The organism is Shewanella fodinae (assembly GCF_014651955.1).
In the GTDB taxonomy this organism is placed as follows: domain Bacteria; phylum Pseudomonadota; class Gammaproteobacteria; order Enterobacterales; family Shewanellaceae; genus Shewanella; species Shewanella fodinae.
Genome location: NZ_BMXW01000021.1, coordinates 1 through 57,671 on the forward strand (window position 1 = coordinate 1; position 57,671 = coordinate 57,671).

The following is a 57,671-nucleotide window of genomic DNA, read 5'->3' on the forward strand; positions in this document are numbered from 1 at the left end:
TTTCTTCAACAACCGTCAAGTGTTCGAGTAAGTCCATCAGGGCTGCTAATTGCGAAATGGGCAGCCATTAGATCACAGCATAGAGCTACAACTCAACACGGGCTAAAAAGTACGATCCCGCCCTGCCTTCATGGGAGCCTTATCTTCAGGATTTGGACCTTTCAAAATACCTCCAATATTTTTATAACTTTTAACGACTAATCTCAGTTGCCACCAGAACACGTTTGTTGATACTGTCAGTTTCAATTTCGATGTAGTTCATGCGTACAATACCCACTTCACTGGAGTCAATCGCGCACAAACGCGGTTAAAAGTCCCTTGCAAGCGATTTTTTGTACCCGTCAGTATTCCCACTTTTGATAGTCTTCATTTTCTGATTTCATAGTTTCATATAACCAAACCATACGGTCTAAATACCAACTTTTCCCAAGATATGCCAACGAAACACCAAGGACGGCACCCCACACTGAATAGTAAATAATTGACCAAATCGCTATAACCATACCAACTGATGAAATCGCGTTTAAAATTCCGTACAACGGCGTTTTATGAATGTCAGGTATATCAACATTGTCTCTATTTAAATATACTCGCTCTCCCAAGACTGATTTAGAGGCCCAATTTTTTGTTGAGCGAGGCTTATTAAAAAATATCGGATTGAAGAACATCCACAACAACGAAATTATACCGGGAATAAGGCACCACCAACTTATCCAGATGCGGCTCCAGAACGCCAGCACCAATAATGGGAGAACAGAATATCTCGTCCATACACTCCACGGATTCGCATGCTTCATCCAGTTTTCATCCGTCAACAGGAACGCCTTTGCAATTTTTCTTTCAACTGTCATTTAGTCCCTCTGTTTGCCCCAGCGAGCCTACGCACGGCTACAGTGGGTTGTTAAACGCCGATGTCTAGATAGTACCTAAACGAAGCTTTCATAAAACCATTGTGCTCATAGTATGCCTGCGTTGCTTTGCGAGCTAAAGAAGTAGTGACTTCTAACTGCGCACATGAATGACTCTGTGCTTGAGCTACAGCAAATTGAATCAGCTTTTTACCAATGCCGCTGTGTCTAACATGTTCGTCTACAACAAGGGCCGTTATGCGGCAATTACGTTCTTGAATGGGAAAATAGTAAAAATAGACAAGGGACATGAACGCAACCACTTGAGCTTTTCGTGTTGCAACGAACAAGTCTGAATTGGCTTCTGGTGAGTCAAGCGCAGAAATTAGTCCAGAAAGCTGGCACTCATAACCGAGCTGGCTCAACAGGTTTTGGATACTTTCTGCGTGGGTTGAATTCGCTTTTACAATATCTACCAATGCCAATTTCTCCTTAGCCAATCTAACGTTTACAGCAAGGGATTTTTTTGGTATTACTTGCTGTTTTTGTTAGTTTATGAGTTATACGCCGCTTTAAGTCAACAATGCGGACTTAATTAAACTGATTCCTGCCAGTGCATAAATTTCTTGAAAAAGGATATGTAGCGTCATTTAGCCGTGATAAATTACGACATAATGGCCTTCAAAAAACTGTTAAGTGTTAAGCGTACGGTACTTAACGGGGAATAAATGGAACGCAAACAAGGAGAGAAAATGAGAGGCAAACAAGGAGAGAAAATGAATAAAACATTGTGTGCGGTTGCGTTGTTGACTGCTTTACTAGGTGGATGTGCGACAATTGTTGGAGATAAGACTCAGCTTATGTCAATTGCTAGCACTCCGAGTGATGCAACAGTTCTAATTACGGATGAAAAAGGAGTTCAAGTATTTAAAGGGACTACCCCGACGAGCGTTACCCTTCAAAAAAGTGATGGAACCTACTGGGGCAAAAAGAGCTTCACCGTTGAAATCACCAAAGAAGGCTATGAAAAACGCGTAATTCCAATTACAGCTAGCGCCAACGGGTGGTACATTGCAGGGAATATTGTTTTCGGCGGACTAATAGGCTGGTTCATTGTTGATCCATTGAATGGCGCCATGTACACCTTGTCAACTGAGCAGATCAACGCGACTCTCGGGGAAAAAACCTCAAAAAATAGTACATCGTTGAATGACGGCATTTCTATTGTTTTACTTCAAGATGTACCAGAGTCTTTGCGTGGTCAAATGAAAAGAATTAATTAACTCTAACAAGGCTTGCCGATAATGACTGACATCGGGTCATGGAATATCTTGGGAAGTCTTCGTTACTATGTATAAAATGTATTAGCTCAGACCTGATCTGACAGTTACCCATTTTTCTGGTGTCTCCGTCAGATTAGATTTGAGCTAAATTCTTTTCTGTTAATTCATTGTTCTTTCATTTACACCCAGCTCTCTTTTGCTGAGATTCAATATACTCTTTGAACGAAGAAAATCCCTGAGGTAATGCTGTTGGAAGTTCTGGATTTTTTTCAATTGCCATTAAGTTAAACTCAAGACTCTTTTCATAAGGTGCGCATTCTTTTTCGTGCTGCCCTAAAAAGTGGTAAGCAAAACCTAAATTTAAGTAAGCATTGGTTAAAGCACCAAAGTTTCGTTCTTGAGCGAAATACGAAATAGCTATTTCAAAATATTTTTTAGATTCAATCAGTCTATTCTCATAAGTAACATCCTTGGCAAGAAATCCATTCTCTTTATAGAATTTTTCCCATTTTTGTAATGACGGTGAACGAAAGAAGAAACCATATTCAAGATTAGCTTTACCAAGGCAATTAAAGTCATTTTCTTTAGAGCAAATAGTTATCGCTTCATTAATTAATTTTTCAGCGGGAATAGGTCTTTCTTGCTTACTGAAAAGTTCTTCTGCCCACGCTAATTTTTCCATAGGGTCGTTGGTAACAGGCACTAATGTTGCGGCACAAGCCGTCAACAAAAATCCTAAACATATACAGATTCCATTGCTAATGTAACTCATGTCTATCCTTAAATGTATAACGCTTGTTAATTGACTGCCTAAGCGTTGCGTAGACAGCCCAGTAGAAATCATGCTAGCAGTGGCCGGAACGAAATTAAGGAACTTGTTAGTGAACATAACTCAACACTTATTAGCTTTTATTTTGTGCCCACATTTACAACAATAGAAGTACTGATAAGCCAACTCATTAGAAACCAGCCAAGAGCTTAATCTACTTCTGTTTGATTCAATTTTTCTAACGACAACCCCACTGTGCACCAAGGCTCTCCCATTGCATTGTGGACACTTGTAGATCATGGCAATGATAATTGCAGACCAGCCTAATAAGGTGGCAACGACTAGATAAGGAACAAAGATCTCTTGCACCACAAATATTACCGGCAACAGCAGCAAAAACAACAATCTAGTTGTGGCAAATGCCAACCAGTAGTAGTTGAAAAACAGTTTTGACATCGAGGTCCAACCTAGTTCACATAGCCCCAACAAGCCGCCCACGAGTATGCGCCAGGCACCAATGGCGCGCACTTAATTGGTTTGTTATACGCAGTTATCATTGAACTTGCACTTTTACTGACTCGCGAACAAATTTCGATGATGCACGCTGCAGTAACATAAACTCTTTCATTTCGGCAAGTTGGTCTTTACCAAAAGCTAGTACACCTGCTTTTGGAGAGACCGGTATTCTTAATTCACTGGTTACAACATATGCTGTTGTTCCATCAATAATCACTCTTTGATCGGTAAAAGTACCAAATGGTTTACCCAGTTGATTTGCACACATAATTCTTCCGACGGATGTTTTGTGACCGCTAACATCAATTTCTTGAGGGCCATTAAACAGGACATCAGTACAACCTTGCCTGGAAAGGCCAAACATTTGTTTTTGAAATGACTCTGCTGAAGTTTTCGAGCTTATTGTTAGCATTTGCTCAGTGATTATCCATTTGCTTGTAGCCGGATTTTCACCTTCTGGTACCCATTCTTTTATGTATTGAGAATTATCGGCGCGATCCGATACAACAGACCATTTCATGCTCTGGGGTAAGTCGACATGAACACTGGTGACGTGGGTGCTAGGTGAGGTTGAAGCACAAGAAGCAAGGAAAGCAGTTCCAATTGCCATGAGTACTTTACGCATTATTATCTCCATTTTTGCGTATAACGCCCTGTTTAATGGGCAAAATTATGTTGGCTAACATGCGAAGCGGAGCGAAACCAAGCCAACGTAATTTTATCCACTTCAAACAGATTGTTAAATGGCTTCTAGAACCATGATTCCCACTTTTCAGATCCAGTTGGATGAGCACTAATGCCGTTATCTAGGCCTACAATAAAAGCTTCTTGATGATCTGCACACTGAACCAATTGTTATAAGCCACTTTTAATGACTCTTGATAACCAAACCCACTTTACTCTTTGCGCCAACTTCTATCTTTGGCAAGACATCATCAGCAGTGAATGGCTGCCCATCGGGTCCAACTCCCAGCAAATAGTAGTGCTCACCGTCGATTAATTTATAGTAATAGTACCTGGGCTTTCCACCCATCTTTACATCTGTTGGGTCAAAGACGAATACCATGGAGTTTTTCGGTAGAGACTTCTGAAGGACCTCTAGCGATTCCGGATACTTTCCGTTTTGGGTTTTGTAAAATTCGATAGACTGGACCAACGATGTAATCGTGGTTTCTGAGAGCTTTGCCCTCAAGTCGTCGTAAACTCCACCGCGCTGTACAAACCCAAAATAAAAGAGGGCCGAATACAAAGCAATCGTGAAGAGGATTCCGCAGCCTCCGATAAGCGCGAGCTTCTTTCCCCCAGCTTTCTTTGTGACGAGCCCCCATATGATTGCAACCAAACCGAATAAAATACCTATCAGGGGTATAAACGACATACCACCGATGACAAACGGAAACGTACTTAATTTTTCTTGTTGCTCATTCACGATGCAAAGGCTCCTTACGACTTATAACGCCGCTAGCACACGCGGCTTTGCAGTGAAGGCTAAGCCGCAACGAAAAAGCCGTCGCCGTGCCTAGCCTTGTTAAATGTTTTGGCACCAGACATCCAAAGCACCTTTTGTGTACACACCAGAATTATTGGAGAAAATGCCTTCAACGACCTGCGTCAATTCAGATAATTTCAGTTTGCAGGCGAAAGGCAATTTACCATGCGCTTGACTTACAGCCGATATTCGGATTTGGCCCGCCTGTTCATCAAACCATGAATAGAAAACCATATTGAGACCGCCATTCTTTCTCTGGTAAAGGGCTGCGCAACCACGTAAAAACTCATTTACTGAATCCTTGCCCCACTCTTGGAGCAATTCATCATTGAATCCAAATGAAACCATATTGCATCTAGCTTCTTCATTAATTTCATCTGAAGCGAGAATCACAGTCTCTTCTTCTAGCTCTTCGAGCCATTTTTCCAATGTTGCGTGCATCTTCACCTACATTTAACGCCCGCGTAATAGGCGCGAGCTAGTGAGCGTCCTAATTGACGCGCTTGTTAAGTTTTTATTCAATCTCTCTGACCTCGGATTCTTCGATCACAGCCAGGATTTTATTGGCAACTTCAAATCTCGACTTACTGCTTGTATTAGAAATGTACTTCTTAAGTTGAGAGATAATTGCCATGCGGACCTCGGTAAGCCGCTCTTTTTCCCCACCTACAAAGTCAGTAAATAATTGAACATCAGCTCTTTCTAGCCAACTATCAAGTAGCTCTTCATCATCTTCGAACATACTAACGATCAATTCTGGATTATAAGTAAGCGCCACCTCAAAAAATTCTGTTAACTCCAACCAAACGGCCCCATCACGATTTTTCCATGCCTCTTTAAGCATATCTAGTGATTGTCGGCATTTTTGAGGATTACCTTCTCTTAGTAGCTGAATCACCTTGTTCCGGTTTTTTTCAAGCCATTCATATCCGGAGGACGATGAAACTGCATCAAGTTTTGCAATCAACTCCCTAGAGATATGCAAGACCCTATCTGCCGAACTTTTATCTACTGCATCGATCAAGTGGACAGATTCATTACGCTTTTGCCTTATCTCATTTAAGAAATTAATTTCTTCACCGTTTAATATTTTGTGCTTTTCCGATAGCTGTACTAGCTCAATCATTGACCCTCTTTTCGTTGAAATTCCTCTTGTTTCTAATAGGCGTCTCAATGCAGATTCGACAACTTTGCTTGATTCCAATACAGACATGTCATACATGCCTATATCAGCAAGTTCTTTAGCCCGAGAAAGAATCTCTATATCAACTTTTCGTTCTTGCTGTTTTTCTGCTGCTAAGAACTTTGACTTAATAGACTTCTGTAAAAATGAGTAGATTGCACTGGCAAATATGCTAGAAAGAACACCTGCTAGATAGTTGACTGCGTGTGAAGGGATTTGGCTGGCATACGATGCAACGTAGCTTAAGGATATAGTTATGAGCCAGAACACAAGAAAAACTGGAGGAGTTGCCAATGCAATTGAATAACAAGCATCGCTAATTGCATCGAGTGTTTTAACGTGTTTAGAAGATGCAAACTGAAGAGAGATAAAATACACCGCCAACCCCAGAAAAGCGGTTAGAAATATGTATGCGTATTCAATGGTGATTTTCACCTGAAAAATACTAAATCCGACATCAGAGTTTGAATCCACCAACGGCTTAAACGCAAATACTGCTGCGAGAAGGCCTATAGTAAATCCTACCTTTGTTTTAAAAAAATCATCCACAGAGGTTCCAATCCTTCGTAAACTTAACGCCGCAACCAGCGGCACGAACTTGATGGCGCTTTTGTTGCGCCGTTTGCAAGAAAAGTGACAGCGAGTTTGTGTCCGATTTGAGTTGCTTTGTTATGAGTCATTTTTCGCTACATTTCTCTGCCCAAAAGTGAGCACTTCAGAAAATTTTTGAATTGCTGGATGATTAGCTAGCTGTGCATAATCTGATTTCCACCAGTGTTGTGCTTCAGATATGAGCCACACAACAAATACATGATTCCTAGAATAAAACTCATCTAAAGGAAAATCATCGAAACGTTCCTTTAGCACATGCCCAGGAACCTTATTTCGATATACTCTCAAGTCTTCTGCAAATGTTTCAAATCTGCTTTTTGGCAAGGACGACTCAGGCTTCCCCTTAGCCAATTTTTGTAAATGTGAAGCGATGTATGCTTTTACTACGTCATTTTTCTCTGATTGAGTCTTACTCATATCACGAGCAACACAAGCTTTCATAAACTCATAGAGATGCTGAATAACACGCCCATAACTACTGTACAGATGCACCTTAAAGAGATCGCTGTGCTCTTCTTTATTTTTTAATAGAAAAAACAGAAAAGTACGGTAAGACTGGTCTAGCATTTCAAATTCATAGGCCATTGCCCTAACCAGTTTTTCATCATCTGTCGTCATCGGTTCCTCCTTGACTCATAACGCTTTACTAATGGGCTGCCGCAGCGCAGCGTAGGCAGTCCCGTGGAGGCCACGTTGTTTGTGGCAGTAACGAAATTAAGTAACTTGTTATTTGCTTCCATCTATGGAATGCCCATTTCCCAAAGCTGTTCATTTGTTACATGAACTGTACTGCTATTCGCTGAATATTTGCTACCAATACAATAGCTCTTGCTTATCAAGACACCTGAATGTTGAAGCTGAAAGACCAGTAACTTTTCATCTCCAACTTGATCCAGCCACGCAGACGACTGATATGCTATTCCGTCAATTAGTATTGGCCCAAACTGCATACGTTCGAGTTCTTGCTCAATAGCTTCGATAGCGATGCCTTCAAAGCGGGCTCTCAATTCTTTGAGCTTACGATAGATGTTCGAATCACTCATGGCATATAACGCTCAAAGCAAGCGCGCGGTACGCGTCGCTTTGCCTTTGCTTGTTATATGCGATTGCATTAAATTTTGAACCTCTGAAACGTTTTTTTGGCGATAAATAGCATTAAGCCAAAAAGAGCTAACATGACAAGGCCAAAAGCACCAAAAAACATGGCTATTTCTGTACCTGATAACTCACTGCTGCGAATAGGTTCATTGATATCGAAATTCAACAAGTTACCCAACACATAAACCATTCCAGTGCTTATCGCTGTATAGAATGGCAATAAGACAAGATAAACGCATACCCTAAAAAAGCGTTTCTTTTCGCTAAATGGAGCATCAATTTGGCAGTTGAAATTTGAGCTCAATATCTACTCCCATACGAGCATATAACGATTAGATCAGGGACGATTTTGAGCAAAGCGAAAAATTGATTCCCTGAATCGTCTTGTTTGATCGCAGACTAGGGGGTGACATGAAGCTCCGTTCAAAATGGTTTCTCCCTGAATTTGAATATGTTAGCCCGAAAATATGGTGAGCTAATTGATCGCCTTACCTTGAAGCTTTTGAATCGTTCGTATTAAGCCACGCCTTATACGACGAAGCATTGCTTCAAGGAATAGCATGAAAATCAACTACGCTCAATCTGATTTCGGTCTTAAAACTGTATTTTTATACAGTATTGAACTATGCTTTCTCGGGCTTTCAGATTTACCCGATTTCCTGCGTTCAAACAGTGTATTAGACGACAAAATGTCGGAATATATCACGACATTTTGTCGTTTTTTATGATTAATTATTACCCACTTTATGCGCTTATCTGCATGAAAGCAATCAATAATATTGCAGTTTTCTCGGAAGAATTATTGCGTGAAAAACGACAGATTTATACGGCTTATGAGTAAAAAACGACATCCGGCAGATGCTGTATATTTAACCAGCAATTTTAGACATAAATGACGATGGCAGACGATAAAAACGCTGGCAGTTCTGGTAAATGGTTTGTGCGAACATCATCGGTATAACAGGGATAAATGCGCGGGGACTGACCTGCAGAAAGCGCAGCCAACAATGAGCCTAGGCGAATTTTTCAGTGTAAATTTTATGAGAGCCTGCGTAAGTTCCCAAGTATCAATAAACCAAGGCGAGCCGCTGGATTATTGAGTGAAAGCGCAAGCACTCAACATACCGAACGCGCTCGAAGTGCAGAGACTGCTAACCTCTCAGGTCAACCTCTCGTCTGCTTAGGCCACAGTCTGCTGTGGTACTAAGCGTGACAAGGGTCTTTCCACCTCGCTGTAGTGACACAGCTCTAGCCGTCCATCACGATGTTCCAGCACCGCCGTACAATTCTCCACCCAGTCGCCAGTATTGATATACAGCTGCCCTTGCAGATATTGCAGTTCTGGATGATGTATATGACCACATACCACCCCGGCCACCTGTGCGTTTGTTGCCCGCTGCAATGCCGCTGTACGAAAACGCTGCATGGCTGACTCCGCTTTGCTAGAACACTGTTTTAAGGTACGCGCCACTGACTGGTAAGGTAGTCCGAATAATCGACGTCCCGCATTCCACACGCGATTCAGCAATAGCACCAAGTCGTAAGCATTATCCCCCAACCAAGCATCAAAGCGGCTGGCACACAGCTGGCGATCAAATTCATCACCGTGGATCAGCAGTAATTTACCGTGGGAGGGACTGTCGTAAATGTATTCACGGTGGACTTCTATTTTGTCTACCAAGCCGCCATCAAATCGCCGCATTGTGGCATCGTGATTACCAGGCACATAAATCACGCGTGTCCCGCTGCGGGCTTTATCCACCAGCAATTGAAACACTTGTTGATGGGTAGCAGGCCAGTACCAGCGACGATTAAGTGCCTGCATATCAATAACATCCCCCACAAGAAACAGAAAATCGCTGTGATGTTGTTTGAGAAAGTTCAAGAGATAATCGGCGCGGCAGTGTTTTTCACCAAGATGAAGATCCGATAGCCAGATCGCCCGGCAATAGCGGTTGGTTGAAGTTGCGACTGAGGTCATGGTGGGGTCCTGTACCTGACTTAATTTCAACAGGCGCAGATTAGCCACTGGGTTTGACGCGCTTGTTACCGAGGCTTGATGGTTTTGTGACAATCACTGTAAATGGTGGGCAGTCATCACGGTTAGCCAGAAGGAAATTGTTGCGACTGGCAACAACACAGCAGAAAACACTAACGCGCGGTTGGGCTTGGCTGTCCACTCGCATTAAACGCAATCCGGTATCCAAACAGGCCGTTGTCACTATTGTCAGCCGGAATGCAGTAGTGAAAACCGCTGTCAGCGCCAGAGACCGCTAAGTTGCTGTCAAAATCATCGATAAACCGCTGCAACTGCTCTTGGCTATCGGATTCAAAATACCCAAGACACAAGTCGTCATTGCAAGCTAATTGGTAGTGGTTAAGGTAATGACTTTGGGGGCGATGCAGCACCAGCCCATTAAGCTGTGCTTCTAACGTAGCGGCGGTCATCGATTTATTCATCTCAGCAAGATGTGTTACCAATTCGCTGTAACTTGACGATTGCAGCACTCGCTCCATCAGACGGCTATCAACTCGCTGCCCTCGATGTACCAGTTTGGCAAAGTTAAAACGTCGCGGATTGATCTCCCGAGTACGATCTGCGGCGGGTATCAGCGGTAAATCATCAACATTAGCTAAGGAATCCTTTGCAGTAACAGGGGTTGGCTCGCGGTGCTGCAGCCATTGAGGAACGGCACTGCTGTTTTTTATCTGGATTAACATTACGACTAACAACAATGCCAAAACGATGTAGGCAAGATCGTTAAACAGTTTCATCAACAAGTCCTTTTGTCTGAAACGATTGTGGCTTTTGGGCTCATTTCCAAGACACTATTCTTCCGTGAAACGCCGCAATACACAAGTTCAGGTGTCGGGAGTAACCAGACCGCGACACCTGAGAACATCACTTAGCCACCAAAATCATCCAGTAAGATGTTGTCACGCTCAACCCCCAGGCTTTCCAGCATGGAGATCACCGAGCTATTCATAATGGGCGGGCCACACATGTAATACTCACAATCTTCTGGCGCTTTGTGCTGTTTGAGGAAATGTTCATACACCACGTTATGGATAAAGCCGGTATAGCCCTGCCAGTTATCCTCAGGCAACGGCTCCGACAAGGCAATATGCCATTCGAAGTTTGGATGGGTACGCGCCAGTTCATCAAAATCTTCCTGATAGAACACTTCGCGCAGTGAGCGCGCGCCATACCAGAAGGTCATCTTGCGTTGAGTTTGCCGCGATTTCAGTTGGTCAAAAATATGTGAACGCATGGGAGCCATGCCAGCACCACCACCGATAAACACCATTTCGGCATTGGTGTCTTTGACGAAAAATTCACCGAACGGCCCAGAAATCGTCACAGTATCTCCCGGCTTCAGATTAAAGATATAGGATGACATCTGCCCTGGAGGAATCTCAGGCTTAGGCGGTGTCGCAATGCGCACATTGAGCATAATGCGGCCTTTTTCTGCCGGGTAATTCGCCATCGAATAGGCGCGCATCACCGGCGCGGTAACTTTCGATACCAGTGCAAACAGCCCGTGCTTCAACCATTCATCGCGATATTGTTCATCAATATCAAAGTCACGGTAATGTATTTCGTGGGCAGGCGCTTCAATCTGGATATAACCACCAGCTTTGAAGTTCACCTCTTCACCTTCCGGTAATTTCAGCAACAACTCTTTGATATAGGTGGCGGTATTACGGTTAGACAACACCTGACATTGCCATTTACGGACACCGAAGATCTCTTCTTCCAGCTCCAGTTCCATATCGTTTTTTACCGCTACCTGACAGGCAAGCCGACAGCCAGCCTTGGCGTCTTTTTTGGTGATATGTTCCATCTCTGTTGGCAAAATATCGCCACCACCGGACTTGATAACAACCCGGCACTGGCCGCAAGTACCACCGCCACCGCAGGCTGAGGGCACAAAAATCTCTTTGGAGGCCAGCGCCGCTAACAACTTACCACCAGCGGCGACGGTAACGCTTTTGCTGGCGTCACCATTAATGGTCAACTGCACATCGCCGCTTTGTACCAAACGGCTTTTAGCAAACAGGATCAACGCCACCAGCAAACATACCACCAAGGTAAACATGCCGATGCCAATTAACATTTCCATCTGTATGCTCCTTTGTAGTTACAGAGTGATGCCAGCAAAGGCCATAAAGCCTAGCGCCATCAGGCCGGTAGTGATAAACGTGATGCCAATACCTTGCAGATTCTTAGGGATAGCATTGAATTTCAGCCGTTCACGGATGCCCGCCAGCAGCACAATCGCCAGCGCCCAGCCACTGCCAGCGCCAACCCCAAACACAATGGATTCGCCAAAGTTGTAGTCACGGTTAGCCATAAAAATCACCCCGGCAAAAATGGCGCAGTTCACCGTCAGCAGTGGCAGAAAAATCCCCAAGGTTTGATACAGCACCGGCACGTAGCGATCCAGTACCATTTCGAGGATCTGCACCAACGCGGCTATCACGCCAATAAAAGTGATCAGTTGCAGATAGCTCAGGTCCAGATTGGGCAATCCAGCCCAGGCTAACGCGCCAGGTTTTAATACGTAGCTGTAGATCAGTTGGTTCAGCGGCACCGCCAACACCATCACTACAATTACCGCTATCCCTAAGCCAAAAGCGGTCGACACTTTTTTCGATACCGCCAGAAAGGTACACATGCCGAGGAAGAATGACAGCGCCATGTTGTCGATGAAGGTCGCTTGAATAAACAGATTGAGATAGTGTTCCATCACGACTCCTTAGCGCTGCCGATTGCGGGCGATGTTGATCAGCCAGATGATCACGCCGATCAGGAAAAACGCACTCGGGGGCAACTTAAACATTTCGTTGGGCAAGTACCAACCACCATCAGCCACGGTTTGCAGCAGTTGTTTGCCAAACAATGTGCCCGCACTCAACAGTTCGCGTACAAATGCCACCGATAACAGAATAAAACCGTAACCTGCTGAGTTGCCCAGCGCATCCAGCACCGCCAGATGCGGTGGTTCTTTCATGGCGAAGGCTTCAGCGCGCCCCATCACAATGCAGTTGGTAATAATTAGCCCAACAAACACCGACAGCTGCTTTGACAGCTCGGGGGCTAAATCTTGCAGCACCATATCCACCACAATCACCAATGAAGCGATAATGGTCATCTGCGCAATAATACGCACGCTATTGGGAATAAGGTGGCGGATAAGCGAAATAAACAAATTGGAGCAAACCACTACAAATGTCACCGCCAAGGTCATCACCAAAGCGGTCTGCATCGAGTTACTGACGGCCAATGCAGAGCAAACGCCTAGCACTTGCATCGCCACCGGATTATTGGCAAACACTGGCTGCCACAGCAATTGCCGCGTGGTTAATGTTGCACTCATTTCGTTGTCTCCATCGCTTTCAGTTTGGTAAGCAGTGGCGCAAAACCTTCGTCACCAAACCAGAAACTGATCATATTCTGTACTCCAGCTCCGGTACGGGTGGCCCCGCTGACACCATCAATGCCATTAACATCACCCGGCTTAGCACCGCCTTTAATGATCTTCAGTGCCACCTTGCCGTCAGCATCAAACAACTGCTTACCGTGCCATTTCTGACGCCAGTCTTCGTGATTGATGAAATCGCCGATCCCCGGCGTTTCGCCGTGTTCATAGAACACCACGCCTTCAATGGTATTGAGATCTGGCTGCAAGCCAATAAAACCATAGATGATTGACCACAAGCCTTTGCCATAAATTGGCAATACCCAGCTCTGTAGCTGGCCTTGCGCATCATGCACCCGAAAGATGCGGATCTGGTTAGCGCGGGTTTTGATACGGGCGGTATCTTTGGCAATCTTGCTGGAATGCTCTGGATTGATAGCGGCCATGCGCTCGTCATAGTCCAGCAGATCCTCCTGGGGAACAGTCTGTCCATCTGCCAGTGTCACTAACATGGGCGTGACCCGGGCGCTAAACAGGGTTTTAAAGTTACTGTTGTCGCTCGGGATATTGGCGGCCAACAGCACATTTTGCATCAGCTCATTGCGCTGCTTTGCCAACTTGCGCTCTTTCAGCACACCCGCCGTGCCGGTGATCATAAAGGAGCACACCAGACACAGCACGATGGTGAACAGGAAGGTTCCGGCGACACTGTCTTTATTGAAGGCCATTGCGCTTGATCCTCCGTCTGATGTTAAAACGCGCCACCAACGAGTCCATTAACGGCGCCCACAAGTTAGCAAACAGGATGGCTAGCATAATGCCTTCCGGCATTTTGACGTTGGCAACGCGGATCACCACGGTCATAGCGCCAACCAGCACGCCAAACAACCATTTACCGGGACGGGTGTAAGCGGTGGTAACTGGGTCTGTTGCCATAAACATCATCCCTAAGGCAAAGCCGCCGCTGACCAAATGCCAGGTCCAAGGCATCGCCGTCCAGGCACTGCGACTATTGCCTAAATAGTTGAACAACAGCGTGGTCGCTATCATCCCCAGCATCACCCCGGCAACGATGCGCCAATCTGCCAGTCGCGTCAGCAGCAACAAAGCACCACCTAACAAAATCGCCAGGGTGCTGGTTTCTCCCATTGCCCCAACCTCAAAGCCGAGAAATGCCTGCCACCAATTGCTATCACTGAACGCCTGATACCAGTGGTAATCGCTAAAATGCAGTTTATTGGCCGCTACCTGTGCCAGCGTGGTGGCACCAGAATAACCATCAACCGCCACCAACTGGGCACTGCTGGTGACTTCTGAGGGATAGGCAAAGTAGATAAACGCCAGTCCCGCTAGTGCCGGATTGAGGAAGTTGTAGCCCATGCCCCCAAACAACTCTTTGGCCACCACCACACCAAAACTGACGCCCAGCACCACCAGCCATAAGGCAATGTGCGCAGGCATACACAGGCTAAACAGCAACGCGGTGACAAAAAAGCCCTCATGCAATTCTTGGTGACGCACCTTGGCAAACACCATTTCCCACAGCAAGGTGGTAAGCAAAGCACTGAAGTAAATCGGTAGGAAAAAACTCAAACCATAGGTAAAGGTGCTAAAAAAACCAGACTCTGCGCTCAGAGGGCCAAACACTGATGTAAACAGCGATGCTTGCCAGCCACTGGCGGCCGTGGCTCCGGCTATTAACGCCAGTTTGGCCTGTAAACCGGTGTTATAAATACCGAACAAAATAGCGGGTAGCAGACACAAACCTACCAGCGTCATAGTGCGTTTAACGTCGATGGCATCGCGCACATGCACAGCATCCTGAGTGCTGCCACCATGACCGATAAACAAGGAGCGGAAGAAGTCGCGGATAGTTGAACCCGGTGCGTAGTAGGCGTCCTGAATTTCCGACTTGGATTTTTTCATCAACCTTCCCTCTCAATAATGGTCAGGCAGGCCCGTAATTCCTGACCGTAATCATACTTGCTGGGACACACAAAGGTGCACAGTGCCAGATCTTCTTCATCCAGTTCCAGCGCGCCTAACAGCTGGGCTTCGTCGGTATCGCGCACCACCAAGTCCCGCACCAGCAGTGTCGGCAAAATATCCAGTGGCATCACCCGATCCAGTTGCCCGAATGCCAACATGGCACGTTTGGCACCACCGCTATGGGTAGTCATGGCAAACAGCTTACGCGGCAAAAAACGCGACAACACCGCACCAGTCACCGAAAACAGATCTTTCCCAGGACGTACCCACGGCAATACGCTGGCACGGTGATCTTCTTTAAGCACTGAGACTTGAGGCCGGAAACGGCTGAGATAATCCAGTTCGGCCACCGCGGTAAAACCACCCAATACCGAACCAGACACCACCCGGCAGAGTTCCGGCTGCTGCAGTTCTCCGGCAAGCAACTCACTGATACAAGCGCCGCTGATGGTGCGCAACAACCGCGGATTACTTACCTGTGGGCCTGCCACCGAAATTACTCGGCTGTTATCCAACTCCCCGGTGGTGAACAACTGTCCGATAGCGATAACATCCTGATAGCCGATATGCCAGACTTGGCGCTCCAGCGTGACTGGCAGTAGATGATGGATGTGAGTGCCTACCAACCCGGCAGGATGCACCCCGGCAAAACGCCAGCTTTCCACTTTAGGTAACTCAGCCCCCGGTAAGGCCTCAGGCTTGCCGTCTTGGCATAAAAACAGTTTACCGTCAGTCAGATGCGCCAATACCTGTAGGCCAGCAACAAAATCATCAGCGGCGGCGTTAATAATCGGCCGGGGATCAGCGGCTAACGGATTGGTATCGGTGGCGGTAATAAAAATGGCGGCGGGGACACTGCCGGGTTTAGGAGCGCGCGAGAAAGGTCGCGTGCGCAGCGCCACCCACAGCCCACTTTCCAGCAACTTCTGCTGCACCGCGTCACGGCTCAGTGCCGTCAAATCGGCTTCAGCACCAAAATTGATATAGTCGTCGCCCTCCAGCGTAATCACCACCGACAGCAGGACGCGCCGGTCTCCACGATTAATAGCACTGACCACACCGCTAGCAGGTGCGGTAAAACGCACCCCGGGGTTACTCTTATCTTCAAACAGTGGCTGTCCTTTGCGAACGCGTTCACCTTCTTCCACCAGCATGGTCGGTTTCAGGCCCACATATTCGTGTCCCAACAAAGCCACCCGCGACACCGGTTTGGCCACCTCCACTATTTGCCTAGGGGCACCCGCGATGGGCAAATCCAGCCCTTTGCTAATCGTGATAACACGCTCGGTTAAACTCGACATAGCGTTTGCTCTCATGATTTTTAATTCATCCAATGCTATAGAATCGCTGACTAAATTACCGCCAACTGCATCACACTAGAACGATACATGTAATATAAATACGTAAATTTTTAAATTTATGCGGCAACAACAACTTAAATTAACCTTAAAAGGTAATAAATTTACGTTTTAAATTTCCAGGAATGCTGAACAGAAAGGTACAAACAGAGATGGGCGCCTTCCTGGCATCATTGCTGTCTTTTCCATAACTCATCGGCTAAAACTCACCAGCGAATAAGATAAGCCGGGTTTATGACGCTTTAATGCAACCATAACGGCATTAACATCCGGTTGCCGCCATCACAACCCTCAATACCCGATAATTTGAAAAATTGCGAACAGGATCACTATGAAAATTATGATCTCGATCGCCTATCCCCCGGATTACCTCTTGCGGGGTATATCTCTCTAACTTTGCTAAGTTCTAGACTTTTCGCACATACCGCTTCTAGGCCAATCGCCAACCTTTGGCAAGCCACGGAACTCCGCGAAGGTAGTTGAATATGTATCAACCGTTAACTCAGGAATACCACATAACCAGTCTGGTGATCCATGCTGATCCCGGTCATATCGGTCAGGTTAGTGCTGATATTTCGCGGCTATCCGGCACCGAAATCCATGCCAGCACCCAAGAAGGCAAGTTAGTAGTCACTATCGAAGCTGATAACCAACAATCCGTCCTTGAGCAAGTGGAAACCATCAACCGACTGCCGGGCGTGTTGTCCAGCAGCCTTGTCTATCACCAGGTTGAAACCTTCAGCCATTCATAACGATCATAAAAAACGAGGAAACACTATGAGCATAAGTCGCCGCGAGTTTCTAAAAGCCAATGCCGCTGTTGCTGCGGCCTCGGCCATTGGCGCCACGCTGCCAGTGAAAATTGTTGAAGCTGCTGAACACAGTGACAATATCAAATGGGATAAAGCCCCTTGTCGCTTCTGTGGTACCGGTTGTTCGGTACTGGTAGGCACCCGTGATGGCAAAGTTGTCGCCACCAAAGGGGACCCGGAAAGTCCAGTAAACCGTGGGCTGAACTGCATCAAAGGCTACTTCCTGTCAAAAATTATGTATGGAAAAGATCGTCTGACCACGCCATTGCTGCGAATGAAGGACGGCAAGTATGACAAAGAAGGGGAATTTACCCCGGTCAGTTGGGATACTGCTTTTGATGTGATGGCAGAAAAGTGGAAACACGCCCTCAAAACTAAGGGCCCCACCAGTATTGGTATGTTCGGCTCTGGTCAGTGGACCGTATGGGAAGGTTATGCGGCGGTCAAACTGCATAAAGCCGGTTTTCTCACCAACAACATCGACCCTAACGCCCGTCATTGCATGGCCTCGGCCGTGGTTGGTTTTATGCGTACCTTCGGTATTGATGAACCGATGGGCTGTTATGATGACCTAGAAGCCGCCGACCACTTTGTGCTGTGGGGCGCCAACATGGCGGAGATGCATCCGGTACTGTGGGCGCGCTTATCTGACCGGCGTTTAAGTAATCCCAACAGCAAGGTGCATGTGCTGTCCACCTTCCAGAATCGTTCCTTCGACCTGGCGGATAACCCGATTGTGTTCAAACCACAATCCGATTTGGTCATCCTCAATTTTATCGCTAACTACATTATTCAGAATGGTGCAGTCAATCAGGACTTTGTCAGCAAACACACTCACTTTGCCAAAGGCGTGACCGACATAGGTTATGGGCTGCGGCCAAATCATCCGCTGGAACAGAAAGCGAAAAATCCGGGCAACGGTAAATCCAGCCCGATAACTTTTGAAGAATACGCCCAGTTTGTCAGCACCTACACGCTGGAATATGCCGCCAAGATGAGTGGCGTTGCGCCAGAAAAACTGCTCGAGCTGGCAAAAGCCTATGCCGATCCCAACATCAAGGTGATCAGCCTGTGGACTATGGGCATCAACCAGCACGTGCGTGGCGTATGGGCAAACAATATGCTGTACAACCTGCATCTGCTGACTGGCAAAATCTCCACTCCCGGTAACAGCCCCTATTCATTAACCGGTCAACCTTCTGCCTGTGGCACCGCACGCGAAGTGGGTACCTTTGCCCATCGTCTGCCCGCCGATATGGTGGTGACCAATGACAAACACCGCGCCATTGCTGAAAAAATCTGGCAGTTACCAGAAGGCTCGATCCCGGCTAAACCGGGTTACCATGCGGTACTGCAAAGCCGCATGCTAAAAGATGGCAAGCTCAACTGTTATTGGAGCATGTGTACCAACAACATGCAGGCTGGCCCCAACATTAACGAAGAGATTTATCCCGGCTTCCGCCATCCAGAAAACTTTATCGTGGTGTCCGATCCCTATCCAACGGTGACGGCCATGACCGCCGATCTGATCCTGCCAACCGCTATGTGGGTGGAAAAAGAAGGCGCCTACGGTAATGCCGAACGCCGCACGCACATGTGGCATCAGCAGGTAAAAGCCCCACAAGGCGCCCAGTCTGACCTGTGGCAACTGATGGAATTTGCCAAACGTTTCAAAGTGGCCGAAGTGTGGCCAACAGAACTCGTGGCGAAGAAACCAGAATATGCTGACAAAACATTGTTCGATGTGCTGTTTGCCAACGGCGTGGTCAACAAATTCCCGGTCAGTGACTGCCAAGCCGCACTCAATGATGAATCACAGCACTTTGGTTTTTACGTGCAAAAAGGCCTGTTTGAAGAGTATGCCAGCTTCGGTCGCGGTCATGGTCATGATCTCGCCGACTTTGATGCTTACCACGCCAGCCGCGGTTTGCGTTGGCCCGTTGTTAACGGTAAGGAAACGCTACGCCGCTTTGTGGAAGGTGCAGATCCTTATGTAAAAGCTGGCAGCGGTTATCAGTTCTACGGCAAACCGGACGGCAAAGCGGTGATCTTCGCCCTGCCCTATGAACCGGCGGCAGAAGAACCGAACGCAGAATACGATCTGTGGATGAGTACTGGCCGCGTGTTGGAACACTGGCACACCGCGACCATGACCGCCCGAGTACCAGAGCTGTACCGCGCTTACCCAGATGCACAGATATTTATGCACCCGGAAGATGCCAGCGCGCGTGGGCTGAAACGCGGCGATGAAGTGGTAGTCGCCTCATCTCGCGGTCAACTGAAAACCCGTGTTGAAACGAAAGGCCGTAATAAACCGCCTCGTGGCGTGGTGTTTATGCCGTTCTTTGACGCACGGCAGTTGGTGAATAAGTTGATGCTGGATGCCACCGATCCGCTGTCAAAAGAAACCGACTTTAAAAAATGCCCAGTGAAAGTCATGAAGGCGTGAATGACAGCGCAGCAAACCGCAGGAGACAGATGATGACCACGCAGTCGCCACCGCTTAAAGGGTTAAATCGCCGCCAGTTTCTGGCGACGTCGGCCCGTTATGCCTGTGCCGCTGGCTTGGTCGGCAGTGGTCTGGTGGCCATCGCTCGCGCGCAGCAATTGGGGCCACAAGCCTTGCGGCCCCCCGCGGCCTTGGCCGAAGCGGAGTTTCTATCCGCCTGTGTGCGCTGTGGCCTGTGTGTTGAAGCTTGTCCCTATGATACCTTGCAACTGGCACGCTGGTTTGCGCCAGCGCCCATGGGCACGCCCTGGTTTAGTGCCAGAGACATTCCTTGTGAGATGTGCGATGACATTCCCTGTGTCAAAGCCTGTCCATCTGGCGCGCTAGATCCCTCGCTACATGATATTAGTGAGGCGAAAATGGGCGTTGCGGTACTCATTGATGAAAAAGCCTGCCTTAACTTCAAGGGACTGCGCTGTGACGTGTGTTACCGTGTCTGCCCGTTGCTGGATCAGGCCATCAGCATTGAGATGAGCCGCAACCATCACAGCGACCATCACGCGCTGTTTATTCCGGTCGTTAATAGCGACAAGTGCACGGGCTGTGGTAAATGTGAACATGCCTGTGTGCTGGATGTGCCAGCCATCAAGGTGTTGCCACCTGCACTAGCACAGGGAAAAGCTGCCGCTCACGACACATATCAGGATACCGGTAGCGTTACGCTGGAGATGCTGAACGGAGGATTCAAACCATGAGCCATCCTTCCAGCCGTTTTGCCGCAGCGGCGATTGCCCGTCTGGGGTTCTGGAAAGCGCATCGGTTCTTGCTGTTGCGCCGAGCCAGCCAACTCACAGTGCTGACGCTGTTTGCTATGGGGCCGTGGGCGGGTATCTGGCTGCTACAAGGTAATCTTTCTGCCAGTCTGCTGCTAGATACGGTGCCGCTAGCCGATCCGCTCACCACCTTACAGGTGTTATTGACAGGACACTTGCCACAATTCCAGCTGCTGTTAGGGGCCATACTGATTGGGCTGTTCTACGGTTTGCTGGGTGGTCGAGTGTTTTGCAGTTGGGTCTGCCCCGTCAATATGGTCACGGATTTTGCCGCCTGGTTGCGACGGCGCTTCAACCTGCCGCGGACGCCAGAACTGCCGGGGAAATTCCGCTACTTTATGTTGGCGCTGGTGCTGCTGTTGCCAATGCTGACAGGTTTTACCGTGTGGGAGTGGCTCAACCCGGTTCCCATACTCTACCGCGCACTGCTCTTTGGCAATGTCACCGGTATCAGCATTATCGTCGCCATATTTTTAGCCGATTTGCTGCTGGCAGAACGGTTATGGTGTTCCCATGTCTGCCCTACCGGTGCCCTGTATGGACTGCTAGGTAAACTGTCCCCGGTGAAAATAGCGGCCGTGAAGCGAGAAGCCTGTAATAACTGTATGGACTGCTTCAGTGTCTGCCCAGAACGACAGCTGCTAAAACCTGCACTCAAAGGCCAACAACGGCTGATCAGCGACGCCGACTGCACCCTGTGTGGACGTTGTATCGATGTCTGCGCTGCCGAAGTTTTTCAATACAAAAACCGATTTAACAAAGAATTCCAACGATTTGCCCACAAGGCGGAGAACGAGCAATGAAAAAAAACCTCACCTTAGCTGCACTGTTGATGGTTATCGCCGGTTGCAGCGGCCAACACGCTACTACTGCAGCCAAACCCGTTAATGTCACCTCGCTCGGCGGCAAAGCGCCAGTGACCAGCAACGCTGCCGCTGACAGCGAAGCCCAATACCCCACCCGCGGTACGGCTATCAACCGTAATTTTTCTGAGCAGCCACCATTAATCCCCCACAAAGCGGATTATCCCATCACGCTGCAACGTAACAGCTGTCTGGGTTGCCATAGCTGGGATAAAGCTTCTAAAATGAAGGCCACGCCAGTGGCAAAATCCCATGTCATTGATGATAAAGGCACACTGAAGGGCCAGAATTACTTCTGTACTCAATGCCATGTGCCACAAGCAGACAATAAACAACCGCTGGTTGGCAACAGTTTCAGCCAGCAGTGAATGGGCAAGAAATCACCTTATCTGGTGTTCCTGGGGATAAAGTGATCAGGCAAGGCTCCCACGGATCGGGGGCCTAGTCTTTTTATGATGAGAGTGCATTGCGGGATAGATAGCCGCATCAGTTGGCGTTTTTCTGCAGTATGACCACCCGCCGCTCATCATGAAATAGCAACGTCATACCAAAGTGCTGGCATATCCAGCGAAAACTGTCGAGATGGAAAAAACTGCAGTGGGTGGGATCACGGGTGTAGTGCCAGTCATAAAACTGTGCGGGCGTTTGCCAACGGTCAGTCATCACTCCGAGGATGCCTCCAGGTGACAAATGCTCACTTAACCGTGCAATTTCGTTGGCGGGTTGATGGAAATGTTCGAAACACTCACTTGCCAGAATGAAATCATACTGTGCTCGTAAAGTGATAGGAAAAAACGCCGGATCATAATTGTCACAGGCAATTCCCTGCCGCGCCAACAACTGCGACATCGTCGGTCCTGGGCCACAGCCAAAATCCAGCCCCTGCATTGAAGCTGACAACCAAGGTAGAACTGGCTGCAACAGGCGCATTAAAAACGCCACATAGCCCGCATCATCGATACTGTTGTTATGGGTGGCGTAATACGCGCGCTCGTCAGCCAGCGATAGGCGATCTGCGGCGGTCAGAAAGATCAATTGGCAGTGACTACACACCAGATAACGCCGCGCCACTCGTGCGGCTACCGCTTGTTTCTGACCACTATCACCGCAAAGCGGGCAAATCTGCGCTGACAAACATCACTCCATTGTTCCTGAAAAAACGGCGACACTTTATCACCGTCAAGCCCTATTTACTCGCAGATTATGGCTGTTAACGGTAAAAGGATTGCTGGTTATCCGCAACTAAGAGTAAGCGGCTGACTGACGCAAGGCATCTTGGGCCTATCAGCATGATATCAGTAGCCTAGCTCATTGCTGAGACGGCGAAATCCCTCCGCAACATCTTTGCTTTCAATCATGGCCTGCAGCACCTCGGCCGCTTTGGCACCATCGAGCATCAGCCGCTTCGCTAAAAACAGTATGAATGCCATCTTGCCTTCTTCGGAGTCTTCATTTGTGGGCAGATCTTGCATCATCAGGATCTGGCAAAATGCCTGGGGATATCCCCACAAGGTCAGGATATAAGCACTCAGCAGTGTGGCGTCCTCAAAGTCACTGCGGCTTTCGGGCAACTCCTCGGCCGACGTCAGTTTCAGCGTCTCCAGCAGCAGTTGACCAATGGCACTTAGCAGTGCCGCCGAAAATAGCATATCCCGCTGTGCCACCGGCATACCAGCATACTGCGCTAGACGGCGGCAGTAATTGGCATGGATAAATGCCTGATCATTAATATGGCTGTGCACTGACGCTGGCAAACGGTGCCGGATATCTTCGCCAATCAGCAATGTGGTGATAATTGCCTCGGTCAGCTTGGCCCCCAAACGCGTAATCGCTTCTTGTAACGACGAAGTCTGGCGACTGTAGCCCAGCAGCGCCGAGTTAGCACTTTGGATCAGCTTGCCACTGACTACCGGGTCATGAACCACCAGTTCCGCACAATCACTAAGATCAGAGTCAGGATCTGCCAGCAGTTGCCGTAGTTGCATGACCAACTGCGGCATTATCGGCAACTGATTAATGCGCCCGACTCGGCGCCGATCCTCCAGCGTAAACGGCAGTTTCTGCAGGCGCTCTGCACAGTTGAATAGATGTTCCAGATCCGCTTCTCGAAACGGTTTAGAGAAAACGAAGTGGCCGTAGGACTCTAACTGTTGAAACACCTCGGATGAAGCATCGGCCGTCAACAACACACGAATGGCCGTCGGCAGTTTATGGCTGGCCTGTTGGAGGATCTGATTACCGTTAATGCCGGGCATCACATAATCACTGACCACCACATCAGCGCTCAGTTCTTTACCATCGCCACAAAACTCCAACCAGCGGCTAGGCTGATCACACAGCACAAAATCCCACTGTGGGCGCAATCTCTTGGCGACCCGCAGCAATGCATTGAGCATCAGCATATCATCATCAATAAACACGACCTTGAGTTGACTCATGTGCGGTTTCCCTCCTGCAGCGTAAGTCACCCGACTACCATAAGCGTTGTGACAAGGTTTGTCGCCTGTCATGTCATCTACTGAGGTCACATATCAGGGTCATCAGCAGCAGACTAACTTGCTAGTATTCATTTTAGATCATAAATTTAACTGGCAACGGACAAGTGTACCAGCGACCGGGAGCAAGGAACCTGCCGATGATAGAACTGGCTAATGATACCCCAGCAACCATCCTTTGTGTCGATGATGAACCTAGCATCCTGAAGGCACTGCAAAGGTTGTTTCTTGGTCACCCCTGTGTATTGCTGTTAGCGGAAAGTGGTGAAACCGCACTGACGCTAATGCAGCAACACACAGTGGAAATTATCATCTGTGATATGCGGATGCCACAGATGAATGGCGCAGAATTTCTGCAGCAGGCAGCCAAGTTGCAACCCAACGCCTACCGTATTCTAATGACGGGTTACGCAGATTTGGCATCGACGATTGCGGCGGTCAATATTGGGCGTATTCAACGTTATATCCAAAAACCTTGGGACAATGCCGAGCTATTGGCCGCTGTCGACGAAGGTCTGGACTACCACCGTTTACTGCAAGCCAATAGACAGCTCACCGTTCAGGTAGAGCAGCAGAATGCCCAGTTGAAGCAGCTTAACCAATCGCTGGAAGAACAAGTTCAACAACGCACCCGCCAGCTAAGGCAAAGTCTGCAACAGTTGAAATCTTTGGTGGCGCAAAGAGAAAGTGAAAACGATGCCATCCTGCAGCTGCTATATAACATCATCTCCATCAATCCCCGCCTCAGTGGTGATTACGCAAGGCGTGTCAGTCAGACCTGTGGAGATCTGGCGCGAGCATTAGGCTTAAGTGCCGAGCAGCAACAGCTGATCAGCAATGCCGGGCTTTACAGTGAAGTTGGTAAACTGGGGTTCACTTCCGCCTTGTTGGACAAACCGTTTCACGCGCTGGGAACCTCAGATCACCGCTTGTATCGCTTTCATCCACAGCTTGCCGAAGAGATTATGGCTCCGGCGCAGCACCTACAACCCATGGTAGAACTGATCCTGCACCAATATGAGCACTATAATGGTACCGGAGTGCCCGATGCCTTGAGCGAGCAGAATATTCCCTTGGGATCACGCATATTGGCCGTTGCTAGGGACTTCTGGGGGCTGATGTTCAAACGCCTCAGTGAGAATGTGCATACACATGAAGAAGCCATTGCCTGGCTGAAACGGCAACAAGGATCAGTATACGATCCTAAGCTTATCGGCATTATGGAAAAACTGTTGCAACAGCATCAACTGGATAAGCCCTCGGTAGATGATGTACAGGGCGTTACCTTAGATCTGCTACAACCGGGAATGCAGCTAAGCCACAATTTATACAATCGGAATCAGATGCTGTTATTGCCTAAAGGCCATGTGCTCACCCAACAGTCTCTGGATAAACTGCGGGAATACCAGACCAAGCATAAAACCGTACTGCGACTGCAGCTGGAATCCGCGGCAAAAGCCAAACCAGCCAACGCCTGAACCAGTTAGCAACGGTAGCAAGTAGGAGTTACTATGAACAACCATTCGCTGGCGTCACTACTGGACAAACTGCCATTAGGGATTTGCATCGTCGACCGGAAGTATCGCATTCTCTACATCAATTCGCGTTTCAGCACGGCGTTGCAACTCCCAGCAGAAGTCCGCTTGGGAAGCTCACTACTGCAAGAGTGTTCGCATCAAGCGCCGTTGTTGCAACAACATCTGGATAATGTCGCCAGCAGAACCGGAGACTCCTTCCCCTCCGATATTCATCCTCCTGAAGCTTTCGAATTTATCCCAGAAACGGATACCACAACCGACAACGTCAACGCCGTATTGCATATGGAGATAGTGCCGCTAGCCATCAACGATGGAGTGGTCAAAACCTTATGTCTGCTGCTGGATGCCGGAAGCTGTTATGCGCAAGTCAAACATCAGATGGCGCAAGAACTCGCTGCCGGGCACGAGCAGCAACAGCAACTGATGGATAAGCTGGAGGCTGCTCGCGGCCAACTGGTGCAAGCAGAAAAAATGGCATCAATCGGGCAACTGGCTGCGGGTATCGCCCACGAGATTAATAATCCTATCGGTTTCATCGGCTCGAACCTACAAAGTCTGCAAGACTATGTGGAGCGTCTGCTGAATATTATCCATCACACTGAAAGTCTGCTCAATGAGCAGCAGCGGCAGCAATTGCAGCAGTTGATGGTGCAACAGCAGTTCAGTTTTATCCGCGATGATATTAAACAGTTGCTGGAAGAATCACTCGATGGCATCAATCGGGTGGCGGCAATTGTTAATAGTCTTAAGTCATTCTCCCATGTGGACAACAGTGACTGGCAATATGCCGATCTGATTGATGGTATGGAAAATACGCTAAAAATCATCAATAACCAGCTGAAATACCGGATTCAGTTACATAAGGATTATCAGCAAGGCTTACCGCTAGTGTATTGCCAGCCAATGCAGTTGAACCAGGTATTTATGAACCTGCTGATGAATGCCGCCCAAGCGATTGAAGGCAATGGCGACATCTGGATCTCTATCCATACCATGCCGCAGGATCAGGGTGTTGAAATTAGCATCAGGGACAGTGGCTGTGGTATCGAACCACAAAACCTCAATAAGATATTTGAACCCTTTTACACCACCAAACCCGTTGGCAGCGGTACAGGGCTGGGATTATCTCTGTCTTACAGCATTATCCAGAAACAGCACGGCAAAATCAGCGTCAGCAGCAAAGTCGGTGAAGGGACTGAATTTGTAGTGAGATTACCGCTACAAGGCGAGCGTCGTCTGCGGCAATAGTGCAAGTTTTGACACAAAAAATGGCGCTGTTTAGCGCCATTTTTTATTACCGCTTATGCGACAAGTCGGTTCAGTACATAGGTCAGCACCCCACCTGCACGGTAATAAGCAATTTCCATTTCAGTGTCGAGGCGACATAGCAAACTAATGTGCTTGCTGCTGCCATCAGCATAATGGATCACGGCGCTGATATCCTGATTGGGTTTGAGTGATGACCCCAGCCCGAGGATATCAAAGTGTTCGTCGCCGCTGAGTTTCAGGGTTTGACGATTTTCGCCGTCTTTAAACTGTAGCGGCAGCACTCCCATGCCCACCAGGTTGGAACGGTGGATACGCTCAAAACTCTCCACGATCACCGCTTTTACCCCTAAGAGCAAGGTGCCTTTGGCCGCCCAATCACGGCTGGAGCCGGTGCCATACTCTTTGCCAGCCACTACGACGGTGGGGATCTGTGCCTGCTGGTATGCCATCGCCGCATCGTAAATGAAGCGGACCTGTTGCTCGCCACTCAGGCGGGTTACGCCGCCGGTGTGCCCAGGCACCATCTCGTTGCGGATACGGATATTGCCAAAGGTGCCGCGCATCATCACTTCATGATTGCCACGGCGTGAACCATAAGAGTTAAAGTCCTGCTCCGCCACCCCGTGGCTGCGCAAGTACTGCGCTGCCGGGCTGTCCTTAGGGATCACCCCGGCTGGCGAGATATGATCCGTTGTAACCGAATCCCCCAGCAACGCCAAGATTGCGGCACCTTTAATATCGGCCTGATTACCAGCATAAGCGGGCTCGAAGAACGGTGGCTGCTGGATATAGGTGGAGTTCATATCAAATTGATAGGTACTACCAGTACCAGTATCAATGGCACGCCAGTTATCGTCACCACGGAACACATCGGCGTATTGTTCGCGGAACTGTTGCTGAGTGATATCCGCCAGCAATGCGGCAATCTCGGCATTCGACGGCCAGATATCTTTCAGATACACCGGATTACCCGCGGGATCCTGGCCGATAGCATCTTGCGACAGATCAATACGGGTGGTTCCCGCCAGCGCAAACGCCACCACTAGCGGCGGCGAGCACAGCCAGTTAGATTCCACCAGTGGATGAATACGACCCTCAAAGTTGCGATTGCCCGATAGCACAGAAGACACATGAATTTTCTGTTCACTGACCGCCTGCGTTACATTGTCCGGCAATGGCCCAGAGTTGCCGATACAGGTGGTACAACCATACCCCACCAGATTAAACCCTAAGGCATCCAGTGCCGGTTGCAGCCCCGCCTTTGCCAGATACTGAGTTACCACTTTGGAACCAGGTGCCAGTGACGATTTCACCCAAGGTTTACGCGCCAGCCCTTTGGCGAGGGCTTTTTGCGCCAGCAGCCCGGCCGCCAGCATTACCGCCGGATTAGAGGTATTGGTACAGGAGGTAATGGCCGCAATCACCACATCACCGTGGTGCATTGGCACATCAGTGCCTGCTAGGGTAAACGGTTGTGACAAATCATCGCGGCCAGAAAGTTTGATGGCATCTTCGGCCGCCTGTTTCATGGCGGATAGCGGCACCCGATCCTGTGGCCGCTTTGGCCCAGCCAAACTGGGTTCAACGGATGACAAATCCAGACTCAGTGTTGCCGAGAATTGCGGTGAGGGCGCACCGCTTTCACGCCATAATCCCTGCGCCTTAGTATAAGCCTCAACCAAGGCGATGGTGGTTTCGTCACGACCACTCAAACGCAGATATTCTAGGGTTTTGGCATCGACCGGGAAGAAACCGCAGGTAGCGCCATATTCCGGTGCCATGTTGGCAATGGTCGCGCGATCCGCCAGCGGCAATAGATCTAGGCCGTCACCATAAAATTCGACAAACTTACCCACTACACCGTGCTGCCGCAACATCTGCACTACGCGCAACACCAAGTCGGTAGCGGTAATGCCTTCATTCAATTTGCCTTTGAGTTCAAAACCCACCACATCCGGCAGTTGCATAGAGATTGGCTGACCCAGCATTGCCGCTTCGGCTTCAATCCCCCCCACGCCCCAGCCTAAAACCCCGAGCGCATTGATCATCGTGGTGTGACTGTCGGTGCCGACCAAGGTGTCGGGATACACCACAGTGCCAGCCTCGGTCACCTGACTCCAGACGCCTTTCGCTAAGTACTCTAGGTTAACCTGATGGCAAATACCGGTGCCCGGAGGTACCACAGAGAAATTATCAAATGCACCCTGGCCCCATTTCAGAAACTGATAACGCTCCTGATTTCGTTGCATCTCTATTGCCACGTTTTCTCGATACGCGCTGTCACTGGCAAATTTTTCAATGCTGACGGAATGGTCAATCACCAAATCCACCTTGGACAGTGGATTGATTTTTTGTGGGTCACCACCGCGTGCCACCAAGGCCGCTCGCATCGCCGCCAGATCGACAATTGCCGGCACCCCGGTGAAATCCTGCATCAGCACCCGCGCCGGATGGTAAGCAATCTCCTGTGAGCTGCCCTTACCATGGCTGTTGGCCACGGCTTCCAGTGCCGACAGTTCACAATGCTCGGTATGCAGATGCCGCAGGATGTTTTCCAGCAGAATTTTACTGCTGATGGGCAGCCTCACCACATCGTGATAATGCGTTAACGGGCCATCAGTAAGTGAATAATAAAGGTAGGTGTTTTCGCCGACTTTTAGCTGGCGTTGGGCTTGAGCCTGAAACTTGAGCTTGGACATCACTACTCTCCCTGAGTTGAGTTCGTCTGAATCCTCGTCGTGTTTCCAGCATATGGGATCTACAGCGCTATCTCAAGGCGCAATAAAATTTTAATGATTAAAAATATATAATGTAAAAGAATTTATAGATTAGAACAGTGAAAAAAACGCCCGCTTATTCGCGGGCGATTCTGGGCTTTTGTAACTGGATGGATTAAGCTGCTTTAGCTTTTTTGTGGAAATGGAAACTGCCTTTCCACGAACCCTGATTGTTAACCTTAGCTGGTTTAGCCTTAGTTTCAGGGACTGCGGCAGTCGCAGCTTCGTAAAGGGCGCTTACCCAACCACACTGTGCGGATTTCATGGCAAATTCCTCTGTTCTTTGTCTGTATACGACTTTAGTATTAGAGCAGCTATAGGTAAAATGAATTAATTCCATAGGTAGGATTCCATAATAGAATGAATATCCCAATCAAGACATTGCATTGCTTTTTACGGCTGGTGGAGATCGGCAACTTTACCCGGGCAGCCGAACAGTTGTATCTGACCCAGCCGACATTAAGCAAAATGATCCAGCGGCTGGAAGAAACCCTGGATCAGCAGTTGTTGATCCGTAGTAATCAAAAGGTGGAACTGACCCAAGCGGGACAGATTTTCCACGCCAGTGCCAGCCAAATCATCGGGCAGTGGCATCGTATGGAACAGGATCTGGCGAACCTTTCCGGCCTGAAGTCAGGCCATCTACGCTTGGGCGTGTGTCCGATGATGAGCACGCTGACGATAGATCTGCTGACCAAGTTCCGCCAAACTTATCCCGGCGTTGAATTGCACATGCAGGAATACGGTGGTTTTGGTTGTGAGCAGGCATTATTGGCCGACTCACTGGATATTGCCTTTACCGCCTTGCCAGTAACCAACTCTGAACAGTTATCGGCTTCGCCGCTACAGGGGTATCCACTCAAAGTGTGTCTACCCAATGAGCATCCACTGACGGTCAAAGAACGCATCAGTTGGCAAGATTTAGCGCAATATCCGTTCATTCTGTACAACGAAGATTTCTCACTGGCAAAATTGTTTGCCCGCCTCACCAAAGAAGCTGGCGTGACCCTGAACATTGCTTTTCGTAGCGGTCAGTGGGATTTTCTCGGTGCCATGGTGGAAGAAGGCATGGGCGTCGCCATTTTGCCAGAGCCCATCTGCAATAAACTCGACAAAAGCCGACTGGTATTCCGGCCAATGGAGAAAGATCTGTTCTGGCAGATTGGACTTATCTGGCGTAATAACCTGCCATTAACGCCTGCGGCTGAGGCGCTGCTGACACTGAGTCGTCATCGCTCTTAGGTGGCAATCAACTGGAGCTTGGAATGACCAACACATCACTGCGGCTGCGTAGCAGGATCTGTTCAGCGGTATTACCAAGCATCCAACCCATCAACCCTTTACGTTGGCGGACGCCCATCACCAGGTAGTCGCTCTTGAGCCGACAAGCCAGTTGATACAGGCACAAGTCAGGTTCGCCGCCGATGATATGGATCTGTTCTTTTGGCAGCCCTATTTCGGCCAGTGTTAACTGATGACGCCGATAAGCATCCTTCACCAACTGCTGCACATTCAGCACCTCCAGATCGCGGATCAATCTGGGCACCCGCAAAATATAGGCTAAATGCAGCTGGCCGCCGGTAGCCTCCGCCAGCGTTCTGGCGTGTTGCAGCACTTGCTGATTAAGTTGCTGTTTTTGTGTATTTTCAGTATCCAGATCCAACGCCATCAACACACTGTTACCACGCTGCAACGGATTTTGTGTCAACAACATCACCGGCACTTTGGTGGTACGCAAGAGTTGCCAGTCGGTCGGCAACATATGTTCACTTGCGTGGATACCCTTGACGATCAGATCAAAGCCTTCATTGGCAGCATATTCGCAAGCGTGTTCATAAAGGTACTTACACCACACCACGTGTAATGGCACATCGCCTGCGTCTAGTTGCTGTAAACGCTCTAGCAGTTGCTGCTGTTTATGCTGCTGCAATTGCTGTTTGGCTTCTTCATAAATAATTGGATCACCATAAAAGTACTCATAGCAGTAGGCAAAAATCTCTGGCGACTTTTGCAACATTTTCGCCAGTTGCAAGCCCTTGGTGATGACATCGGTGTGCGCGGATTCGTGCGGTTCGATAATAAATAGTTTACCCATCTGATTTCTCCCGTATTTCTACTGGTGTTTAAGCAGAAATTGGACTCTACTCAATAGGTGGGGGATTGATGTAAACCCTCTGATTAAGTGTATCAAAGCGGGGGCAAAACGTGCCGATAGATGACCTGCTAATCGCGTTGTTTTTGATCTTGCTACTGTCCCGGTTACTGGGAGAAACCTGTCAGCGCTTTGGTTGGCCGGTAGTGGTGGGGGAAATTGCCGCCGGAGTACTGCTTGGGCCATCAGCGTTAGGCTGGCTGGCGCCAAATCCGTTACTCGCCAATATTGCCGAGCTGGGGATCATTCTGCTGCTATTCAGCATCGGCACAGAAACCTCCATCAAACGCCTGTATCACGCCGGCTCACAGGTACTACTGGTCGCCTTAAGTGGTATTGTGCTACCGCTGCTATTTACCGGAGTGGCGGCGTTTTATTGGTTGTCACTGCCCCCGTTTGCCGCACTGTTTTACGGCTGCGCCCTCACCGCCACTAGCATCGGTATTTCATTACGGGTGCTGAAAGATGCCGGACAACAACAGCAACACAGTAGCCAGATTATTCTCGGCGCAGCGGTGGCGGATGATATCGCCGGGGTGATTCTGCTGAGTTTGCTGTTTAGCTTTGCCACTGGCGCAGGCTTTGCGCCACTGCCACTGCTCAAACTGGTGCTGACCTTGTTAGTATTTTTGGTATTTGCCCCACCGCTAGGCCGCCTGTTGATCTATCTGCTGCGCTTTGCCAGCGGTCATGCCCACAATGAAGGTTATGAAGCGGTGGTGATGCTGGCGTTGATCTGCCTATTTGCCTGGCTGGCCCATCATGCGGGCGCGCCAGCACTGCTTGGTGGTTTTTCTGCGGGGTTAGCGTTATCACGACAATTTGTTTGGCCATGGCAGCGTTATCTGCAAAATCCATTTGCCTTTACCAATAAGCTGGAACATGCCATGCAGCCACTCACCGAGGTGTTTGCGCCAGTATTTTTTGTTTATGTTGGCATCAGTATTGATGTCAGCCACCTGCAACTGAGTGGCACTCACCTGCTGCTGTTATGCGGCATGGTATTGCTGGCGCTGGCGGGCAAACTACTGGCGGGCTTGGCGGTACAAGGCCCGTGGCGCGATAAGTGGCTGGTGGGGAGTGCCATGATACCACGCGGTGAAGTCGGGCTGGTGTTTGCCCAATTCGGCCAGCAATTACAGATTATCACCACCGATATTTTTACCGGACTGGTGTTGGTAATTGCCATAACCACCTTGTTGGGGCCGCTGTTACTGAAAACCCTGCTGTCCCATAACAATCATTCACAAAAAACGCCGCAGTAGCGGCGTTTTTTGATTATCAGTTAGTGGTTATGCAGCTTAAACTGCCGCTCCAGAAAATCGGTCAGCGATTTATACAGATGCGTTTTGACCTTATTGCCACGCATGGAATGCTTGGCGCCCGGATAGTTGATCATTTCAAACAGCTTACCGTCATCTTGCAACGCCTTGTATACGCGAGTGCTGTTTTCAAACAGCACGTTGTCATCCGCCATGCCGTGATACATCAATAAACCACTTTGATAACTGCCGATATACGGCAGCACACTGCTTAAGCGATAGCCTTCGGCATTATCATGGGGATTGCCCAGATACCGTTCAGTGTAATGGGTATCGTACAGCGACCAGTCGGTCACCGGTGCGCCGCTGATCGCCACCTTGAAGTAATCCGGTGCCTTCAACTTACACATCAGCGCCATGTAGCCACCATAACTGTGACCATATATGGCAATCTTGTTAGCATCCACCCACGGCAAAGTCCGCAGATAATCAACACCTTGCTTTTGATCGGCCACTTCGGCAACCGCCAAGTGTTGATAGATCACCTGCTCAAAGCGCAGGCCGCGATGACCAGAACCCCGATTATCCAACTGGAACACGGCAATGCCCTGTTGCAACAGATATTGGGTGAAGTAATCCTGACTGCTCCAGCTGTTCACCACCATCTGTGCATGTGGGCCACCATACACCCGTACTAACACTGGATATTGCTTGTGCGCATCAAAATTAACGGGCTTGAACAACCGATAGTGCAAGGTCTGCCCATCTTCAGCCGTCAATGTGCCAAACTCGGGCAACTGCCACAGGCCTGCGTATTGATATAAGGGGTGCCCTGGTTTGACGGCATTTTCTTCCACCCACGCCAGACGCTTACCCTCAGCATCATGCAAACTCACCTGCGGCGGCTGTGATAGCGAGTCAAAGTAATCCAAATACACCGCTTTATTATCGGCAAATACCGCTTGGTGCATCCCATGCCGGGTTGATAAACGAGTAAACTCGCTGCCATCGAAACGCACTTTATACAGTTGCTTCTCGATATCACTGTCTTTACGGCCAGTGAAATATACCCAGCCCTGTTTTTCATCCACATGGCTGATGCTATCGACCGTCCAGTCACCGTGAGTCAACTGCTGGGTGACTGTGCCGTCGGCGGCGAATCGGTAGATATGCTTAAAGCCGCTGCGCTCAGAGGTCCACAGGAAGCCGCCCTGCTTGAGGAAATGCAGATCGTCATTGAGATTAATCCAGATGTTATTGCGTTCAGCGACCAACGTTTGCGGCGCTCGGCTTGAGTGCACATCCACCACGCGCAGGTCTAACTGCTGCTGATTGCGGCTTTGCCACTGGAATGACAGATGACGGCTATCCGGCAACCATTTTACCCGCGGCAGATAAAAATCCGTGTCTTGGCCCAAATCAATCCATGTCACCGTTTGCTGCGGCAGTGCAATCACCCCGAGCTTTATCTGCACGTTCGCAGTGCCCGCTGCCGGGTAACGTTGCTGGGTCAGCTTGATACCATCGGCATAAATTTCATTACGGGTGACTTCTTCTACTGGTGATTCATCCACCCGGTTAAAGGCAATCGCCGATTCATCGGGCGCCCACCAGTAGCCGGTCATGCGCCCCATCTCTTCCTGCGCTACAAATTCGGCCATAGCGTTTTTAATCACGCCGCCACCGTCTTTGGTCAGTTGCGTGAGCTTATCGTTCGCCAGTGTCAGTAGCCATAGATTCTGCCCGGCAACAAAGGTGACATAGTGCCCCTTGGGTGACAGTTTGGCATCGGTGGCAAAACCATCGCCAGTCGGCAATAACCGCACTTTGCCATCGGCCAGCGTGTAATAATAGAGTTTACCGGCTGAGGGGATCAGCAGCGCTTTGCCATCATCGGCCCAGGCGTACTCCATGATGCCTTCACCATAAATCCGCTGCCGTTCGCGGCGGGCTTTTTCCTCATCAGATAATTCGCCCTGCTGCAATTTAGACGCATCCAGCAACATACTGACCTTGCCGCTAACCACATCCATTTGCCACAGATCGTAAAAATGCAGATTCTCCTTACGCCCCACCAGAAAAGTCGCCCGCGAGCCATCCGGTGACAACTTCAGTTGCCGGGGGCTACTGCCCGCCAGATCTGGCGAATCATAAAGCCGATCTACAGTGAGTGGCTCGCGGCCGCCGTTAAGGGTTTGCGCGCTGCTGGCCGCGCTGCCAAGTGAGAGTGGAATTGCCATAAGTACAGAGTAAATCCAGTGTCGGGTCATGTTATTGTTATTCCATTAGCTATGTATCAGAAAGCGCCTGATAACTTTAGCGCTCCATTCTGCCTTATTTTTTTACGGATGGACAAACCTGCCATGTAACCGCTGAAAACTGTGGATTTTTGCGCTATGATTGCCCCCCAGGATCGGCTCCCGAATTCACATAAGGAAACAGCATGCAAACCCTGGCTCAAACCTTAGCCACTCAAGCTATTCCGGCATCGCTGGCGCAACTGCTCCAGACCCTCGCCTCGACCTCTGTCGCTATCAGCAACGCCGTGCGCCGTGGAGCATTGGCTGGCGTCCTCGGCAGCACTGACCACGAAAACGTGCAGGGTGAAACCCAGAAAAAACTGGACGTGATCACCAATGAGATGCTGAAAGATGCGTTGCGTGCCGACGGTACGGTGCGTGCATTGGCGTCTGAAGAGGAAGATTTCCCAGTAGTGCTTGGCGATCACGGTGATTATCTGGTGTGTTTTGACCCGCTGGATGGTTCATCCAATATCGATATCAACTCGCTGGTAGGCACTATCTTTTCGGTATTGCCAGCACCACAAGGCGAGGTGAATGAACAGAGTTTCCTGCAAAGTGGTCGCCATCAAGTGGCTGCCGGTTATGTGTTGTATGGCCCGGCCACCATGCTGGCGCTGACCACCGGCCACGGTGTGCAGCTGTTTACCCTTGACCCACAAAGTGGTGAATATCGGCTGACCAATCCAGCGGTCAGCATCCCCAAAGACACCGCCGAATTTGCCATCAATATGTCCAACCAGCAGTTTTGGGAAGCGCCGATGCAGACTTATATTGGCGACCTGCTGCTGGGTAAAATCGGCCCGCGGGAAAAGTCTTTCAATATGCGCTGGATTGCCGCCATGGTAGGCGATGTGCACCGAGTACTGAGTCGTGGCGGTATTTTTACCTACCCCACCGACAACAAGAATCCGCAGAAACCATACAAACTGCGCTTAATGTACGAAGCCAACCCTATGTCGTTACTGGTGGAACAGGCGGGCGGTAAATCCAGCACTGGTTACCAGGATATTCTGGACATTCAGCCACAAGCGATTCATCAACGCGTAGCGGTTATCCTCGGTTCAGCCAACGAAGTGGCGACCTGCCTGGAATACCACAGTCTTGACTACAGCGAAGAACCAGAACTGTAATGACTCACGGCCCGGCGGCCTGCCAGCGTTGGCAAGCCGCTAAATCGCGTTATAATAGCCGCCACATGACGCTAATCGCGGCGATATCGCCAAGATTCCACTGATAGTGAAAGGACAAATAAATGAGCTTACTTGCTGTGCCTGCGGGCAAATCCCTGCCAGACGATATCTATGTCGTGATCGAAATTCCTCAGAACCACGATCCCATCAAGTATGAAGTAGACAAAGACACCGGCGCGCTGTTTGTAGACCGCATGATGACTGCGCCCATGTTTTACCCATGCAACTACGGCTACGTGAACCAGACCCTGAGCCTGGATGGTGATCCAGTTGACGTGCTGGTACCAACTCAGTACCCACTGCAACCCGGTAGCGTGATCCGTTGCCGCCCAGTTGGCGTATTGAAGATGACCGACGAATCTGGCGAAGATGCCAAAATCGTAGCCGTACCACACGACAAAGTTTCTAAAGAATACAAACACATCCAAGATGTGAACGATCTGCCAGCACTGCTGAAAGCGCAGATCAAACAGTTCTTTGAACACTACAAAGATCTGGAAGAAGGTAAATGGGTAAAAGTTGACGGCTGGGAAAATGCCGCTGCTGCCCGTGCGGAAATTCTCACCAGTGCAGAACGTTACAATCAAGGTAAGTAATTTACCTTTGGTTGGTTGTTCGCTGGAAAAGGCCCGCAATCGCGGGCTTTTTTGTTTTTGTAGCCTGACGGCAATGGCTTACGCCATACCAAGCTGCGCTTGGCAGAAGCTATCACTGCGTGATTGCAACCTGAGGTTGCGAAAGTCGTGAGCTTTCGCGCTCACACTACGAGACAAGGGGGCTGATCAGCCTCGCCCCCTTATCAAACCCCTTGCTGCCCCGACGTCGCGAAACGCTACGGGCTTATGGTTTGCCATTTTCGCAAATCGCGCTGATTCGTCATCCATGACTCACCATCGCTTCTCGGCATCCTTGCCTCGATTGCTCAATGGCTGCCCAACGCTCCTTCGCCGCGCCGAGGGGAATTGGTGTTGTCTATATAGTCAAGTTGAAAAAGCTTAATAATTTGTAGCTACATTATTGTTGCTTAGTTCTTGAATGTTGTATTACAGAACAAATGTGTATTTTGGCCATTAAATACATCATTGGTTCCACCATCTTCTTTCCTTATAATGTGATCTGTTGAATTAAACTTTCCTCCCATAAAGCCATGACAGATAGGGCACTTAAGCTCATTAGCCATTCTTTCTCGAATAAAAATATTATTCTTATGATGCATTTGGAAACGACCATGTGGTGTAGAGCCGTAGGATATACTCCTTTTCCGAACATCAATAAATTCAAATTTACTTTCAATCGCTTTTTCTAGATCATCATACGAGAGTTCAATGTTATTAAGAAGAAAACAATAAAAATCTGAAATTGCCTCTCCTTGACTATCATAAGAAGATTTTTTAACCTTAACTATCTGCTGTAAATAATTTTTTCTTTCGAACAAAAAAGTTTCAAACTTTCCTCTAACTTTAGTGAAATGATTTAAATCTTTTATCTTTATGAAGAAATCGATCAATCCAAGAAGATAACCATGTCTAAATAAGCCAGATTCATCATACACATACACGACTGAGTGAAAACCCAAGGAAGATGCATGTTCACTATTTATTTGACGAATAACTTTCAGCGTTTTATTTAAGCAGTTTACAACATTCTGCTGTTTACTCAAGTTATCATCATCCTGATAAATAATTTTAACTAGACTTAAAATTAGCTGTTGATCCTTGCTTCCTAGGTTAGTACCACCGATTGGTAAATTTAAAGAATCTAATCTAGACTTCAATGTTGGCTTAAAAAGCATCTCATTTATTTTATTGCTTTTATTTTCGATATCGGCCTGAATACTTGATTCAAAATCACGCCAATATTTATGACCTGTTCCACCCCAATATATTGCCCTTGAAACAATTCCATATGTATTTTTTCGCTCCTTTATAAGAACTCTTTCAATTTGACTTAAAGGACTAGACTGCTGATTTATTTTTTCAAATGAAACTTCTGCCTTTTCTGCATTACCATTAATCCATTGGACAGCCAAAGCTGACGTTAATAAATTAAGCTTCCTACTTTTTTGTTCTCCAGTTGCATTTGGATGACTAGACTTCTGCATAAAGTCATCGTAAGAACCTATTTTACTCTCAATTCTCTTTCTAGTATCTGCAGCGATCTTCTTTTGTTCTTCAGAAATATCACCACCGAAATATTTTAAAGATATTTCACCATCACCATAATCATCATATAACCAAGATAAAAGTGCACTAAGCCGATGAGCACCATCGATAACAAAAATAAAATTAGCTGAATTTTTCCAAAGAATAATTGAAGGAATTAGCTCTCCGTCTAAGAAACTTTCAACCAAGGAAATTATTTGAGTAGAGTCCCATTCATTTGTCTCTCTTTGAAAGTCTGGCTTCCGCAAAAATTCTAGTAAAAAACCTCCATTTTTACCAATATTTTGCGCTGATAGTTCTGTAATATTTTTCCCATAATTAGAACTATCGCCTTCGACAAGAAAATCAGCCCTTGGAAGAAGTGCATCCAAAATTACTTTAGAACTCATACATGACCTAAAATTTAGTTGTATAAAATGTTTCTACTATCATCTTATTCAACATGTAAACAGAAAAATATAAGATATACGATATAGTTCACATTTTTCTAAGGTAAAGAAGTAAAAGGTATTCACGTCAACAAAAAGGACGAAATTGGGACACCCACCAATTAGTGTTGAATTTCTCCACTGAATTGTCAGGCAGCACCAATTCCCCTTCGGCACAGCGCAGGTGCGTTGGGCAGCTATTGAGCAATCGAGGCATGGATGCCGAAGAAGTCGCGCCGAGGAATGGATTCCGAGTTGGCGGCGATTTGCGAAAATGGCAAACCAGAAGCACCGCAGCGTTTTACGCCGTGGGGCGGCAGGGGGATCGGTAAGGGGGCGAAGCCGTCTAGCCCTCTGGTGTGGAACAAGCAGTTCCACGACCAGAAGATGTTAATTTTTCAATTATTCCTTGTTAGCGGTAAATTCATCTAATAAGTAGCAATAGGTGGCGATGGAACCAATCATTCCAATGATTAAATCAAAAGCTAAGGCGGTTGTATTGAATAAAGATATTGTAGTTATTTTTAATGCAATCGTTGCTATAAGCCATGTGGCTGCAGATGCAATAATCGAGAATAACATCATTTGTGATATTTTTTGCGGTTCTATATTTTTAAAAATACTGGCAACAGACATTAGCATTGCAGCAAAACTGCCGCTTAGCATGGCAAACATTACATCACCAATATCGGCATCTAAAAAAAGCACGACAAATGAGATACCAACAACTGATAATACAGAAGCAATTGCAAAACCAAAAGTTTTCATATTTTTCCTTAAATTAGAAACTTGATATAAAACTAACAATAAAAATAAATAAACAGCATAGAAAAATTCACATAACAAAGTATTACCCATACTTTGTATTTAAATCTTAATTAGCAAGATGTTTTTAAAATATTGTTAGATAAAATATTATGAACATTTTAGAGATTTTAACATTGCGAGAGATCAAAATTGTCGCGCAACGTAAACCTTAAGTCCGTTGCAAACGATTTGGTATAAAAATCTTTCAAGCACAAAGAATGCTGTATGAATATCACACCGCCAGGCAACACCAATTCCCCTTCGGCGCAGCGTAGGTGCGTTGGGCAGCCATTGAGCAATCGAGGCATGGATGCCGAGAAGCGATGGTGAGTCATGGATGACGAATCAGCGCGATTTGTGAAAATGGCAAACCATAAGCCCGCAGCGTTTTGCGCCGTGGGGCGGCAGGGGGATCGATAAGGGGGCGAAGCCGTCTAGCCCCCTTGTCTCGCAGTGTGAGCGCGACAGCTCACGACTTTCGCAACTTCAGGTTGCAATCACGCAGTGATAAATCTTAGCTGCGCCAGCTTGCTATCGCGCAGCGATAAAACAAACTCAACGGCTGAAATCCCAAATTTCAGGCAAAAAAAACCGGTGGGGGGAACCACCGGCGTAAACGCAACATGAAGACCTGAGAGACTCAGGATCAATTTGCCTGATTGGGGTTTCAGGCGATGATTACCAAATCCCAAAGGACGGTAATCAAACTGTGAGCCACCGCCATAGGCAGTGACCGCAAAACTTTACGAAAAAATCCACGCAAACACTGGCGCGCCAATCACCATGGTGATGCCAGCAAAAATCATAGTCAGGCTGGCAACCACGCCTTCTTGTTGGCCGATTTCAGTGGCCTTAGCAGTGCCAGAACCGTGAGCCGAGGCGCCCAAGGCCACCCCTTTACCCAACGAGGTATGAATATGTGCCAGACGAAACAGCGGCTCACCAATCACCATACCGATAATTCCGGTCAGCATTACTAGCATCGCGGTCAATTCTGGCACCCCACCAAAAGACGTGGTTGCCTGCATGGCAAACGGGGTAGATACCGAACGGACCAACACGCTGTGACTCAACTCGGCCGGTAACGGTACCACCTGTACCAACAACCAAGTGGAGGTCAAGCCAAACATCACCCCCGCCAAAACACCGAGGCTGATGGTAATGGGATACCTACGCACCAACTGCCGTTCACGGTAGATAGGCAAGGCGAAAGCCACGGTGGCCGGGGCCAGCAAAGTCACCAGCCAATGGGTATATTCAAAATAGGTCGGCAATGGGATGGACAACATCACCACCATCACAATTACCACCACTGGCGCCATAATACTGGGCAACAACCACCAAGTTTTATGACGACGGTACAGAGCCTTGGCTGCATAGTAACTGGCAACAGTCACAATCAGACTTAACAACGCCAACAATGTTGACTGGCTCATAGACTGATATTACCTCTCGCTTTTTGCCGCGCCATCTGCCGTTTAAGGTTTAATTTGCGCTCGAAACGGAATACCCTATCCACCACAAAACCGGTGCTGAGCAATACGCTGGCGGAGCCAACGACCAGAGTGAACAGAATATTCAGCCCGTAGTGTTCCAACAGATTTTCGTACTTCAGTACCGAAATCATCGGAGGAATAAAGAACAGCAACAGGTCGCCAATAAACCATGCAGCACCAAGTTGCAGCGCTTTTTCTGGAATAATTTTCAGTGCCAGTGCCAACAGCACTACAAATAAGCCGATAACACTGCCGGGGATCGGCGAGTGGATCGCGGCAGCAATGGCATGTGCCCCCCAAGCCAGCAGGCAGATAAAACCGATCTGCAACAACGCCACGCTGTAATGCTTGCTTTGGGCAAGCAACAAACGGTTACGGTGACCGTGGGACGAACGAAGAGAGCTTTGCATCACACCACCAAAAAATTCCTTATTGGCAGCTATTGTAGGGTGGCAATTTAGATAAAAAAAATGAATATTAATAATAGATAGGATTCCTATAGGTTATTGTATGGACCTCAAAGTTATTCGTTATTTTATTGAGATTGTCGATCACGGGGGTTTTGCCAAAGCCGCCGAGGCCATTCATCTGACTCAGCCCGCCCTGTCGAAGGCGATTAATCAACTCGAAGAGGAGTTGGACTTAGTGCTGTTGGAACGGGGTAAGCGCGGCAGCCAACTGAAGCCGACGGCCTCTGGTGAGGTGGTATACCGTTATGGCATACAACTGCTGAAGGTCAGGCAGGAGATGCACCGTGAGTTAGAAGCACAACGTAGCCTCAACGCCGGAGAGTTGCACCTGGGTTTGGCTCCCTTAGGCAGTGCCGAGATCTTTGCGCCGGTAATAGCCCGCTATCGCAGTCTTTATCCCAAAATTGCCATGCAGTTGTTTGTTCGTGGCGGCATTGAACAAACGATTGCCCTGAAAAAACGCGAAGTAGAATTAGCCACCGGTATCATTTCATTTGACGAAGAGTTCGAGGGGTTCTGCATCCGCCGCAACCCTATGGTCGTGGTGGTCCCCAAACAACATGCGCTCGCCAACCAACCGCAGTTGACACTCAAACAGTTGGAAGAAACCCCGCAAATTCTGTTTGATGAGGAATATGCCTTACATGAACTGGTGTTCAAGGGCTGCGTTAACGCCGGGTTTATTCCCAAAGTAGCGACAAAGGTTAGCCACCCAGATTTTGGGATTACGCTGGTGGCGGCCGGTACTGGCGTGATGATTATGCCGGAGTTTATTGCCGCACGACATGCCGTTGCCGGTGTCAGCCGGGTGCCACTCTCCACGGATGACCTGATATGGGAGCTGTCGCTATTCTGGCGTAAAGGACATCCGTTATCCTTTGCAGCGCAAGCGATGGTCACGCTGATCCGTGAACAGTTAGCCGCAGAGCCTGTATGACAACCAGCGCGGCGTTGCGTATCGGCATGGCGATGTGGTCTCACCACCACTGGCAAGACAGTGTTTATGGCGGTAATGCGGCCACCACTGAGCGCCTAGCACGTTATGCCCAGGTGTTTAACAGTGTTGAAGGCAACACCAGCTTTTATGCGACGCCGTTGCAGACCGTGGCGGCAGATTGGGCAGCGGCAGTGCCAGCATCATTTCGTTTTACCTTCAAGTTGCCACAGACCATTACCCATCAATTGCAGCTACGCCATTGCCGCGAGGAGTTGCGCGCCTTTTTCGACGCCATGGCACCATTAATGCCGCTTACCGGCATGTGGCAAATCCAGTTACCCGCCGCATTTGGCCCAGCAGCATTGCCACAACTGCAAGCCTTTCTGCCGTGGCTACCACAAGGCTTAACACTGGGCGTGGAAGTACGCCATCCAGCATTCTTTGCCAAAGGGCAGGCGGAAACTCAGTTAAACCGTTGGTTAGTCAACGAAGGGGTCAACCGCATCATCATGGACAGCCGTCCGGTATTTGCCGCCGACGCCGATAATCCGCTGATACGGGAAGCACAGCGCAAGAAGCCGCGAGTACCAGTGCATGCCATTGCCACCGCCCAGCAACCGGTGGTGCGCTTTATTGGGCAACTGGATCTGGATAACAGTGAACGACTATTCACACCCTGGCTGGCAAAACTCAGTCAATGGCTGGATGAAGGCCGCACGCCCTATCTGTTTGTGCATACCCCGGACAATATTGCAGCGCCGCAACTCGCCGCACGCCTATGGCAATCCCTGAGCGATTATCGCTTGAACCACGGACTATCGCCGCTCGGAGCGCTGACGCTCCCCCGCACTGAGCGGCCACAACTGCATCTATTCAACTGATACCCGAAAGCCCTCTCATTAGGTCGGGAGTTAACGGTATCAATCCATCGAGCTAGCTGCCTTCTTTCACTATGACTATTGTGGTATGCGCTGCTCAGGTTGCCATCCTTAGTTGCCTGTTACAAAAAACATTTTTTGTCGCAACTATACGCCGGTGAATTACACTGGTAATGACAGCCAACTGTAGGGAGATGCAATGTTTTCGTTGAAGCAAACGCAAGCAATTTTGACAGCACTGCCCGATCCCGTATTCATCCTCACCCGCAGCGGTAAATATGCGCATATTCTGGGAGGCACTGACACTCGCTACTACCACAATGGTTCCGCGCTAATTGGCCATTATTTTTCAGAAGTATTAGTTGCTGAAAAAGCCAGCTGGTTTATGCAACAGATAGCACTGGTGCTGCAATCCGGCCAAATGCTGGTTGTCGAATACCAACTGGCGGGATCGGACGTGCTGGGGCTGGAAGACGGTCCCGACGAACCCATCTGGTTTGAAGGCCGCATACAACCGTTAGCATTTCAGATAGACGGCGAGGATGCGGTGCTATGGGTCGCCAGCAATATTACCGCCCGTCACCAGTTGCAGCAGCGACTACAGCATCTTAGTGAAGTAGATGAACTGTCTCACTTATATAACCGCCGTAAGCTGCGCAGCCAGCTAAACAGTCAGTTCAGCCTGTTCCACCGCCATCAAACGCCTTGCAGTCTGCTGGTTTTCGACTTGGATTTTTTCAAACAACTCAACGATACCTGCGGTCACCCCACCGGGGACTGTGTGATTGAAGCAGTAGGCCGTGTTTGTTTGCAAACGGTGCGAGAAGAAGATCTGGCAGCGCGCTACGGCGGTGACGAATTTGCGGTACTGATGCCTCACACCAACACTCAACAAGCGTGGAGTCTGGCAGATCGCTTGCGTCGCAAAATCCAGCATGTGTTGTTGCAGATGGACCTGCCGCAAATCTGCACCAGCATCAGTGGCGGCATCAGTGAATTTCTGCCATCAGACGAAAAGGTGGAAACCATTATCCAGCGGGCAGATCGTGGGCTATATATGGCGAAAAATCTGGGGCGCAATCGTATCTGTTGTGAACATCCAGACTAATTCAGGCACAAAAAAGCCGGCGTACTGCCGGCTTCTGCTGCGCCTTAAAATCAGGCTTCTGGGCGCATAGCCGGGAACAGGATCACATCGCGGATAGTGTGGCTGTTGGTGAATAGCATCACCAGACGGTCGATACCAATCCCCTGACCCGCAGTTGGTGGCAAGCCGTGTTCCAGTGCCCGAATATAGTCACCATCATAGAACATGGCTTCATCGTCACCGGCATCTTTGGCTTCTACCTGCGCTTTAAAACGACGGTCCTGATCTTCAGCATCGTTCAGCTCGCTAAAGCCGTTGGCCACTTCACGACCACCGATGAAAAACTCAAAACGGTCAGTGATAAAATCATTGTCATCACTGCGGCGTGCCAGCGGTGAAATATCGGCCGGATAACCAGTGATAAAGGTTGGCTGCATCAGTTTAGGTTCAGCGGTTTCACCGAAGATCTCTTCCAGCAACTGCCCACAAGTCCAGAAAGATTCGATTTCCACCCCTACATCTTTTGCCAACTGCCGCATAAAGGCCAAGTCTTTGACGTTTTCATACGTCATCGCTTGAATGGTGGCATTATCTGGATTGTAGTGCTGAATTGCTTCCAGCATACTCATGCGCGCATAGGGGCCACCAAAATCAATGGTGTGTTCGCCGTAAGCCACTTTGGTGTCACCCAGTAGCTTGCTGGCAATGGACGACAGCATCTCTTCAGTGAAATCCATCAGATCGCGGTAGTCAGCGTACGCCATATAGAATTCCATCATGGTAAATTCTGGGTTATGGCGTGGTGACAAGCCTTCGTTGCGGAAGTTACGGTTGATCTCGAACACGCGCTCAAAACCGCCCACCACCAGACGCTTCAGGTACAGTTCTGGGGCAATACGCAGATACATATCGATATCCAGCGCATTGTGATGGGTGATAAACGGCCGGGCAGATGCACCACCGGGGATCACGTGCATCATGGGCGTTTCCACTTCCATGAACGCTTTGCTTTCCATAAAGCTGCGGATAGCACCCACCACTTTAGAGCGCATTTTGAAGGTGTTACGGGATTCTTCGTTGACGATCAGATCCACATAACGCTGGCGATAGCGGGTTTCCTGATCGGTCAGGCCGTGGAACTTCTCTGGCAACGGCCGCAGGGCTTTAGTCAGTAACTGGTACTCTTCCATATTGACGAACAGGTCGCCTTGATTGGAACGGTGCAGTTCACCTTTAACGCCGATGATATCGCCGAGATCCAATCCCTGATATTTGTCTTTCAGATCTGCCTGAACCGCTTTATCGGCGTAAACCTGGATGCGACCAGAAACGTCCTGCAGCACCATGAACGGGCCACGTTTGGCCATCACCCGACCGGCAATAGCGGTATGAAAACCAAGGGCCTCTATCTCTTCCTTACTCTTATCGCCGAACTGCGCTTCCAGTTCGCCAGCCTTGTGAGTACGGCGGAAAGTGTTGGGGTGACCATTGGCCGGGCCGGTTTCACGATAGTGTTCCAGCTTGGCACGACGCTCTGCAATCAGCTTGTTTTCATCCAGTTGTTCAGTCATTTCAGTTTCTTCTCTACTTACAGCCCGGATTTAAGGCTGGCTTCAATAAATCTGTCTAAATCACCGTCAAGCACCGCTTGGGTGTTACGGGTTTCTACACCGGTACGCAAATCCTTGATGCGGGAATCATCCAGCACATAGGAACGGATCTGGCTGCCCCAGCCGATATCGGATTTCAGCTCTTCGGCGGCCTGTTTTTCGGCGTTTTTCTTTTTCAACTCCAACTCATACAGCTTAGCTTTCAACTGTTTCATGGCCGTTTCCTTGTTTTTATGCTGGGAACGGTCATTCTGACACTGAGTCACGGTATTAGTGGGAATGTGGGTGATACGCACCGCGGATTCGGTACGGTTTACATGCTGACCACCAGCGCCAGAGGCACGGTACACGTCAATACGCAGATCCGCCGGATTAATATCAATATCAATCGAGTCGTCAATTTCGGGATAGACAAACACCGAACAAAACGAGGTATGACGGCGGCCACCTGAGTCGAATGGTGACTTACGCACCAACCGATGCACCCCAGTCTCAGTACGCAACCAACCGTATGCATATTCACCGCTGAACTTGATAGTCGCACTCTTGATACCGGCGACTTCACCGTCCGAGACTTCAATCAGTTCTGGACTGAATTGGTGTTCTTCACCCCAGCGCAAGTACATACGCAAAACCATTTCGGCCCAGTCCTGCGCTTCGGTACCACCGGAGCCAGACTGAATATCCAGGTAACAATCGGAAGCATCACTGTCACCAGAAAACATTCGGCGGAACTCCAGTTCTGCCAGTTCCTTTTCCAGTTTTTCCAGCTCATGACCAGTCTCATTGAAGGTGTCTTCGTCATCTTCTTCAACCGCCAGTGCCAGCAGCTCGCCCACATCGTCAAGGCCCTGATCCAGATCATCGATAGTTTCGACCACCTTTTCGAGGGACACACGCTCTTTACCCAAAGTCTGTGCCCGTTCCGGGTCATTCCAGACATCGGCGCTTTCCAACTCGCGGACGACTTCTTCTAGACGCTCTTTCTTAGCGTCATAGTCAAAGATACCCCCTAAGGAGATCGGTGCGTTCCGCTAGTTCCTTGATTTTGTTTTTTACCGGATTTACTTCAAACATGTAGACTCTACTTTACTTAATTTGAACGTTAACACTGTATGCAAGCCGCGCATTTTAACCCAAGCGTCCGCTGAAACCTATCACGACAATCCAGATTGCTAAAAAAAATCCCACTATTTAGCTGGGACAAGCTCATTAAGGTAAAAAAACAGCGCCCGCAGGCGCTGTAATTTACTAAAGTATCACTCAGACGCGGAACTGCCCCACTAGTTTACCTAGGCGCTCACCGCTGCCAGAAACCCGTTCACTCATGAGCGCGGCTTCCTCGCTGGACTGTGTCAGTTCTGAGACGATCTCCTTGATCTTATAAATATTGTGGTTGATCTCTTCGGTCACCGAACTTTGCTCAGTGGCGGCAGTTGCAATCTGCGTGGTCATATCATTAATGGCGGTGACAGAGGAAGTTACTGCCCCCAGACTTTCAGAAATTAACCGTGAAGACTCAACGCTACGTTTGCAGTTCTGCTGGCTTTGCTCCATGGCTGTTACCGCCTGCCCGACCAGCGTATGCAATTCACTGAGCATTTCGTTGATTTCCAACGTACTCGCTTGGGTACGACTGGCCAAGTTGCGCACTTCGTCAGCGACCACCGCAAAGCCCCGGCCTTGTTCGCCTGCGCGCGCAGCTTCAATCGCGGCATTAAGTGCCAGCAGGTTAGTTTGCTCGGCAATACCGCCGATAACCGTCAACACGCTGTTGATTTTCTGCGATTGCTCATTCAGCGCCTGAATATGCGCCGCTGCACTATTGATCTCATTCATCAATGTTGAGACTTCGGTCAGCGAGGTATCAACACAATCCTGCGCTTTGGCGACCTCTGCGGTGGCGTCATGCGTAGCCTCGGCAACCTGATTGGTATTACTGGCGACCTCCTGTGCGGTGGAGGACATTTCGGTAATCGCTGTCACTACCTGATCAGTTTCCTGATTGTGATTAAACAACTGCTGGGCAATCGCTTTACTCTGTCCATGGATATGGTGCGCCGCATCATTCAGTTCACGGGTACTGCTAGCAACGTCCTGCATAATGCTTTGCAGCTTACCGACAAACTGATTGAAAGCTTTACCCAGATGGGCAATTTCATCATTGCCAGTCACTTGGAGCCGTTTGGTAAGATCGCCCTCACCTTTGGCAATATCATCTAGATTGCGCAGCATATTAACGATCGGGTTCACCATTTGCCCCGACAGCCAGTAAACCACGATACCGCTGACCATCACAATCACGGCAATGGCGATAAGCACGATCCAAATCTTGTTGATGATCATGGCTCGCGCTTCATCACGATAAGTGGCTACAGTCGCGTCAATGTCATCGATATACGCCCCGGTGCCAAGGATCCAGTCAGTACCAGGAACGGTGGCGGCATAGCCAATCTTTTCGACTAAGTCACTGGTGCCAGGTTTCTGATAGTAATAGGTCAGAAAACCATCACCACTTTTGGCCGCCTTTAACAGACCTTGCACTATTTTGATCCCCTTAGGATCCGTCATATTGATCTGTTCAGTCCCTTCCAGCTTGGGCAGCAACGCATGGAAAATATTTTTCCCCTGACCATTATAAATATAAAAATAGCCAGCCTTACCAAAGCGTACATCCCGCAGCGCGGCGTTCACATCGCCATTGTGTTGACGCTGGTAGTTTACTATTTCATTAGCCACTTCAGTTACATGCACTAATTCTTGGCGGCGCTCATGAATAAGCTTGTCGCGGAATTCCTGCACATTTTCATCCAAGGAAGCAGATTCCATCACATAAGAAAATATGGCGACTGCAATACCACCAAACAATATGGGTAACAGCGCCAACAATAAAACCTTATTGCGTACACCTAAATTCATCACTGCAACATCCACGGTAACAATTGGAGTTTTGAAAGTATAACGTATTAGAAAAACATGCCGTTACTACTTTGGTAAAAAGTTGCTGATTTTACTTAATTAATGTGATCATTATTAGCGCTGCAATGAAACCCAAAATCAGATAGATAATATGTAATTTCCATAACCGCAACAGCAGCATACCCATTAGCACCAAGGCCATTTGCCACGGCTGTTGCACCGCAGAAATAAATACCGGTTGATACAAGGCACTGAGCAGTAATCCAACAACTGCTGCGTTAACACCAGCAACAGCAGCGGCAACCGCTGGACGTTGTTGCAACGACTGCCAACCTCTATTAAACGTTAGTACCAGCAAAAAACCGGGGAGGAAGATAGCGATGGTTGCAACTAGCGCCCCCAACAGCGGTTGAGGCTGCCACAACTCTGCTCCGAGAAATGCCGACAAACTGAACATTGGGCCTGGAACCGCCTGCGCCATGGCATAGCCGCTGAGAAAAACATCTGGTGCCATGACATCTGCAACCCGACTCTGTAATAGCGGCAACACCACATGACCGCCGCCGAAGACCATAGCCCCGGTCTGATAAAAGTCACTGCAGAGCCGCCACAATCCGCTGCCATTAAATGACGGCAACAAGAGTACGCCAAACAGCCATAATGACCACCAACGGATCTTGGCAGGTGCGGGAGTAATGCTCGCCGTGTCAGCACGCAAAGCGAAGCACCCTAGCAATGCCGCCATAACCAGCACGGCCAACTGCATCAGTGCATAAGGCAACAACAACACAATAGCAGCGGTTGCCAGCGCAATTGTAGCCGTAAGCCGTTGCTGACAATATTGGCGAGCCATGCCGATAACAGCATCTGCCACCACCACAACCGCCAGTAATTTCAGGCCAGAAATGACCGCAGTCACCAATGGTTGGGTGCTGAATAGCTGACCAAAGTGCGCCAGCAGATACATGAGTAAAAATGAGGGCAAAGTAAAACCAATAAATGCGGCCAACGCCCCCAACAACCCACCACGCAGATAACCAAGCGCAAAACCTACCTGACTGGAACCCGGCCCTGGCAAAAACTGACACAATGCCACCGTTGCAGCATACTGCTGTTCGTCCAGCCAATGCAGTTCCTCAACAAATACCCGTCTAAAATAACCAATATGTGCCGCTGGACCGCCAAAACTCACAAGCCCCAGCAATAAGAAACGGATGAAGATCTGCGCCATAACATAACCCCAGAGAATACCTTCCTTATCATAGCGTTGATTACGACAAATGCTGTGGCAGAAAGATGACAGCGGGGTTAGTCAATACGGTTAAGCAATGCCAGTACTTCAAAATGATCGGTATGAGGAAACATGTCAAACAGCTGCACCCGTTGCAAATGGTATCCCTCAATGGCAGCCAAATCCCGCGCTAAGCTCTGGGGATTACAACTGGAATACAAGATATGCGCGGGTGCAAAGGCGCTGAGCTGACGGCACAGAGTTGCGCCGATACCCCGTCTTGGCGGATTAACGATGACCACATCCGGCACATCCAACGCTGCATTGCCTAACGCAAAGTCGGTAGAATCCAGCGCTTGAAAGCTGACGTTTTCCAGCCCCAACTGCGCTGCCGATAACTGCGCACAAGCAATCGCCTCGGCCTCAATCTCAATACCAGTGAGACGAGTACTGCTGGTTGCACAGTGCAATCCAAAGCCACCGACGCCACAAAACAGATCCCAGATTGCCTTGGGTGCTAATGGTTGTAGCCAATCCCTGGCACTTTGATAAAGCGCCGCAGCAACTTGCGGATTGGTCTGAAAAAAACTCTTGGGACGCATGTACAGCGGAACATCATTAAACACTTCTCGCAGTCGCGGCTCACCGGCGAGCCAGAACTCCTGCTCGCCTTCCAACCTTGCCATATGCACAGGTTGCAGATTTACCGTCACCACTTTGACAGCCGGGAACTCCTGTAGCAATGCGGGCAACTGCTGTTCGATGCGGGGAATCGCTTCCGTCGAACGCAGCACAAACCGCAGCATAAATTCACCACTGACTTGCGCTCGCGTCAGCAGAATATATTTCAGTTCACCTTTGGCCTTATCGACCCGGTAAGGTGGGACTCCGGCTTGCCTGACAAATAATTGCAAGCGCTGCAGCAGTTGCTGCATATCCGCCGGGTACAACGGACAATCACACAGATTGACCGGTTCACCGTCAGGCCCAAGAATACCCAGCACTGGCTGCTGCGCTGTGCCTAACACCACCATTTTGGCCTTATTACGAAAACCACTATCAGCGCCACTGACAGGTGGCAGCCATTCGGTGACGGTAAAAGACGCCAACAACTGCTGCAATGACGCCTGCTTGCAAGCCAGTTGCGTTGATATGGGCTGCTGTATATGGCGACAGGACTGGCAACGTCCTGCTGAAAAATGATGGCAAATCACAATAGATCCCGAAGCGTGAATAATTTTTCGCAGCCCTTGGTTGGGCTGGCAACGCGGCACACTTTAGCGGCTTTAGCGCTAAAAATCATCCCAACAGTAGATTATCCACATCGGCAATCACCCGCCTACCACCCAGTTGTTGCTCAACCAGTACCAGTGCTTGCTTGGCAGTACTGCGGAAGGTGGTAAGCTTGCCACCGTACAGTGACAGAATATGCGGATGCGAAGGCTGACTCAGCAACTGCACTTCCCGGGTTCTGGCGAAAGCGCTACCGCTGCCGGATGGTAACACCCGCATGCCGCTAAAGCTTCCTAGAATGCTGTGTTCAAGTGCACTTATCCCCCCAGCCAGCGGGAAATAATGGCAATAAATGCCGAGCAGATAGTAGGTTTCTTCTTTAGTGAGTTGTGGCTCCGGCGTATCACTGTGGGTTTCAGTGGTGCCCAGCAAGGTTTTACCTTGCCAGGGCATGACAAACACCACACGTTCATCAAAACAGGACTCCAGATATAACACGCCTGGCGGTGCAGGCAGATCCAGCAGCAGATGGCTCCCCTGCACCCATTCAATGGCCGGTGCAGCCACTGCCGGCTGAACCCGAGATAACAACTCATTGACCCAAGCACCGCTGGTATTGATCAGCATATGGCAATAGACTTCCTGCATAACGCCATGTTGCTGGTATTGCACCAAACACCCCTTGGCGTCATGGTTGATGGCAACGCAATCGCAATCCTGCAAGACCTCCGCCCCCAGCGCCTCAGCACTTGCCACCACCGCTTCTGTCAGGCGTTTATCATCGGTCTGCGCATCCCAATACTGAAACAGATGGGTCATTCCCGCTAATCTCAACCCTGGGAATTGTGTCCATGCGGATGCGGGTAAGGACTGAAACCGCCCAAGCGGATCTGGCTGGCTTAACATGCCATACAGACTTAATCCGGCACGAATAGTTAGCGCACTGCGACGGCTATCGCGGTATACGGGAATATAAAATTTCACCGGATGTACCAGCTTGGGCGCGAGTTGCAGTAACTCTCGGCGCGCCTTCAGCGCTTCGTAAACCAACGGAATTTGTCCGGTTTCCAGATAGCGCAAGCCACCGTGGATCAATTTGCTGGACTGCGAGGAAGTGCCAGCAGCAATACTGCTCTTGTCTAGCAGCATGACAGAATATCCTGCTGCCGCTGCGCGTTGTGCTATACCGGCGCCATTGATCCCGGCACCGATAATCAGCAAGTCCAGCGCTTTCATAGATGACTATTCCGCCAGTTGCGACCAAAGCTGGTCGCATAACTGTTTTAGTTCGGTCAGCTGCGCAGGCGTTAACCCGGTGCGACAAAACATCTGCAGCGGGACACTCATCGCCTGTTCCCGTAACGCCTGCCCCGCGTCAGTCAACGCCAGCTCTCGCATCCGCTCATCCTGTTGGCTGCGCCCACGACAAACCAGACCTTTAAGCTCCAAGCGCTTTAACAATGGGGTCAAGGTACCGGAATCGAGATGTAGCTGCTCACCGAGCAGTTTGACACTGATGCCGTTGCGCTCCCACAGCACCATCATGACCAGATACTGGGGATAAGTGAGCTGCAACTGTTCCAAATAGGGTCGATAAGCGCGCACCATAGCGTTGGCAGCGCTATACAGCGAGAAACATACCTGATCGTCCAAACACAACGGATTTTCTGGCAATGGGCTACTCATATGCATACTCACGAATCCACATCAAATTGCACACAATATACTGGTTTCTAGCGGAAATATCGATCCCCCGCCTGCTAACCCAAGGTAATGCTGACGTTTGACAAACTGCAGTGACAACGGATTATTCAAACGGCCTCGGCTGCGATGCGCTGAAATAACATTGGTGGTCAAAAAACTGACCACTCAGCGGATAGCGGCGATAATCCGACAACCACCCGCAAGAGCCAAAATATTGGCTAATATGTTGTTTTTAATAAATATTTACTTATCAAACCCTGATAGCCAATTGCCTTTAAGCCACCGATAGAGTAGTTTGCCTATATCCGACAATCATGTTGGTATATCCACAGGGAGGGGATGATGCGTTGTTTGGCACTTGGCACAGTGGTTTGTTGTTTGCTGTCAGGGCCGGTGATGGCCGCATGCTTGGACGCACAGAAACTCGGTCAAATCACTTACGCTAACAACAGCTCGTATTTTTCATCTGCTGGCACCCACGTTCTGGAAAAAATCAAGCAGCAAGCCAGCGATAAACATCAGGGCTATTTGTTGCTGGAGTTCAATCTATTTCCCGGTGATGGCGATAAAAAACTACAGCAATATAATTTGTGGTTGGCAAACCGCCGTATTGCACGGGTAAAAAACTACCTCTCAGCCGCCAATCTGCCACTGCCAATCATCACCCGTATTCGCACCGCCGCCCCAGAAGAGAAGCGCGATGTGGATGTTCTGTGGTGTCCTAAGCAAACACTGGCCAACGAAGACACCACAGACAAGCACTGAGTTGCTTACAATCGGAAACGGCCAACTTCCTGCTGCAGCGACAGCGCTAAATCTGCCAGCATCTGCGCTTTATCGGCGGCAGTTACGGCAGAAGACGACAGATTTTACGATACTTCCCGGATAGCCTCAGTATTGCGGTTGATTTCACTGGTCACCGATGTTTGTTCTTCCGCAGCGGTCGCTATCTGACTCGCCATTTCAGAAATACGATTAATGGCATTGGCAATCTGTTCCAGACTGGCACTGGCAGTTTCTGCATCCATAACGCTGGTTTCCGCCATCTGATGACTACCTTGCATCGAGTCTACCGCCTTTGATGCAGTGCGCTGTAAGGCTTCGATCATGGTCTGAATTTCTTGAGTTGAATCGTGGGTACGTTGTGATAATACCCTGACTTCATCGGCCACCACCGCAAATCCACGGCCTTGATCACCCGCGCGTGCCGCTTCGATGGCGGCGTTCAATGCCAACAGGTTGGTTTGCTCGGCAATACCGCTGATAGTCAACAATATGCCGCTAATCTTTTGCGAATGTTCATTCAATTCACCAATAATTTTCCCGGCGGTTGCCACTTCTGTTGCCAGATTACGGATGGACGACTGACTTTTAATGACTTGTTGCTGCCCACTGTTAGTAAGAGTTACGGAATCCTGGGCGGTGTGCGCTGTCAGTTCAGCGTTGCTGGCAATCTCCGCCGTGGCACTGGACATCTCAGTAACGGCAGTCGCCACCTGGGTTATCTCGTCCTGCTGCACCGAAATGATTTGGCTATTACTATCCGCAGCACCACGTAACTCTTCCGACTGCGCACTCAGGTTTTTGGCGATATCACTCATACGGGTGATCATTTGGTGCAGTCGTAACACAAACTGGTTGAAACCTGTTGCCAGTTGACCAATTTCATCATGCTGATTCTTGGTGGTGATTCGAACGGTAAGATCGCCTTCCCCTTCGGCAATATCCTGCAGGGCTGTTGCCACTTTTTCCAGATCACGGAACTGGATGCGGAATACCACAAAAAGCACAGCGGCAAACAGCAGCAGAAATAACAGGCCAGTCCCTATCATGGACCAAGCCAATCTTGTTGCTTCGCTCATGATTTTTTGTTTATCAATAACAAACAGCAGCATCCAGTCGGTATGTGGCAACTCGGCCACATATAACAACTTTTCCGCCCCGTCGTATTTCATCTGCTCCAGCTCATCAGAGTCAGCCCTTTTTTTCAGCCAACTGGTGCTAAAACGGTTATCAACTTGCGCAATATTTTTACCGTTTAGCGCTGCATCAGGGTGACTGATGATCACACCACTGTTTTCCAACAAAATGCCGTAGCCATCACCGGGCAGTTTCAGCTTGCGCACCGAACTGGTGAGCTTGTCTATCGCTAAATTTGCAGCGGCAACACCACTCAGTTGTCCACCCACTTTTACCGGCTCTGCAATCGTCACCACCAGCGTTTTCATGGTAGCACTTTCATAGGGGGCGGTGACAAAAAGCCCGTCGGTTTCCTTAGCGCCCTTGTACCAGGGGCGAATACGCGGGTCGTATCCCGCCACAAACAGCGATGGGTCTTGCCGCAACATATCGCCCTGCTCACTGCCGTAATAGGTCAAACCAAAACTCAGAGCTTCGTGGATTTCCAGCAGATAGCGAGTGGGATCCTCGTCAATATGACGAGACAAGGTTGCAGCTAGGCTCTTCACCGCATTCTGGCGGTCATACATCCATTGCCCTTTCTCAGCGGCAAAGGTGTTTGACAGTTCTCGAACCTCTCGCTGTGTACTAGACAATGCACTATTGCGGATAACGTAGGATGACAGGCTGACCATTAACACCAGTATTAACAGAACAGACAGCATACTTGCCGCAAGCAAACGGGTTTTCAGGGTGGTTTTCATAACTAGTTATTGTCCGTGATGACCATACTGCTATAAGTCTAGTTAAAACAGTAAGGTATGCGTAACGATATACAGGGTTGATGAAAAAAAAGATCCACAGCTCTTCCGGCATCTCACTTTGACAACTTTTACGATGCCGCTAACAGATTTACCGCTCCAACATTAAGCGGGTGCGATGGCTGTTGTACATTGAATATCGGTAAGTTTTATCCTCATCGGCTAAAACAGATTCTTTTAATTCTTCATACGAGCAGGTTTTATATGTTCAGGACGTTGATGCTCTGCCTACTGCTGAGTTGCGGTCTGGTGCTGAATAACGCAGCTGCTGCTGAAAATACGGTTGAATGGCACAAAGTGGATGCTCAGGGACAACTGAAAATTCCATTATATTTTGTTTGGTCTAAGACCTGTCCACACTGTAAAGAAGCACACCCTTTTATTGATTCGTTGCCCCAGAAATATCCGTGGATTGAACTGCATACCTACATGGTGGGTGACAGTGGCACACAAGAGATGTGGCAACAGCTAGCGGACGCGACCAACACCCAAGCCCGTTCAGTGCCGTTTATGGCAGTTTGCGGCAAAACGGTTATTGGTTATTCCAGTAGAGAAGTGACAGGTGAATTTTTACTGAATCGCCTTAAGAGCTGCTATCTGGAACAGGGTGGCACTTTGACAGCGGAAGAGATGCCTGACACCACTGCAGCTAATGCGCCAGCGGTTACTTCTGAAGCGGAATCCCCCTTTGGCACCTGCGCCAGCGATAGTGGCGATGGCACCTGTGATGCCACAGCGGTTGCGCCATCCGATATACAGCCCGTTGAGCTACCGCTATTAGGTGTGGTGACGCCTGACACCATGTCAATGCCGATTCTGACACTGGTGTTGGCAGGCGTCGATGCGTTCAATCCCTGTGCTTTCTTCGTACTGCTCTTTTTATTGTCCATCATGGTCAACGCTAAGAGCCGCCGTCGTATGTTACTGGTAGGCGGAATCTTTGTGTTCTTTTCCGGTTTTATCTATCTGTTGTTTATGAGTGCCTGGCTTAATGTATTTGAACTGCTAGGTGCCAGTGATGGCAGCATGATTATTCTAGTGGCCGGGCTATTGGCGCTGGTGGCTGGCTCCATCAATATTAAGGACTATTTCTTTACTAAGGGTGAAGTTAGCCTGTCCATGTCGGCGGAAAACCGCACCAGCCTGATCAAGCGCATGGGCAAACTGTCCAGCGCTTCCAGTCTAACCACCATGATTATTGGTACAACCGTACTGGCAATTCTTGCCAATGCCTATGAATTACTGTGTACCGCAGGATTCCCGATGATTTATACCAGTGTGCTGTCGATGCATAACTTCCCCACCATGGAACGCTATATGTATCTGGTGTTCTACAATGTGGTGTACGTTATCCCTTTGATTGCTATTGTGATCGCCTTCAGCATGACGCTTGGCAAACGCAAACTGACCGAGAAAGAAGGCCAGACGCTGAAACTGATGTCTGGGGTGATGATGTTGGGATTGGGTGGCACACTGGC

The 57,671-nt window shown here is 48.9% G+C and carries 53 protein-coding genes (1 of these 53 running past the window's edge); 17 read left to right on the plus strand and 36 right to left on the minus strand.

Going from position 1 to position 57,671, the window contains the following annotated elements; all coding sequences use genetic code 11:
• Positions 1-341: 341 nt before the first annotated feature.
• On the minus strand, positions 342-851 hold the full coding sequence (locus tag IE064_RS15250) for a DUF6653 family protein (RefSeq protein WP_189618611.1): 510 nt from the start codon (positions 849-851) through the stop codon (positions 342-344).
• A 50-nt stretch (positions 852-901) separates the two neighbouring features.
• Positions 902-1,327: a GNAT family N-acetyltransferase gene (locus tag IE064_RS15255; protein WP_229800092.1), complete on the minus strand. Its 426-nt coding sequence runs from the start codon at positions 1,325-1,327 to the stop codon at positions 902-904.
• A 249-nt stretch (positions 1,328-1,576) separates the two neighbouring features.
• Here IE064_RS15255 and IE064_RS15260 point away from each other — a divergent pair, with 249 nt between their 5' ends.
• Positions 1,577-2,131: a hypothetical protein gene (locus tag IE064_RS15260; protein ID WP_229800094.1), complete on the plus strand. Its 555-nt coding sequence runs from the start codon at positions 1,577-1,579 to the stop codon at positions 2,129-2,131.
• A gap of 175 nt (positions 2,132-2,306) precedes the next feature.
• On the opposite strand, the gene IE064_RS15265 is transcribed toward IE064_RS15260, so the two are convergent.
• The 16 genes from IE064_RS15265 to IE064_RS15340 all read right to left on the minus strand — a co-directional run bounded on the left by IE064_RS15265 (position 2,307) and on the right by IE064_RS15340 (position 16,511).
• On the minus strand, positions 2,307-2,903 hold the full coding sequence (locus IE064_RS15265; protein WP_189618613.1) for a tetratricopeptide repeat protein: 597 nt from the start codon (positions 2,901-2,903) through the stop codon (positions 2,307-2,309).
• Between the two features lie 550 nt (positions 2,904-3,453).
• The gene (locus IE064_RS15270) at positions 3,454-4,041 is read right to left on the minus strand and encodes a hypothetical protein (RefSeq protein WP_189618614.1); all 588 of its coding nucleotides are present in this window, start codon (positions 4,039-4,041) and stop codon (positions 3,454-3,456) included.
• A 243-nt stretch (positions 4,042-4,284) separates the two neighbouring features.
• The gene (locus IE064_RS15275) at positions 4,285-4,845 is read right to left on the minus strand and encodes a type II secretion system protein GspG (RefSeq protein WP_229800095.1); all 561 of its coding nucleotides are present in this window, start codon (positions 4,843-4,845) and stop codon (positions 4,285-4,287) included.
• A 99-nt stretch (positions 4,846-4,944) separates the two neighbouring features.
• Complete coding sequence (locus IE064_RS15280; protein ID WP_189618615.1) at positions 4,945-5,346, minus strand: hypothetical protein; 402 nt, start codon at positions 5,344-5,346, stop codon at positions 4,945-4,947.
• Positions 5,347-5,419: 73 nt separating this feature from the next.
• Positions 5,420-6,637: a HEPN domain-containing protein gene (locus IE064_RS15285; protein ID WP_189618616.1), complete on the minus strand. Its 1,218-nt coding sequence runs from the start codon at positions 6,635-6,637 to the stop codon at positions 5,420-5,422.
• A 120-nt stretch (positions 6,638-6,757) separates the two neighbouring features.
• Positions 6,758-7,318: a hypothetical protein gene (locus IE064_RS15290; RefSeq protein WP_189618617.1), complete on the minus strand. Its 561-nt coding sequence runs from the start codon at positions 7,316-7,318 to the stop codon at positions 6,758-6,760.
• 122 nt (positions 7,319-7,440) lie between these two features.
• Positions 7,441-7,743, minus strand: coding sequence for a hypothetical protein (locus IE064_RS15295; RefSeq protein ID WP_189618618.1), 303 nt, complete (start codon positions 7,741-7,743; stop codon positions 7,441-7,443).
• 68 nt (positions 7,744-7,811) lie between these two features.
• On the minus strand, positions 7,812-8,102 hold the full coding sequence (locus IE064_RS15300) for a hypothetical protein (RefSeq protein WP_189618619.1): 291 nt from the start codon (positions 8,100-8,102) through the stop codon (positions 7,812-7,814).
• Positions 8,103-8,978: 876 nt separating this feature from the next.
• Entirely contained in the window at positions 8,979-9,779 is an 801-nt protein-coding gene (locus tag IE064_RS15305; RefSeq protein ID WP_189618620.1) for a UDP-2,3-diacylglucosamine diphosphatase, read from the minus strand.
• A gap of 170 nt (positions 9,780-9,949) precedes the next feature.
• Positions 9,950-10,573 carry a hypothetical protein gene (locus tag IE064_RS15310; protein ID WP_189618621.1) on the minus strand — a complete coding sequence of 208 codons (624 nt, stop codon included), beginning with the start codon at positions 10,571-10,573 and terminating at the stop codon, positions 9,950-9,952.
• Positions 10,574-10,704: 131 nt separating this feature from the next.
• Positions 10,705-11,922, minus strand: coding sequence for an NADH:ubiquinone reductase (Na(+)-transporting) subunit F (gene nqrF / locus IE064_RS15315; protein ID WP_189618622.1), 1,218 nt, complete (start codon positions 11,920-11,922; stop codon positions 10,705-10,707).
• Between the two features lie 18 nt (positions 11,923-11,940).
• Positions 11,941-12,549: an NADH:ubiquinone reductase (Na(+)-transporting) subunit E gene (gene nqrE / locus IE064_RS15320; RefSeq protein ID WP_133040381.1), complete on the minus strand. Its 609-nt coding sequence runs from the start codon at positions 12,547-12,549 to the stop codon at positions 11,941-11,943.
• A 9-nt stretch (positions 12,550-12,558) separates the two neighbouring features.
• On the minus strand, positions 12,559-13,179 hold the full coding sequence (locus IE064_RS15325) for an NADH:ubiquinone reductase (Na(+)-transporting) subunit D (protein WP_133040380.1): 621 nt from the start codon (positions 13,177-13,179) through the stop codon (positions 12,559-12,561).
• Positions 13,176-13,949, minus strand: a complete 774-nt coding sequence (locus IE064_RS15330) for a Na(+)-translocating NADH-quinone reductase subunit C (protein WP_189618623.1) — start codon at positions 13,947-13,949, stop codon at positions 13,176-13,178. Before IE064_RS15330 ends, IE064_RS15325 begins: the two co-directional genes overlap by 4 nt.
• On the minus strand, positions 13,936-15,147 hold the full coding sequence (locus IE064_RS15335; protein WP_189618624.1) for an NADH:ubiquinone reductase (Na(+)-transporting) subunit B: 1,212 nt from the start codon (positions 15,145-15,147) through the stop codon (positions 13,936-13,938). The genes IE064_RS15330 and IE064_RS15335 overlap by 14 nt, the downstream gene beginning before the upstream one ends.
• Positions 15,147-16,511, minus strand: a complete 1,365-nt coding sequence (locus tag IE064_RS15340; RefSeq protein WP_189618625.1) for a Na(+)-translocating NADH-quinone reductase subunit A — start codon at positions 16,509-16,511, stop codon at positions 15,147-15,149. Before IE064_RS15340 ends, IE064_RS15335 begins: the two co-directional genes overlap by 1 nt.
• 542 nt (positions 16,512-17,053) lie before the next feature.
• Here IE064_RS15340 and IE064_RS15345 point away from each other — a divergent pair.
• The 5 genes from IE064_RS15345 to IE064_RS15365 are packed head-to-tail and all read left to right on the plus strand — an operon-like array spanning position 17,054 to position 21,893.
• Complete coding sequence (locus tag IE064_RS15345; RefSeq protein ID WP_189618626.1) at positions 17,054-17,320, plus strand: chaperone NapD; 267 nt, start codon at positions 17,054-17,056, stop codon at positions 17,318-17,320.
• 25 nt (positions 17,321-17,345) lie between these two features.
• Positions 17,346-19,829, plus strand: coding sequence for a nitrate reductase catalytic subunit NapA (gene napA / locus IE064_RS15350; protein ID WP_189618627.1), 2,484 nt, complete (start codon positions 17,346-17,348; stop codon positions 19,827-19,829).
• Between the two features lie 29 nt (positions 19,830-19,858).
• Positions 19,859-20,584: a ferredoxin-type protein NapG gene (gene napG / locus IE064_RS15355; RefSeq protein ID WP_189618628.1), complete on the plus strand. Its 726-nt coding sequence runs from the start codon at positions 19,859-19,861 to the stop codon at positions 20,582-20,584.
• Positions 20,581-21,465: a quinol dehydrogenase ferredoxin subunit NapH gene (gene napH, locus IE064_RS15360; RefSeq protein ID WP_189618629.1), complete on the plus strand. Its 885-nt coding sequence runs from the start codon at positions 20,581-20,583 to the stop codon at positions 21,463-21,465. The genes napG and napH overlap by 4 nt, the downstream gene beginning before the upstream one ends.
• On the plus strand, positions 21,462-21,893 hold the full coding sequence (locus IE064_RS15365) for a nitrate reductase cytochrome c-type subunit (protein WP_189618630.1): 432 nt from the start codon (positions 21,462-21,464) through the stop codon (positions 21,891-21,893). The genes napH and IE064_RS15365 overlap by 4 nt, the downstream gene beginning before the upstream one ends.
• 118 nt (positions 21,894-22,011) lie before the next feature.
• On the opposite strand, the gene IE064_RS15370 is transcribed toward IE064_RS15365, so the two are convergent.
• Both IE064_RS15370 and IE064_RS15375 read right to left on the minus strand, forming a co-directional pair.
• Entirely contained in the window at positions 22,012-22,659 is a 648-nt protein-coding gene (locus tag IE064_RS15370; protein ID WP_189618631.1) for a class I SAM-dependent methyltransferase, read from the minus strand.
• 161 nt (positions 22,660-22,820) lie between these two features.
• A complete protein-coding gene (locus IE064_RS15375; protein ID WP_189618632.1) occupies positions 22,821-23,963 on the minus strand; it encodes an HDOD domain-containing protein in 1,143 nt (380 codons plus the stop codon).
• 197 nt (positions 23,964-24,160) lie between these two features.
• Here IE064_RS15375 and nosR point away from each other — a divergent pair, with 197 nt between their 5' ends.
• Together nosR and IE064_RS15385 are read left to right on the plus strand one after the other, a co-directional pair.
• Positions 24,161-25,498 carry a response regulator c-di-GMP phosphodiesterase, NosR family gene (nosR, locus tag IE064_RS15380; protein WP_189618633.1) on the plus strand — a complete coding sequence of 446 codons (1,338 nt, stop codon included), beginning with the start codon at positions 24,161-24,163 and terminating at the stop codon, positions 25,496-25,498.
• A gap of 33 nt (positions 25,499-25,531) precedes the next feature.
• Positions 25,532-26,806 carry a sensor histidine kinase gene (locus IE064_RS15385; RefSeq protein WP_189618634.1) on the plus strand — a complete coding sequence of 425 codons (1,275 nt, stop codon included), beginning with the start codon at positions 25,532-25,534 and terminating at the stop codon, positions 26,804-26,806.
• A 53-nt stretch (positions 26,807-26,859) separates the two neighbouring features.
• On the opposite strand, the gene acnA is transcribed toward IE064_RS15385, so the two are convergent.
• Both acnA and IE064_RS15395 read right to left on the minus strand, forming a co-directional pair.
• Complete coding sequence (gene acnA, locus IE064_RS15390) at positions 26,860-29,526, minus strand: aconitate hydratase AcnA (protein WP_189618635.1); 2,667 nt, start codon at positions 29,524-29,526, stop codon at positions 26,860-26,862.
• Between the two features lie 193 nt (positions 29,527-29,719).
• On the minus strand, positions 29,720-29,869 hold the full coding sequence (locus IE064_RS15395) for a hypothetical protein (protein ID WP_189618636.1): 150 nt from the start codon (positions 29,867-29,869) through the stop codon (positions 29,720-29,722).
• Positions 29,870-29,964: 95 nt separating this feature from the next.
• Here IE064_RS15395 and IE064_RS15400 point away from each other — a divergent pair, with 95 nt between their 5' ends.
• Positions 29,965-30,846, plus strand: a complete 882-nt coding sequence (locus IE064_RS15400; protein ID WP_189618637.1) for a LysR family transcriptional regulator — start codon at positions 29,965-29,967, stop codon at positions 30,844-30,846.
• Positions 30,847-30,853: 7 nt separating this feature from the next.
• Here the strand turns inward: IE064_RS15400 and IE064_RS15405 are convergent, their stop codons facing one another.
• Positions 30,854-31,699, minus strand: coding sequence for a universal stress protein (locus tag IE064_RS15405; protein ID WP_189618638.1), 846 nt, complete (start codon positions 31,697-31,699; stop codon positions 30,854-30,856).
• 110 nt (positions 31,700-31,809) lie between these two features.
• Between IE064_RS15405 and IE064_RS15410 the strand changes: the two genes are divergently transcribed.
• Complete coding sequence (locus IE064_RS15410; protein ID WP_189618639.1) at positions 31,810-33,021, plus strand: cation:proton antiporter; 1,212 nt, start codon at positions 31,810-31,812, stop codon at positions 33,019-33,021.
• Between the two features lie 20 nt (positions 33,022-33,041).
• Here the strand turns inward: IE064_RS15410 and IE064_RS15415 are convergent, their stop codons facing one another.
• A complete protein-coding gene (locus IE064_RS15415) occupies positions 33,042-35,258 on the minus strand; it encodes a S9 family peptidase (protein ID WP_373295281.1) in 2,217 nt (738 codons plus the stop codon).
• Between the two features lie 203 nt (positions 35,259-35,461).
• Between IE064_RS15415 and IE064_RS15420 the strand changes: the two genes are divergently transcribed.
• Both IE064_RS15420 and ppa read left to right on the plus strand, forming a co-directional pair.
• Positions 35,462-36,451: a class 1 fructose-bisphosphatase gene (locus tag IE064_RS15420; protein ID WP_189618641.1), complete on the plus strand. Its 990-nt coding sequence runs from the start codon at positions 35,462-35,464 to the stop codon at positions 36,449-36,451.
• 122 nt (positions 36,452-36,573) lie between these two features.
• Positions 36,574-37,107 carry an inorganic diphosphatase gene (ppa, locus tag IE064_RS15425; protein WP_189618642.1) on the plus strand — a complete coding sequence of 178 codons (534 nt, stop codon included), beginning with the start codon at positions 36,574-36,576 and terminating at the stop codon, positions 37,105-37,107.
• A 428-nt stretch (positions 37,108-37,535) separates the two neighbouring features.
• Here the strand turns inward: ppa and IE064_RS15430 are convergent, their stop codons facing one another.
• From IE064_RS15430 to IE064_RS15445, 4 genes are all read right to left on the minus strand, one after another.
• Positions 37,536-39,062, minus strand: a complete 1,527-nt coding sequence (locus IE064_RS15430) for a GmrSD restriction endonuclease domain-containing protein (RefSeq protein ID WP_189618643.1) — start codon at positions 39,060-39,062, stop codon at positions 37,536-37,538.
• A 441-nt stretch (positions 39,063-39,503) separates the two neighbouring features.
• Entirely contained in the window at positions 39,504-39,869 is a 366-nt protein-coding gene (locus IE064_RS15435; RefSeq protein WP_189618644.1) for a hypothetical protein, read from the minus strand.
• Between the two features lie 782 nt (positions 39,870-40,651).
• Positions 40,652-41,344: an LrgB family protein gene (locus IE064_RS15440; RefSeq protein WP_133037782.1), complete on the minus strand. Its 693-nt coding sequence runs from the start codon at positions 41,342-41,344 to the stop codon at positions 40,652-40,654.
• On the minus strand, positions 41,341-41,814 hold the full coding sequence (locus IE064_RS15445; RefSeq protein WP_189618645.1) for a CidA/LrgA family protein: 474 nt from the start codon (positions 41,812-41,814) through the stop codon (positions 41,341-41,343). The genes IE064_RS15440 and IE064_RS15445 overlap by 4 nt, the downstream gene beginning before the upstream one ends.
• A 100-nt stretch (positions 41,815-41,914) precedes the next feature.
• On the opposite strand from IE064_RS15445, the gene IE064_RS15450 reads away from it, so the two are divergent.
• The 3 genes from IE064_RS15450 (at position 41,915) to IE064_RS15460 (ending at position 44,797) form a co-directional block, all read left to right on the plus strand.
• On the plus strand, positions 41,915-42,811 hold the full coding sequence (locus tag IE064_RS15450; RefSeq protein WP_189618646.1) for a LysR substrate-binding domain-containing protein: 897 nt from the start codon (positions 41,915-41,917) through the stop codon (positions 42,809-42,811).
• The gene (locus tag IE064_RS15455) at positions 42,808-43,692 is read left to right on the plus strand and encodes a DUF72 domain-containing protein (RefSeq protein ID WP_229800097.1); all 885 of its coding nucleotides are present in this window, start codon (positions 42,808-42,810) and stop codon (positions 43,690-43,692) included. Before IE064_RS15450 ends, IE064_RS15455 begins: the two co-directional genes overlap by 4 nt.
• Positions 43,693-43,888: 196 nt before the next feature.
• A complete protein-coding gene (locus tag IE064_RS15460) occupies positions 43,889-44,797 on the plus strand; it encodes a GGDEF domain-containing protein (protein WP_229800099.1) in 909 nt (302 codons plus the stop codon).
• A 50-nt stretch (positions 44,798-44,847) separates the two neighbouring features.
• On the opposite strand, the gene lysS is transcribed toward IE064_RS15460, so the two are convergent.
• From lysS to ohrR, 7 genes are all read right to left on the minus strand, one after another.
• Positions 44,848-46,347, minus strand: coding sequence for a lysine--tRNA ligase (lysS, locus tag IE064_RS15465; protein ID WP_189618647.1), 1,500 nt, complete (start codon positions 46,345-46,347; stop codon positions 44,848-44,850).
• Positions 46,348-46,364: 17 nt separating this feature from the next.
• Positions 46,365-47,463 (minus strand): peptide chain release factor 2 gene (gene prfB / locus IE064_RS15470; protein WP_189618648.1). Its coding sequence is split into 2 segments (ribosomal slippage): positions 46,365-47,387 and positions 47,389-47,463, totalling 1,098 coding nucleotides; the frame shifts between segments, so codons are not numbered across the junction.
• Between the two features lie 186 nt (positions 47,464-47,649).
• The gene (locus tag IE064_RS15475; protein ID WP_189618649.1) at positions 47,650-49,308 is read right to left on the minus strand and encodes a methyl-accepting chemotaxis protein; all 1,659 of its coding nucleotides are present in this window, start codon (positions 49,306-49,308) and stop codon (positions 47,650-47,652) included.
• Positions 49,309-49,396: 88 nt separating this feature from the next.
• Positions 49,397-50,536: a chromate efflux transporter gene (chrA, locus tag IE064_RS15480; RefSeq protein ID WP_189618650.1), complete on the minus strand. Its 1,140-nt coding sequence runs from the start codon at positions 50,534-50,536 to the stop codon at positions 49,397-49,399.
• A gap of 77 nt (positions 50,537-50,613) precedes the next feature.
• Entirely contained in the window at positions 50,614-51,750 is a 1,137-nt protein-coding gene (gene rlmC / locus IE064_RS15485) for a 23S rRNA (uracil(747)-C(5))-methyltransferase RlmC (RefSeq protein WP_189618651.1), read from the minus strand.
• An 85-nt stretch (positions 51,751-51,835) separates the two neighbouring features.
• The gene (locus IE064_RS15490) at positions 51,836-53,005 is read right to left on the minus strand and encodes a glycerol-3-phosphate dehydrogenase/oxidase (RefSeq protein ID WP_189618652.1); all 1,170 of its coding nucleotides are present in this window, start codon (positions 53,003-53,005) and stop codon (positions 51,836-51,838) included.
• A 6-nt stretch (positions 53,006-53,011) separates the two neighbouring features.
• Complete coding sequence (gene ohrR / locus IE064_RS15495) at positions 53,012-53,455, minus strand: transcriptional regulator OhrR (protein WP_189618653.1); 444 nt, start codon at positions 53,453-53,455, stop codon at positions 53,012-53,014.
• A 357-nt stretch (positions 53,456-53,812) separates the two neighbouring features.
• On the opposite strand from ohrR, the gene IE064_RS15500 reads away from it, so the two are divergent.
• The gene (locus IE064_RS15500; RefSeq protein WP_133037792.1) at positions 53,813-54,238 is read left to right on the plus strand and encodes an OmpA family protein; all 426 of its coding nucleotides are present in this window, start codon (positions 53,813-53,815) and stop codon (positions 54,236-54,238) included.
• A gap of 104 nt (positions 54,239-54,342) precedes the next feature.
• Here IE064_RS15500 and IE064_RS15505 read toward each other — a convergent pair whose 3' ends face one another.
• Positions 54,343-56,136 (minus strand): methyl-accepting chemotaxis protein, encoded by a 1,794-nt coding sequence (locus tag IE064_RS15505; RefSeq protein ID WP_229800100.1) that lies wholly within the window; start codon positions 56,134-56,136, stop codon positions 54,343-54,345.
• A 261-nt stretch (positions 56,137-56,397) separates the two neighbouring features.
• Between IE064_RS15505 and IE064_RS15510 the strand changes: the two genes are divergently transcribed.
• A protein-coding gene (locus IE064_RS15510) for a cytochrome C biosynthesis protein (RefSeq protein ID WP_189618654.1) crosses the window boundary here: on the plus strand, positions 56,398-57,671 show its 5' portion. The gene runs 133 nt beyond the window's last position; only the first 1,274 of its 1,407 coding nucleotides appear in the window; the start codon lies at positions 56,398-56,400; its stop codon lies off the right edge, out of view.

What these genes read in the sequence shown, in the direction of transcription:
- IE064_RS15250 (WP_189618611.1), bottom strand. Translation starts at nt 851, where the DNA reads ATGACAGTTGAAAGAAAAATTGCAAAGGCGTTCCTGTTGACGGATGAA.
- IE064_RS15260 (WP_229800094.1), top strand. Translation starts at nt 1,577, where the DNA reads ATGGAACGCAAACAAGGAGAGAAAATGAGAGGCAAACAAGGAGAGAAA.
- IE064_RS15265 (WP_189618613.1), bottom strand. Translation starts at nt 2,903, where the DNA reads ATGAGTTACATTAGCAATGGAATCTGTATATGTTTAGGATTTTTGTTG.
- IE064_RS15270 (WP_189618614.1), bottom strand. Translation starts at nt 4,041, where the DNA reads ATGCGTAAAGTACTCATGGCAATTGGAACTGCTTTCCTTGCTTCTTGT.
- IE064_RS15280 (WP_189618615.1), bottom strand. Translation starts at nt 5,346, where the DNA reads ATGCACGCAACATTGGAAAAATGGCTCGAAGAGCTAGAAGAAGAGACT.
- IE064_RS15290 (WP_189618617.1), bottom strand. Translation starts at nt 7,318, where the DNA reads ATGACGACAGATGATGAAAAACTGGTTAGGGCAATGGCCTATGAATTT.
- IE064_RS15295 (WP_189618618.1), bottom strand. Translation starts at nt 7,743, where the DNA reads ATGAGTGATTCGAACATCTATCGTAAGCTCAAAGAATTGAGAGCCCGC.
- IE064_RS15305 (WP_189618620.1), bottom strand. Translation starts at nt 9,779, where the DNA reads ATGACCTCAGTCGCAACTTCAACCAACCGCTATTGCCGGGCGATCTGG.
- IE064_RS15310 (WP_189618621.1), bottom strand. Translation starts at nt 10,573, where the DNA reads ATGAAACTGTTTAACGATCTTGCCTACATCGTTTTGGCATTGTTGTTA.
- nqrF (WP_189618622.1), bottom strand. Translation starts at nt 11,922, where the DNA reads ATGGAAATGTTAATTGGCATCGGCATGTTTACCTTGGTGGTATGTTTG.
- nqrE (WP_133040381.1), bottom strand. Translation starts at nt 12,549, where the DNA reads ATGGAACACTATCTCAATCTGTTTATTCAAGCGACCTTCATCGACAAC.
- IE064_RS15325 (WP_133040380.1), bottom strand. Translation starts at nt 13,179, where the DNA reads ATGAGTGCAACATTAACCACGCGGCAATTGCTGTGGCAGCCAGTGTTT.
- IE064_RS15330 (WP_189618623.1), bottom strand. Translation starts at nt 13,949, where the DNA reads ATGGCCTTCAATAAAGACAGTGTCGCCGGAACCTTCCTGTTCACCATC.
- IE064_RS15335 (WP_189618624.1), bottom strand. Translation starts at nt 15,147, where the DNA reads ATGAAAAAATCCAAGTCGGAAATTCAGGACGCCTACTACGCACCGGGT.
- IE064_RS15340 (WP_189618625.1), bottom strand. Translation starts at nt 16,511, where the DNA reads ATGTCGAGTTTAACCGAGCGTGTTATCACGATTAGCAAAGGGCTGGAT.
- IE064_RS15345 (WP_189618626.1), top strand. Translation starts at nt 17,054, where the DNA reads ATGTATCAACCGTTAACTCAGGAATACCACATAACCAGTCTGGTGATC.
- napA (WP_189618627.1), top strand. Translation starts at nt 17,346, where the DNA reads ATGAGCATAAGTCGCCGCGAGTTTCTAAAAGCCAATGCCGCTGTTGCT.
- napG (WP_189618628.1), top strand. Translation starts at nt 19,859, where the DNA reads ATGATGACCACGCAGTCGCCACCGCTTAAAGGGTTAAATCGCCGCCAG.
- napH (WP_189618629.1), top strand. Translation starts at nt 20,581, where the DNA reads ATGAGCCATCCTTCCAGCCGTTTTGCCGCAGCGGCGATTGCCCGTCTG.
- IE064_RS15365 (WP_189618630.1), top strand. Translation starts at nt 21,462, where the DNA reads ATGAAAAAAAACCTCACCTTAGCTGCACTGTTGATGGTTATCGCCGGT.
- IE064_RS15375 (WP_189618632.1), bottom strand. Translation starts at nt 23,963, where the DNA reads ATGAGTCAACTCAAGGTCGTGTTTATTGATGATGATATGCTGATGCTC.
- nosR (WP_189618633.1), top strand. Translation starts at nt 24,161, where the DNA reads ATGATAGAACTGGCTAATGATACCCCAGCAACCATCCTTTGTGTCGAT.
- IE064_RS15385 (WP_189618634.1), top strand. Translation starts at nt 25,532, where the DNA reads ATGAACAACCATTCGCTGGCGTCACTACTGGACAAACTGCCATTAGGG.
- acnA (WP_189618635.1), bottom strand. Translation starts at nt 29,526, where the DNA reads ATGTCCAAGCTCAAGTTTCAGGCTCAAGCCCAACGCCAGCTAAAAGTC.
- IE064_RS15395 (WP_189618636.1), bottom strand. Translation starts at nt 29,869, where the DNA reads ATGAAATCCGCACAGTGTGGTTGGGTAAGCGCCCTTTACGAAGCTGCG.
- IE064_RS15400 (WP_189618637.1), top strand. Translation starts at nt 29,965, where the DNA reads ATGAATATCCCAATCAAGACATTGCATTGCTTTTTACGGCTGGTGGAG.
- IE064_RS15405 (WP_189618638.1), bottom strand. Translation starts at nt 31,699, where the DNA reads ATGGGTAAACTATTTATTATCGAACCGCACGAATCCGCGCACACCGAT.
- IE064_RS15415 (WP_373295281.1), bottom strand. Translation starts at nt 35,258, where the DNA reads ATGGCAATTCCACTCTCACTTGGCAGCGCGGCCAGCAGCGCGCAAACC.
- IE064_RS15420 (WP_189618641.1), top strand. Translation starts at nt 35,462, where the DNA reads ATGCAAACCCTGGCTCAAACCTTAGCCACTCAAGCTATTCCGGCATCG.
- ppa (WP_189618642.1), top strand. Translation starts at nt 36,574, where the DNA reads ATGAGCTTACTTGCTGTGCCTGCGGGCAAATCCCTGCCAGACGATATC.
- IE064_RS15430 (WP_189618643.1), bottom strand. Translation starts at nt 39,062, where the DNA reads ATGAGTTCTAAAGTAATTTTGGATGCACTTCTTCCAAGGGCTGATTTT.
- IE064_RS15435 (WP_189618644.1), bottom strand. Translation starts at nt 39,869, where the DNA reads ATGAAAACTTTTGGTTTTGCAATTGCTTCTGTATTATCAGTTGTTGGT.
- IE064_RS15440 (WP_133037782.1), bottom strand. Translation starts at nt 41,344, where the DNA reads ATGAGCCAGTCAACATTGTTGGCGTTGTTAAGTCTGATTGTGACTGTT.
- IE064_RS15445 (WP_189618645.1), bottom strand. Translation starts at nt 41,814, where the DNA reads ATGCAAAGCTCTCTTCGTTCGTCCCACGGTCACCGTAACCGTTTGTTG.
- IE064_RS15450 (WP_189618646.1), top strand. Translation starts at nt 41,915, where the DNA reads ATGGACCTCAAAGTTATTCGTTATTTTATTGAGATTGTCGATCACGGG.
- IE064_RS15455 (WP_229800097.1), top strand. Translation starts at nt 42,808, where the DNA reads ATGACAACCAGCGCGGCGTTGCGTATCGGCATGGCGATGTGGTCTCAC.
- IE064_RS15460 (WP_229800099.1), top strand. Translation starts at nt 43,889, where the DNA reads ATGTTTTCGTTGAAGCAAACGCAAGCAATTTTGACAGCACTGCCCGAT.
- lysS (WP_189618647.1), bottom strand. Translation starts at nt 46,347, where the DNA reads ATGACTGAACAACTGGATGAAAACAAGCTGATTGCAGAGCGTCGTGCC.
- chrA (WP_189618650.1), bottom strand. Translation starts at nt 50,536, where the DNA reads ATGGCGCAGATCTTCATCCGTTTCTTATTGCTGGGGCTTGTGAGTTTT.
- IE064_RS15490 (WP_189618652.1), bottom strand. Translation starts at nt 53,005, where the DNA reads ATGAAAGCGCTGGACTTGCTGATTATCGGTGCCGGGATCAATGGCGCC.
- ohrR (WP_189618653.1), bottom strand. Translation starts at nt 53,455, where the DNA reads ATGAGTAGCCCATTGCCAGAAAATCCGTTGTGTTTGGACGATCAGGTA.
- IE064_RS15500 (WP_133037792.1), top strand. Translation starts at nt 53,813, where the DNA reads ATGATGCGTTGTTTGGCACTTGGCACAGTGGTTTGTTGTTTGCTGTCA.
- IE064_RS15505 (WP_229800100.1), bottom strand. Translation starts at nt 56,136, where the DNA reads ATGAAAACCACCCTGAAAACCCGTTTGCTTGCGGCAAGTATGCTGTCT.